This window comes from Marinococcus tarijensis (assembly GCF_054971385.1).
This window is the reverse complement of sequence record NZ_JBQOJA010000002.1, coordinates 57672-114143: the sequence shown is the minus strand read 5'-3', so window position 1 is coordinate 114143 and position 56472 is coordinate 57672. Positions and strand designations below refer to the sequence as shown.

The 56472-nt window shown below is 52.5% G+C and carries 56 protein-coding genes and 1 pseudogene (1 of these 57 cut by a window edge); 3 read left to right on the top strand and 54 right to left on the bottom strand.

Annotated features, from left to right (window positions below; genetic code table 11):
• The 25 genes from hslU to smc form a co-directional block, all read right to left on the bottom strand.
• Positions 1-1200: the 5' portion of an ATP-dependent protease ATPase subunit HslU gene (gene hslU, locus ACTTK7_RS01775; RefSeq protein ID WP_462865309.1), read on the bottom strand. 213 nt of this gene lie to the left of the window's left edge; only the first 1200 of its 1413 coding nucleotides appear in the window; it begins with the start codon at positions 1198-1200; its stop codon lies beyond the left edge, outside the window.
• A gap of 27 nt (positions 1201-1227) precedes the next feature.
• Positions 1228-1776: an ATP-dependent protease subunit HslV gene (hslV, locus tag ACTTK7_RS01770; protein ID WP_091610303.1), complete on the bottom strand. Its 549-nt coding sequence runs from the start codon at positions 1774-1776 to the stop codon at positions 1228-1230.
• 3 nt (positions 1777-1779) lie between these two features.
• Complete coding sequence (gene xerC / locus ACTTK7_RS01765) at positions 1780-2697, bottom strand: tyrosine recombinase XerC (protein WP_462865307.1); 918 nt, start codon at positions 2695-2697, stop codon at positions 1780-1782.
• Between the two features lie 103 nt (positions 2698-2800).
• Entirely contained in the window at positions 2801-4114 is a 1314-nt protein-coding gene (gene trmFO / locus ACTTK7_RS01760; RefSeq protein ID WP_462865305.1) for an FADH(2)-oxidizing methylenetetrahydrofolate--tRNA-(uracil(54)-C(5))-methyltransferase TrmFO, read from the bottom strand.
• Between the two features lie 82 nt (positions 4115-4196).
• The gene (gene topA, locus ACTTK7_RS01755; protein ID WP_462865304.1) at positions 4197-6272 is read right to left on the bottom strand and encodes a type I DNA topoisomerase; all 2076 of its coding nucleotides are present in this window, start codon (positions 6270-6272) and stop codon (positions 4197-4199) included.
• 193 nt (positions 6273-6465) lie between these two features.
• Positions 6466-7341, bottom strand: coding sequence for a DNA-processing protein DprA (gene dprA / locus ACTTK7_RS01750; protein WP_462865303.1), 876 nt, complete (start codon positions 7339-7341; stop codon positions 6466-6468).
• A gap of 102 nt (positions 7342-7443) precedes the next feature.
• The gene (sucD, locus tag ACTTK7_RS01745) at positions 7444-8358 is read right to left on the bottom strand and encodes a succinate--CoA ligase subunit alpha (protein WP_322524654.1); all 915 of its coding nucleotides are present in this window, start codon (positions 8356-8358) and stop codon (positions 7444-7446) included.
• A gap of 21 nt (positions 8359-8379) precedes the next feature.
• Positions 8380-9540 (bottom strand): ADP-forming succinate--CoA ligase subunit beta, encoded by a 1161-nt coding sequence (gene sucC / locus ACTTK7_RS01740; RefSeq protein WP_022792755.1) that lies wholly within the window; start codon positions 9538-9540, stop codon positions 8380-8382.
• Between the two features lie 178 nt (positions 9541-9718).
• A complete protein-coding gene (locus ACTTK7_RS01735) occupies positions 9719-10012 on the bottom strand; it encodes an EscU/YscU/HrcU family type III secretion system export apparatus switch protein (protein WP_322524653.1) in 294 nt (97 codons plus the stop codon).
• A complete protein-coding gene (locus tag ACTTK7_RS01730) occupies positions 10009-10254 on the bottom strand; it encodes a hypothetical protein (protein ID WP_462865301.1) in 246 nt (81 codons plus the stop codon). Before ACTTK7_RS01730 ends, ACTTK7_RS01735 begins: the two co-directional genes overlap by 4 nt.
• Positions 10233-11324: a hypothetical protein gene (locus ACTTK7_RS01725; protein WP_462865300.1), complete on the bottom strand. Its 1092-nt coding sequence runs from the start codon at positions 11322-11324 to the stop codon at positions 10233-10235. Before ACTTK7_RS01725 ends, ACTTK7_RS01730 begins: the two co-directional genes overlap by 22 nt.
• A 9-nt stretch (positions 11325-11333) precedes the next feature.
• Positions 11334-11558 (bottom strand): hypothetical protein, encoded by a 225-nt coding sequence (locus tag ACTTK7_RS01720; protein WP_462865299.1) that lies wholly within the window; start codon positions 11556-11558, stop codon positions 11334-11336.
• A gap of 15 nt (positions 11559-11573) precedes the next feature.
• A complete protein-coding gene (locus ACTTK7_RS01715; RefSeq protein WP_462865298.1) occupies positions 11574-12356 on the bottom strand; it encodes a ribonuclease HII in 783 nt (260 codons plus the stop codon).
• Positions 12357-12369: 13 nt separating this feature from the next.
• Positions 12370-13233 (bottom strand): ribosome biogenesis GTPase YlqF, encoded by an 864-nt coding sequence (gene ylqF, locus ACTTK7_RS01710; RefSeq protein WP_462865297.1) that lies wholly within the window; start codon positions 13231-13233, stop codon positions 12370-12372.
• 19 nt (positions 13234-13252) lie between these two features.
• A complete protein-coding gene (gene lepB, locus ACTTK7_RS01705) occupies positions 13253-13813 on the bottom strand; it encodes a signal peptidase I (RefSeq protein WP_462865296.1) in 561 nt (186 codons plus the stop codon).
• 85 nt (positions 13814-13898) lie between these two features.
• Entirely contained in the window at positions 13899-14243 is a 345-nt protein-coding gene (rplS, locus tag ACTTK7_RS01700; protein ID WP_022792749.1) for a 50S ribosomal protein L19, read from the bottom strand.
• 125 nt (positions 14244-14368) lie between these two features.
• A complete protein-coding gene (gene trmD, locus ACTTK7_RS01695; protein WP_462865294.1) occupies positions 14369-15067 on the bottom strand; it encodes a tRNA (guanosine(37)-N1)-methyltransferase TrmD in 699 nt (232 codons plus the stop codon).
• Positions 15064-15588: a ribosome maturation factor RimM gene (rimM, locus tag ACTTK7_RS01690; RefSeq protein ID WP_462865292.1), complete on the bottom strand. Its 525-nt coding sequence runs from the start codon at positions 15586-15588 to the stop codon at positions 15064-15066. Before rimM ends, trmD begins: the two co-directional genes overlap by 4 nt.
• The gene (locus ACTTK7_RS01685) at positions 15575-15994 is read right to left on the bottom strand and encodes a YlqD family protein (RefSeq protein WP_462865414.1); all 420 of its coding nucleotides are present in this window, start codon (positions 15992-15994) and stop codon (positions 15575-15577) included. The genes rimM and ACTTK7_RS01685 overlap by 14 nt, the downstream gene beginning before the upstream one ends.
• Before the next feature lie 54 nt (positions 15995-16048).
• Positions 16049-16288, bottom strand: coding sequence for a KH domain-containing protein (locus ACTTK7_RS01680; protein WP_462865291.1), 240 nt, complete (start codon positions 16286-16288; stop codon positions 16049-16051).
• 164 nt (positions 16289-16452) lie between these two features.
• Positions 16453-16725 (bottom strand): 30S ribosomal protein S16, encoded by a 273-nt coding sequence (gene rpsP, locus ACTTK7_RS01675; RefSeq protein ID WP_462865289.1) that lies wholly within the window; start codon positions 16723-16725, stop codon positions 16453-16455.
• A gap of 90 nt (positions 16726-16815) precedes the next feature.
• A complete protein-coding gene (ffh, locus tag ACTTK7_RS01670) occupies positions 16816-18159 on the bottom strand; it encodes a signal recognition particle protein (protein ID WP_462865287.1) in 1344 nt (447 codons plus the stop codon).
• On the bottom strand, positions 18159-18506 hold the full coding sequence (locus ACTTK7_RS01665; protein WP_462865285.1) for a putative DNA-binding protein: 348 nt from the start codon (positions 18504-18506) through the stop codon (positions 18159-18161). The genes ffh and ACTTK7_RS01665 overlap by 1 nt, the downstream gene beginning before the upstream one ends.
• An 89-nt stretch (positions 18507-18595) precedes the next feature.
• Positions 18596-19675 (bottom strand): signal recognition particle-docking protein FtsY, encoded by a 1080-nt coding sequence (gene ftsY / locus ACTTK7_RS01660; protein WP_462865283.1) that lies wholly within the window; start codon positions 19673-19675, stop codon positions 18596-18598.
• Positions 19676-19687: 12 nt separating this feature from the next.
• Positions 19688-23251 carry a chromosome segregation protein SMC gene (gene smc / locus ACTTK7_RS01655; protein WP_462865281.1) on the bottom strand — a complete coding sequence of 1188 codons (3564 nt, stop codon included), beginning with the start codon at positions 23249-23251 and terminating at the stop codon, positions 19688-19690.
• A 233-nt stretch (positions 23252-23484) separates the two neighbouring features.
• Here smc and ACTTK7_RS01650 point away from each other — a divergent pair, with 233 nt between their 5' ends.
• Complete coding sequence (locus tag ACTTK7_RS01650; RefSeq protein ID WP_298784279.1) at positions 23485-23709, top strand: DUF1128 domain-containing protein; 225 nt, start codon at positions 23485-23487, stop codon at positions 23707-23709.
• 52 nt (positions 23710-23761) lie between these two features.
• On the opposite strand, the gene rnc is transcribed toward ACTTK7_RS01650, so the two are convergent.
• The 9 genes from rnc to ACTTK7_RS01605 all read right to left on the bottom strand — a co-directional run bounded on the left by rnc (position 23762) and on the right by ACTTK7_RS01605 (position 32482).
• Positions 23762-24445 carry a ribonuclease III gene (rnc, locus tag ACTTK7_RS01645; protein WP_462865413.1) on the bottom strand — a complete coding sequence of 228 codons (684 nt, stop codon included), beginning with the start codon at positions 24443-24445 and terminating at the stop codon, positions 23762-23764.
• Between the two features lie 154 nt (positions 24446-24599).
• Positions 24600-24830: an acyl carrier protein gene (acpP, locus tag ACTTK7_RS01640; RefSeq protein WP_462865279.1), complete on the bottom strand. Its 231-nt coding sequence runs from the start codon at positions 24828-24830 to the stop codon at positions 24600-24602.
• 88 nt (positions 24831-24918) lie between these two features.
• On the bottom strand, positions 24919-25665 hold the full coding sequence (gene fabG / locus ACTTK7_RS01635; protein WP_462865277.1) for a 3-oxoacyl-[acyl-carrier-protein] reductase: 747 nt from the start codon (positions 25663-25665) through the stop codon (positions 24919-24921).
• On the bottom strand, positions 25662-26609 hold the full coding sequence (gene fabD / locus ACTTK7_RS01630) for an ACP S-malonyltransferase (RefSeq protein ID WP_462865275.1): 948 nt from the start codon (positions 26607-26609) through the stop codon (positions 25662-25664). Before fabD ends, fabG begins: the two co-directional genes overlap by 4 nt.
• Positions 26610-26620: 11 nt before the next feature.
• Complete coding sequence (gene plsX, locus ACTTK7_RS01625; RefSeq protein ID WP_462865273.1) at positions 26621-27601, bottom strand: phosphate acyltransferase PlsX; 981 nt, start codon at positions 27599-27601, stop codon at positions 26621-26623.
• Positions 27602-27613: 12 nt separating this feature from the next.
• Entirely contained in the window at positions 27614-28186 is a 573-nt protein-coding gene (gene fapR, locus ACTTK7_RS01620) for a transcription factor FapR (protein WP_462865272.1), read from the bottom strand.
• 68 nt (positions 28187-28254) lie between these two features.
• Positions 28255-30300 carry an ATP-dependent DNA helicase RecG gene (gene recG / locus ACTTK7_RS01615; RefSeq protein WP_462865271.1) on the bottom strand — a complete coding sequence of 682 codons (2046 nt, stop codon included), beginning with the start codon at positions 30298-30300 and terminating at the stop codon, positions 28255-28257.
• Positions 30301-30433: 133 nt separating this feature from the next.
• Positions 30434-32086 carry a DAK2 domain-containing protein gene (locus ACTTK7_RS01610; protein ID WP_462865270.1) on the bottom strand — a complete coding sequence of 551 codons (1653 nt, stop codon included), beginning with the start codon at positions 32084-32086 and terminating at the stop codon, positions 30434-30436.
• 27 nt (positions 32087-32113) lie between these two features.
• A complete protein-coding gene (locus tag ACTTK7_RS01605; protein ID WP_462865268.1) occupies positions 32114-32482 on the bottom strand; it encodes an Asp23/Gls24 family envelope stress response protein in 369 nt (122 codons plus the stop codon).
• A 211-nt stretch (positions 32483-32693) separates the two neighbouring features.
• Here ACTTK7_RS01605 and rpmB point away from each other — a divergent pair, with 211 nt between their 5' ends.
• Positions 32694-32882: a 50S ribosomal protein L28 gene (gene rpmB, locus ACTTK7_RS01600; protein WP_022792731.1), complete on the top strand. Its 189-nt coding sequence runs from the start codon at positions 32694-32696 to the stop codon at positions 32880-32882.
• A gap of 62 nt (positions 32883-32944) precedes the next feature.
• Here the strand turns inward: rpmB and rpe are convergent, their stop codons facing one another.
• The 12 genes from rpe to remA all read right to left on the bottom strand — a co-directional run bounded on the left by rpe (position 32945) and on the right by remA (position 44756).
• Complete coding sequence (gene rpe / locus ACTTK7_RS01595) at positions 32945-33589, bottom strand: ribulose-phosphate 3-epimerase (protein ID WP_462865266.1); 645 nt, start codon at positions 33587-33589, stop codon at positions 32945-32947.
• A 2-nt stretch (positions 33590-33591) separates the two neighbouring features.
• The gene (gene rsgA / locus ACTTK7_RS01590; RefSeq protein WP_462865265.1) at positions 33592-34473 is read right to left on the bottom strand and encodes a ribosome small subunit-dependent GTPase A; all 882 of its coding nucleotides are present in this window, start codon (positions 34471-34473) and stop codon (positions 33592-33594) included.
• Complete coding sequence (gene pknB, locus ACTTK7_RS01585; protein WP_462865263.1) at positions 34452-35672, bottom strand: Stk1 family PASTA domain-containing Ser/Thr kinase; 1221 nt, start codon at positions 35670-35672, stop codon at positions 34452-34454. Before pknB ends, rsgA begins: the two co-directional genes overlap by 22 nt.
• Entirely contained in the window at positions 35660-36400 is a 741-nt protein-coding gene (locus ACTTK7_RS01580; protein ID WP_462865411.1) for a Stp1/IreP family PP2C-type Ser/Thr phosphatase, read from the bottom strand. Before ACTTK7_RS01580 ends, pknB begins: the two co-directional genes overlap by 13 nt.
• Before the next feature lie 5 nt (positions 36401-36405).
• A complete protein-coding gene (gene rlmN, locus ACTTK7_RS01575) occupies positions 36406-37503 on the bottom strand; it encodes a dual-specificity RNA methyltransferase RlmN (RefSeq protein WP_298784249.1) in 1098 nt (365 codons plus the stop codon).
• Positions 37504-37505: 2 nt separating this feature from the next.
• Entirely contained in the window at positions 37506-38888 is a 1383-nt protein-coding gene (gene rsmB, locus ACTTK7_RS01570; RefSeq protein ID WP_462865261.1) for a 16S rRNA (cytosine(967)-C(5))-methyltransferase RsmB, read from the bottom strand.
• Positions 38881-39819 (bottom strand): methionyl-tRNA formyltransferase, encoded by a 939-nt coding sequence (gene fmt, locus ACTTK7_RS01565; RefSeq protein ID WP_462865259.1) that lies wholly within the window; start codon positions 39817-39819, stop codon positions 38881-38883. The genes rsmB and fmt overlap by 8 nt, the downstream gene beginning before the upstream one ends.
• Before the next feature lie 72 nt (positions 39820-39891).
• Positions 39892-42300 carry a primosomal protein N' gene (gene priA / locus ACTTK7_RS01560; protein WP_462865257.1) on the bottom strand — a complete coding sequence of 803 codons (2409 nt, stop codon included), beginning with the start codon at positions 42298-42300 and terminating at the stop codon, positions 39892-39894.
• Between the two features lie 2 nt (positions 42301-42302).
• Entirely contained in the window at positions 42303-43499 is a 1197-nt protein-coding gene (coaBC, locus tag ACTTK7_RS01555; protein ID WP_462865256.1) for a bifunctional phosphopantothenoylcysteine decarboxylase/phosphopantothenate--cysteine ligase CoaBC, read from the bottom strand.
• Between the two features lie 98 nt (positions 43500-43597).
• Positions 43598-43852 (bottom strand): DNA-directed RNA polymerase subunit omega, encoded by a 255-nt coding sequence (gene rpoZ / locus ACTTK7_RS01550; protein ID WP_022792721.1) that lies wholly within the window; start codon positions 43850-43852, stop codon positions 43598-43600.
• Positions 43852-44466 (bottom strand): guanylate kinase, encoded by a 615-nt coding sequence (gene gmk / locus ACTTK7_RS01545; protein ID WP_462865253.1) that lies wholly within the window; start codon positions 44464-44466, stop codon positions 43852-43854. The genes rpoZ and gmk overlap by 1 nt, the downstream gene beginning before the upstream one ends.
• Before the next feature lie 26 nt (positions 44467-44492).
• A complete protein-coding gene (gene remA, locus ACTTK7_RS01540) occupies positions 44493-44756 on the bottom strand; it encodes an extracellular matrix/biofilm regulator RemA (protein ID WP_022792719.1) in 264 nt (87 codons plus the stop codon).
• A gap of 315 nt (positions 44757-45071) precedes the next feature.
• On the opposite strand from remA, the gene ACTTK7_RS01535 reads away from it, so the two are divergent.
• On the top strand, positions 45072-46808 hold the full coding sequence (locus tag ACTTK7_RS01535; RefSeq protein ID WP_462865251.1) for an Rqc2 family fibronectin-binding protein: 1737 nt from the start codon (positions 45072-45074) through the stop codon (positions 46806-46808).
• 57 nt (positions 46809-46865) lie between these two features.
• On the opposite strand, the gene pyrE is transcribed toward ACTTK7_RS01535, so the two are convergent.
• From pyrE to ACTTK7_RS01495, 8 genes and pseudogenes are all read right to left on the bottom strand, one after another.
• Positions 46866-47492 carry an orotate phosphoribosyltransferase gene (pyrE, locus tag ACTTK7_RS01530; protein WP_462865249.1) on the bottom strand — a complete coding sequence of 209 codons (627 nt, stop codon included), beginning with the start codon at positions 47490-47492 and terminating at the stop codon, positions 46866-46868.
• Positions 47482-48204 (bottom strand): orotidine-5'-phosphate decarboxylase, encoded by a 723-nt coding sequence (pyrF, locus tag ACTTK7_RS01525; protein ID WP_462865410.1) that lies wholly within the window; start codon positions 48202-48204, stop codon positions 47482-47484. Before pyrF ends, pyrE begins: the two co-directional genes overlap by 11 nt.
• Before the next feature lie 65 nt (positions 48205-48269).
• Positions 48270-49112, bottom strand: a pseudogene (locus ACTTK7_RS01520) (dihydroorotate dehydrogenase); the annotation flags it as partial.
• Entirely contained in the window at positions 49109-49891 is a 783-nt protein-coding gene (locus tag ACTTK7_RS01515) for a dihydroorotate dehydrogenase electron transfer subunit (protein WP_462865247.1), read from the bottom strand. The pseudogene ACTTK7_RS01520 and the gene ACTTK7_RS01515, both read right to left, overlap by 4 nt.
• Positions 49888-53103 carry a carbamoyl-phosphate synthase large subunit gene (gene carB / locus ACTTK7_RS01510; protein WP_462865246.1) on the bottom strand — a complete coding sequence of 1072 codons (3216 nt, stop codon included), beginning with the start codon at positions 53101-53103 and terminating at the stop codon, positions 49888-49890. Before carB ends, ACTTK7_RS01515 begins: the two co-directional genes overlap by 4 nt.
• A gap of 13 nt (positions 53104-53116) precedes the next feature.
• Positions 53117-54205, bottom strand: a complete 1089-nt coding sequence (locus ACTTK7_RS01505) for a carbamoyl phosphate synthase small subunit (protein ID WP_462865244.1) — start codon at positions 54203-54205, stop codon at positions 53117-53119.
• Positions 54202-55485: a dihydroorotase gene (locus ACTTK7_RS01500; RefSeq protein ID WP_462865243.1), complete on the bottom strand. Its 1284-nt coding sequence runs from the start codon at positions 55483-55485 to the stop codon at positions 54202-54204. The genes ACTTK7_RS01505 and ACTTK7_RS01500 overlap by 4 nt, the downstream gene beginning before the upstream one ends.
• Positions 55482-56405, bottom strand: coding sequence for an aspartate carbamoyltransferase catalytic subunit (locus ACTTK7_RS01495; protein ID WP_462865409.1), 924 nt, complete (start codon positions 56403-56405; stop codon positions 55482-55484). The genes ACTTK7_RS01500 and ACTTK7_RS01495 overlap by 4 nt, the downstream gene beginning before the upstream one ends.
• Positions 56406-56472: the final 67 nt, after the last annotated feature.

The following is a 56472-nucleotide window of genomic DNA, read 5'->3' as shown; positions in this document are numbered from 1 at the left end:
GACGGCTTCGTCTGTAAACGTCACTTCAATACCTTCGGTGCGGATGAGTGCCTGGTACTGCTTGGTTAGAGCCTGGTCCGGCTCCCGCAGAATCCGGGCAAAATCTGCTGCCCCTAAGTTATCTAATTCGACACGCACCGGAAATCTTCCTTGCAGCTCAGGAATTAAATCGGAAGGCTTGGCCGTATGAAAAGCACCGGCTGCGATAAACAGCATATGGTCGGTGCGCACCGGACCGTATTTGGTATTGACCGTCGAGCCTTCCACAATCGGCAGAATGTCCCGCTGTACGCCTTCGCGCGAAACGTCCGCACTGCTGCTTTCCTTTTTACCGGTTACTTTATCAATCTCATCCAGGAACACAATTCCCAGCTGCTCCGCGCGGTAAACAGCTTCCGTGCTCACCTCGTCCATATCGATCATTTTCTGGGCTTCCTGCTCGGTCAGCACCTTGCGTGCTTCGCGCACGGGAAGGGTGCGGCTGCTCGTTTTCTTCGGCATCATGTTTCCGAGCATCTCCTGCATGTTCATGCCCATCTGCTCCATGCCGCCGCCCTGAAACATGTCACCCATGGAGCCGGACTGCTGTTCGACCTCTATGGTTACTTTACGGTCTTCAAGCTCGCCCATCTCCAGCTGCTTCTGCAGCTGACGACGCTGCTCACGAAGATCACTGTTATCCGCGGTGTCTGTCTCTTCTTCTTCATCGTTGTCCTCATTCTGCTGAAAAAGCATCCCGAACGGGTTGCCGGAGTTGTTGTCCGCCTGACGATTTTTGCGTTTTCTCGGAGCAAGCAGCCGGACGATTTTTTTATTCGCAGCTTTTTCTGCTTTTTCCTGTACGGAGGCTGTTTTTTCTTCCTTTACAATCCGTACGGCAACCTCCACCAGATCCCGGATCATCGACTCCACGTCGCGGCCGACATAGCCGACTTCGGTGAATTTTGTGGCTTCCACCTTTGAAAAAGGAGCGCCGACAAGCTTCGCAATTCGGCGGGCAATTTCTGTTTTACCTACGCCCGTCGGTCCGATCATCAGAATATTTTTCGGCGTTACTTCCTCCTGAAGCTGTTCGGGCAGCTTGCTTCTGCGGTATCGGTTGCGAAGAGCCACCGCAACAGACCGTTTCGCTTCATTCTGGCCGATAATATATTGATCGAGCCGTTCTACAATCTGTTTGGGTGTCATCGAAATTTCCATTAATAAGCCCCCTTAGCGGACTATGTTTTAAGATTCCAAATCTTCAACTATGATTTCATGGTTGGTGAAAACACATATATCTGCTGCTGTCTCAAGCGAAGCCTCGGCCATTTCCCGGGCAGTCAGGTGTGTGGCATGCTTTTTGAGTGCCCTTCCGGCGCTGAGCGCAAAATTGCCACCGGAGCCGATCGCAAGCATGTTGTCATCAGGCTCGATGACTTCTCCTGTTCCCGCGACCAAAAGCATGGTGGATTTATCCATAACAATGAGCATTGCTTCCAGACGCCGAAGCGTTTTATCGCTTCGCCAGTCCTTGGCAAGCTCGACGGCAGCACGCTGCAGATTGCCGCTCCACTGCTCGAGCTTTTCTTCAAACAGGTCAAACAGTGTAAACGCGTCAGCTACCGATCCGGCAAAGCCGGCGAGAACTTTTCCGTTGTACAGCCGTCTCACTTTTCGTGCCGTATGCTTCATGACCACCTGCTGGCCGAGCGTCACCTGGCCGTCGCCGGCCATCGCTCCTTTACCGTCGTGATGGACAGCGTATATTGTTGTGGCGTGAAAGGATGGTTCCATTAGTTATTCACGCTTCCTTTCTGCTCTTGGATGCGCATGTCGATACACATCCTGAAGCCGTTCTTTCGTTACATGGGTATAAATCTGGGTTGTGGATAAATTGGCATGGCCGAGAAGATCCTGCACGACCCGCAGGTCCACCCCGTGATTGAGCAGATGTGTCGCAAACGTATGCCTCAGGTCATGAGGAGAAATACGGAGCGTGCTTGAGACCTTTTTCACCCGTTCGTTAATGACATGGCGGAATCCGCGGTCGGTCAGCGGGCCGCCCCGGGCGTTTAAAAACAGCTGGCCGGTCGGCACGCTGCTTTTGGCTGAAAGCTCCGGACGCACGTTCATCTTGTACAGCTCGACGGCTTCCTGGGCAAAGCTTCCTACCGGCACGTACCTCTCCTTCCGGCCTTTTCCCTTCACCAGAATGGTGCCGAGGTAGTCATCGAGGTCATCGGCCTGAAGCTGCTGGCATTCGCTGATGCGCATCCCTGTCGCATAAAGCAGCTCCATAATGGCTTTATCCCTGATATCAAGCGGCTTGCTCATATCAAATGAAGCAAACAGCGATTCGATCTCTTCTTCATATAAAAAGTGGGGAAGCGGCCGCTCTTTTTTCGGATGGCTCGCACCGATGAACGGATTTTGTTCAATATATTCCTCGCGCTGCAGATAGCGGAAATACGCACGCAGCGCGGAGATTTTCCGCGCTACTGTCGCCCTTGCATACGAGCGGTCGTACATGCTGCTGTAGTAGAGGCGGACGAGCGTTGGATCAACCTCCTCCACGTGCTTCCAGCCCTCCTGCTGCATAAACGCTTCAAATTCAATCAAGTCCTGTTCGTAAGCTGTTTTCGTATAGGAGGAAATGTTTTTTTCAAGCTCCAGATAGCGGAAAAATTCTTCCCTCCAGGTTAATAGCGGGTTCATCAGCTTTTTGCTCCTTTGCGCCTTCTCTTCCTTCTGCGTTCCTGTTGCCGCTTTATGAAGACAAAAGCTAGTAAATCGTATCATAAACCCTGGAGCCTAGCAATCATATTTGGACTTTTTTCTTAAAATTCTGAATGGCATCCAGAGCCCGTTCTGCGTAGTATTCATTGCGTTCCCGCTTGTTTTTGATTTTTTGCTCCGGGGCCGGAAGCAGGCCGAAGTTGGCGTTCATGGGCTGAAAGTTTTTGGCGCCGGCTGTCGTAATATAGTGACTCATGGCACCGATCACCGTTTCCTTCGGGAAGGTGTCCGTTTCTTCCTGCAAATATTGTTTAGCTGCATTCCATCCGGCGACCAGCCCGGAAGCAGCTGATTCCACGTAGCCTTCCACCCCGGTAATCTGTCCGGCAAAGAACAAATTACTGCGGGCCTTTGTCTGGTAGGTCGGGTTCAGGAAGTTCGGGGAATTTAAAAACGTATTCCGGTGCATCACGCCGTAGCGGACGATGTCGGCATTTTCAAGTCCCGGGATTAAACGGATTACTTCTTTCTGCGGCCCCCATTTAAGATGGGTCTGGAAGCCGACAATGTTAAAAAGCGTCCCTTCCTGGTTGTCCTGGCGCAGCTGCACGACGGCGTGCGGAATCTCCCCTGTTTCCGGATGCTCCAGACCGACCGGCTTCATCGGGCCGAACAGCAGGGTCTTTTTGCCTCTGCGGGCAATTTCCTCGACCGGCATGCAGCCTTCAAAAAAGATGTTTTTCTCAAATTCGCGCAGCGGAACAACTTCTGCTTCCACCAGTGCCTCGTAGAAGCGGTCAAATTCCTCTTCTGTCATCGGACAGTTGATGTACGCTGCTTCCCCTTTATCGTACCGGGATTTTACATACGCTTTGTCCATATCGATGCTGTCTGTTTCCACAATCGGCGCCGCTGCGTCGTAAAAGTACAAATGCTCTTCGCCGGTCAGGTTAAAAATATCCTCAGAGAGCGACTCAGTGGTCAGCGGACCTGTGGCAATAATTGCCGGTTCATCCGGTATGTGGGTCACTTCCTCCGATACCACTTCCACGAGCGGGTGATTTTTTACTTTTTCCGTGACCTTCGCGGCAAATTCATGCCGGTCCACGGCAAGAGCGCCGCCTGCCGGCACCGAGGCCGCGTCTGCCGCCTCGATAATCACGCTGTCGAGGTTCCTCATTTCTTCCTTTAATACGCCGACGGCATTTGTAAGGTTGTTGGCCCGGAGCGAATTACTGCAGACCAGCTCCGCAAATTTATCGGTATGGTGGGCGGCCGTCTGTTTGTTCGGACGCATTTCGTGAAGCCTGACCGGCACGCCCTGTTTTGCAAGCTGCCATGCCGCTTCGCTTCCGGCGAGCCCTGCACCGACGATATGAACAGGTGTACTTTTCATGATAAAAACTCCTTTCCCTTTTGAAAGCGCAGGCAACTATTCCTTTCGGAAGCAGTCAGACCTGCGCTGTAACCAGTCATTTTTAATTTGGTTCTTCCTTATAATCACATTCAGAGCACTGGACGTGTACGCCTTTTTTCGTCTTTTTCTCCACAAGCATATTTTCACATTTCGGACACGGGCGGGCAATCGGTTTATCCCAGGAAACAAATTCGCAATCCGGGTACCGGTCGCAGCCGTAAAAGATCCGCTTTTTCTTACTTCGGCGTTCAACGACATTTCCCTCTTTACATTTCGGGCATTTCACGCCGATATCTTTGACAATCGCTTTCGTATTACGGCATTCCGGAAAATTGGAGCAGGCCATAAACTTTCCGTAACGGCCCATTTTATATACCATTGGATGGCCGCACTGCTCGCAGTCTTCGCCTGCCGGCTCATCCTTGATTTCGACTTCTTCCATTTCTTCCTCGGCTTTTTTCAGCCTTGGCTCAAATCCCTGGTAGAATTCGTCGATAATCTCAATCCAATTTTGTTTTCCTTCTTCAATATAGTCAAGATCATTTTCCATCTTTGCGGTAAATTCCACATCGAGAATTTCCGGGAAGAATTCCACAACCAGATCCATCACAATTTCACCGAGCTCGGTCGGCACGAAACGCTTTTCTTCAAGCGCTACGTAGTTCCGGCGCTGCACTGTATCGAGCGTCGGGGCATACGTTGACGGCCGGCCGATACCCATTTCCTCCATCGTCCGAACGAGTCGGGCTTCTGTGTAACGCGGCGGCGGCTGGGTGAAATGCTGATTTTCTTCCATATCCGTCCGGGTGACCATCTGGCCCTCCTGAAGATCGGGAAGCATTTTATCCTCTTCTTTTTTTCCGTCATCCTGGCCTTCCACGTACACCTTCATAAAGCCGGGGAATTTCACTTTGGAGCCGGTCGCCCGGAACAGCACGCCCTCATTATCAAGGTCCACTGACATGGTGTCCATAACAGCCGGAGCCATTTCACTCGCCACCAGACGTTCCCAGATGAGCTTGTACAGCCGGTACTGGTCTCTTGAAAGCGAGCTTTTCACCTGTTTTGGTTCATACATGATCGATGTCGGCCGGATCGCTTCGTGGGCATCCTGGCTGTTGCTGTTTTTGGAATTCTTGCGCTCTCCCTGGTGGATGTATTCTTCGCCGTACTTTTCCGTAATAAACGTCCGGGCTTCTTCCTTGGCGGTCTGGGAAACCCTGGTGGAGTCTGTCCGCATATAGGTGATCAAACCGACAGTGTCAGCCGGTTTACCCAAATCAATACCTTCATACAGCTGCTGGGCAACCATCATCGTCTTCTTCGCACGGAAATTCAGCTTTCTCGCTGCTTCCTGCTGCAGGGACGAGGTGGTGAACGGCTGTACTGGATTGCGTTTACGTTCTTTTCTCGTGACCTTTGTTACTTCAAACTGATCACCCTTCATCTTTTGAAGCACGCCGTCGACGTCTTCCCGGGAGGCAAGCGCCTGCTTTTCCTTCGCTGTGCCATGAAATTTCGCCTCAAATTCCGCGTCCCCGTCCGAGAACGTTCCATTAATACTCCAGTATTCCTCCGGAATAAACGCCTTAATTTCTTTTTCCCGGTCAATAATCATCTTCACGGCAATCGACTGTACCCGTCCGGCACTCAGTCCTTTTTTCACTTTCTTCCATAGTAATGGGCTGATGTTGTAGCCGACGAGCCGGTCAAGTATCCGCCGGGCCTGCTGTGCATCCACCAGATCCATATTGATGGAACGGGGATGCTTAAACGCATCCTTCACCGCTGTTTTTGTAATTTCGTTAAAAACAACCCGGCATTCCGAATCTTCATCAATGTTTAAGCTGTGCGCCAGATGCCAGGCGATGGCTTCACCCTCTCTGTCAGGGTCGGCTGCGAGATATACTTTCTTCGCTTTTTTTGCAGCCGTTTTTAATTCTTTTAAAACTGGACCTTTCCCGCGTATCGTTATATATTTCGGGTCATAATTGTTTTCAGTGTCGACTCCCATTTGGCTTTTTGGCAGGTCTCTTACGTGCCCCATTGAAGCTTTCACTGCATATTTTTTCCCTAAATACTTTTCGATTGTTTTTGCTTTTGCGGGAGATTCCACGATGACTAAATAGTCGGCCATTCCTTTTCTCCCCTTTGTCTCAATGAAATATTACCATTATTAACTCGAATAAATTACTCTGTCAAATAGTGATGCTTTTATGATCTTACTCGTTTCAGTGCGTTTTGTGCTTGAAATCACAATTATTCTTTCACAGTTTAATGGACGTGTCTAGCATAACATACGGAAAATTTAAAATTCCGTTTCAATTGCGTCAGCTGTTATGAGACACTGTCCGGCTGCCGGATATGCTTAAATCCTCCGGCTGGAGGACCGGGAGAGCGCCGTCATAAATCAGCTGGTTCGTGCCCGCACTCTGCCTGGAAAACACGGGCCCCGGCAGTGCGCAGACCTCCCTCCCCTGTTCAAGCGCAAGCGATGCTGTAATGAGGGACCCGCTGTTTACATCCGCTTCCACCACAAATATTTTATCAGACAGGCCGCTGATAATACGGTTTCTGGACGGAAAGTGCCACTTTCTCGGAGATCTGTCCGGGGGATATTCGCTCAAAAGCAGTCCCGCGGCAGCAATTTTTTTTGCCAGAGCGAGATGCTCCTTCGGATAAATACGGCCAAACCCGGAGCCGAGCACCGCAATAGCTGGGGCTCCCACTGTTAATGCCTGCCGGTGGGCGTATCCGTCCACACCTCTCGCGAGCCCGCTGACAATCTGCACCTGTCCGTGCGGAAGAAATGCTTCCACCGCTGCCTTGCCGTACGAAGTCATGCTCCGGGAGCCGACTACCGCCAGCCGTGGGCTGCCCTGCAGCAGCTCTGTGTTTCCTTTCGTGTAAAGCACCCACGGCGCATCGTAAATTGACTTTAAGGACGACGGATAGCGGTCGTCAAAATATGTAATCCACCCGACGCCCTGTTCCCGGTACCACGCGAGTCGCTGCTGCACGGCAAGCTGAGACAAATATTTTCGCCAGGCATTCAGCTGGGTACTGTTTAAAGGCAGAAGATGAGGGTGCGTAAAAGGGAGAAGCAATTCGTTGTCGCGGCGGAGCAGCTCTGTTACATGCTTCCATTGAAAATGGGGAAATTCGTGGACAGCCAGAAGTCGTTCATTAAAGGAGAGATTTTGCATGAGGATAGTCCTTTCATGGGGGATAATGGTTTTAGGGGGGAAATACGGGAGAGAAAAAGAAAACCTCCGCCTGCCCGAAAGAGGCAGCGGAGGGCGGTTCTTTTATACTTGTGGTTCGTGGGTGAGGCATTTTTCGTGCAGACCGCGTTCTTTCAGAACGTTGATCATCGTATCACCGATTTCTGCCGGTGTCGCTGCTACCTGCACGCCGCTTTCGTTTAACGTTTTAATTTTTTCCTCTGCGGTGCCTTTACCGCCGGAAATAATCGCGCCGGCGTGGCCCATCCGTTTTCCTGGAGGGGCTGTCGCACCGCCTATGAAGCCGACCACTGGCTTGGTCATATTCTGCTTGACCCATTCAGCTGCTTCTTCCTCAGCTGTGCCGCCGATTTCACCAATCATGATCACGGCTTCTGTGTCCGGATCGTCATTAAAGGCCTGCAGCACGTCGGTAAAGCTGGTGCCGTTCACCGGGTCACCGCCGATACCGACAGCTGTCGACTGGCCGATGCCTGCTTTGGTAAGCTGGTCTACCGCTTCATACGTCAGGGTACCCGAACGGGAAACAACACCTACGTGTCCTTTTTTATGAATGTAGCCCGGCATAATGCCGATTTTGCACTCGTCCGGTGTAATAACGCCCGGGCAGTTTGGACCGACAAGGCGGGTGCGCTTGCCTTCCATAAAACGTTTCACTTTAATCATATCAAGAACCGGGATGCCTTCAGTGATGCAGATGGCAAGATCAAGGTCTGCATCCACTGCTTCAATGATCGCGTCCGCTGCAAAAGCAGGCGGAACGTAAATAACCGACACGGTAGCACCGGTTGCTTCCACTGCATCATCAAGCGTGTTGAAAACCGGCACGCCTTCAACTTCGGTGCCGCCTTTACCCGGCGTCACGCCGCCGACGATTTTCGTACCGTACTCTAACGCCTGCTGAGTGTGAAAGAGGCCGGTAGATCCTGTAATTCCCTGAACAACTACTTTTGTATCCTGATTAATATAAATGCTCATAGGTCGATGGTCCCTGCCTTTCTATTGAACTAACGAAACAATTTTTTGCGCACCGTCTGCCATAGAGTCCGCTGCTGTAATATTCAATCCGGATTTTTCCAGAATTTCTTTGCCTTTTTCTACGTTCGTGCCTTCCAAACGTACAACAAGCGGAATCTCCAGTCCAGTCTGCTTCGTAGCTTCCACTACCCCGTCAGCGATGACGTCGCACTTCATGATTCCACCGAAGATGTTAACGTAAATGCCTTTAACAGCGTCATCTTCAAGGATAATTTTAAATGCTTCCGTTACTTTTTCAGCCGTCGCACCGCCGCCAACATCCAGGAAGTTCGCCGGATCGCCGCTGTAGTGCTTAATGATATCCATCGTAGCCATCGCAAGACCGGCACCATTGACCATGCAGCCGATATTGCCATCGAGGGCAATGTAGCTTAAGTCATATTTGGAAGCTTCGATCTCCTTTGGATCCTCTTCATCGAGGTCACGGTAATCAAGTATTTCTTTTTGACGGTAAAGTGCGTTTGAATCGAAATTGAATTTCGCATCAAGTGCCATTACTTTTCCGTCCCCGGTCGTTACGAGCGGGTTGATTTCTGCAATGGAGCAGTCGTTGTCGATAAATACTTTGGACAGGCCAAGCATGAACTTCACTGCTTCTTTCAGAAGGTCTGTCGGTATATTCATGTTAAATGCCATACGACGGGCCTGATAAGGCTGCATACCGATAGCTGGATCAATGTATTCGCGGAAGATTTTTTCCGGATTTTCTTCAGCTACTTCTTCGATTTCTGTTCCGCCTTCTTCAGATCCCATCATCACAATGCGGGACGATACACGGTCGAGCACAACACCTAAGTAGTATTCCTTCTTGATGTCGCTTCCCTCTTCGATGTAAAGACGCTTCACTTCTTTACCTTCCGGACCGGTCTGGTGGGTAACCAGTGTTTTGCCAAGGATTTCGTCAGCATATTTGCGGACGTCATCGAGGTTTTTAGCGAGCTTCACCCCGCCGGCTTTCCCTCTTCCACCTGCGTGGATCTGGGCTTTTACCACTGTTACGTCAGAACCCAGTTCTTTTGCGGCTGCCTCTGCTTCATCTACCGTAAATGCAACTTTTCCGTTAGGGACTGCCACTCCGTATTTACGAAGGAGCTCTTTTCCCTGGTACTCATGAATATTCATGCTTTTTCCCCCTCACCGTTACAATACGAATCCTTCTATCGACTGTGTAAGTGATTACAAAATCGAATCTGGGCAGAACGAAAGCCTCTAAATGGCCTCGCTCTCTCCCACACATCCTTTATCGTATAGAAATTTAGAAAAAAATTCAACATTTCCGTGAAAGTTTCTGCTGCGCGGTTTAGTTTTCATTTTTACCGGCCGTTTTTTTATCCATCCGGTAGATAAAGGCGAAGATTTCCGCCACCACTTCATACAGCTCTTCCGGAATTTCTTCATTCCATTCAAGCTCATGAAGCATATGTACAAGCCCGGCATCTTTATGCACCGGCACGTCCTGTTCAGCGGCCGCTTCGATAATCCGTTCCGCGGTCCATCCCCGCCCCTTCGCTTTGACGGCCGGCGCCTGCGAGGTGCCCTGCTTATAATTAAGTGCCACTGCTTTTTTTGTGGTCCAGTTCTGGTTGGAGGTCATATCCGAATATCAAATGCTCCTTTCAGTCCGGGCTTCCGGCCGTGCGGCCGCTCCGCAGGCGCCGGATCTTCATGCCACTGAAGCGACACCAGCTGATAGTTTAACGAAGCCATCGCCGTTTTCAGCATGGGCTGAAAAAGATGCAGCGGCTGCTCCGGGCGCGGGTTTTCACTGCTGATATTTACCGTCACGTTTCGTTTATAAATCTGCACATCAGCGATTAAAACGCCGAGCCGGTCCATCTCAAGCTGAAATAAAATATGGCACGTATCCGGATCGAGCTTTCCGTCTTCGGTACGTTTTCCCTCCCAGTGAACAACAGCATCCGAAAGCATTTCCCCCACTTCGCCGGAAGATGGGAGAGCTGCTGCAGCCAGGCCTCCTGCTCGGTCTGCTGCATGAGCTGCTGACCGGCCACATGGGCGACGGTTCGTTCATGCTGGGGTGAGAGTTCAGTTCTCGACATAATATGCGCCTGAGCCTGCTCTAAATGCCTGTAAGACGTCTGCATTGCTTCTTTGCTCCCGCTTTCCGCCCAGGAGGACCAGCTCGCACTGCCGGTGTAGCTTTTGAGCCATTCCACCATCTGCGGCGTATTGGCAAGCACCGTCACGGCTTCCGGGACCAGCGTGTGCCAGGCTCTCATCAGAGCCTTTGCGCTCAGCTGCGGCGAACTGCCCGCCTGCTGGATCGTCTGGTGCAGCTTTGCCGCATCTTCCACCTGGGACTGAAGCCATTTTTCCACGGACCCGCTGCTTTCGGCCCCCCGACCGACATGCTGCAGAAAAGCTTTAGCGTTCAATGGAGGCTGAAGGCCCGCAAATAACCGGTGGATCAGCTGGGCAGCCTGGCCGTTTTTGTCAACGACAGCCGCCGCGGCTGCCGCAGCGAACAGCTGCATCGGCTTTGTCGGGGCCTCGATGCCCCCTTTAAAGCTTCCCGGGGTGAGCACGGCACTGCTGATGGACTGATGAACGGGGTCAGACATATTATGCCGGGCAAGCAGCACGGTTAAATCCTGTGCCGGCGACGGGCCGTGCAGCACCTGATGAATGCTTTGAAAGATCGATGTTTTTAATGGGGCACCTGCGCCGAGCATCCATTGAATCGTCTGCATGCCCTGCTTGTTTACGGCGCCCTCCCCTTTTAGCAGCTGCACACTTTTTTGCAGTGCTTCTCTCGTTACAGGCAGCTGCATCTGTTCGAATATGCGGAATATGTACTGCTCCTGCTTTCCGGACGGAAGGCCGAGCTGCTTCAGGAGCGCCTGGCCTTTATCCCCGGAAGGGGCGGCAGACCCGTTTGCTGCCACCTGCCATACCTACCGTCCGTGTTCATTTTTCACCTGAAAATAATATGATTTGCCGGTTTCAACCGGTGCCTCCAGGGAAGCGTGATAGACTCTCCCGTTCACGGTAACCGCCGCCCGCTGACCGGGGTACAGCTGTTTGACGGTGCCTTTAATGATCTGTCCGGCTCTAATTTCTTCATTTCCAGCTTGCCCTGTACGGTTTCCGGCATACGCGGACGGCAGCGACAGCTTCATCGATTTTCTCTCCTTTTACGGACGACGATACCCGGCTACCGGCTGAAATGAATACCGGTGTATGGCACACCCGCCAAGACGCTTTAGGCCGTCCAGGTGATTCTGAGTACCGTATCCCTTGTTGCTGGCAAAATCATAGTCCGGATAGAGCGTATGATAATACTGCATATAACGGTCCCGTTCCACCTTAGCCAGAATAGAGGCAGCCGCAATCGACACGCTCCGGCTGTCTCCCTGCACCAGCGACTGCTGTTCAATATGTAATGGAAGGGTCATCGCATCTACCAGCAGGACATCCGGAGCAGGCTTAAGATCCGCCACTGCTGTCCGCATAGCTTTTTTAGTTGCCTGGTAAATATTCAGACGATCAATTTCGTCCGCCTCGATATGAACAACGCTCCAGGCGATTGCCACCTCTTTGATTTTTGTTTCGAGCTCTTCGCGTTTTTTGGCGGAGAGCATTTTGGAGTCATTCACTTCCACCAGGCTGACGTCCTTTGGCAGCACCACAGCAGCCGTAGTCACTGGCCCGGCCAGCGGCCCGCGCCCGACTTCGTCTACTCCAGCCACCGCCTTGAAACCCCGGTCCCAATAGTCCTGTTCAAACGAAAGCCGGCGGCGGAAATCCTCGTACTTTTCCTGCTTCTGCTGTTGCCGTTTGGCGTACCGCTGCAGCTCCTTCTGGACGCCGGCCCGTGAGTCCTCCTTCCAGGCCTCTAGAAGCTCTGCCTCCGGCTCCTCCTGCGTCTGCAAATACTCCTTTACAGCTGTTATCGTCCATTTCTCCAATATTTTCACCTCTGCTGCTCAATTATTCGCTTACTTCGTCGTCCGGGCGTTCGAGACTGATGCGGCCGAGCTGCCCGCCGCGGAACTCGCGCACGACCATTTCACCTGCTTTTTCGTAATCGATTTCCGCTCCTGAAAGCAGTGCTCCCCGTTTACGGCCGATGTCTTCAAACCATTCCAGCGACGTTTCTCTCGGCTTATCCTCAAGGCCAAAGCGCTGAAGCAGCTTTTCGGGATAATACTCCTGGCAGATACCGATAATAAAATAAGCAATATCCTGCAGATCCAGCAGCTCGTCCTTGATGGCGCCTGTAGCTGCAAGACGTTCCCCAACGTAAGGGTCTTCGAACTTCGGCCAGAGAATGCCCGGGGTGTCGAGCAGATCCATTTCCTTGCCCATTTTCAGCCACTGCTGGTTTTTTGTAATTCCCGGACGGTCGCCGATTTTAGCCGTTTTTTTTCCGATCCACTGATTGATGAGCGTCGACTTGCCGACGTTCGGGATGCCGATAATCATTGCCCGTATAGCTCTTGGCTTAATGCCTTTTCTTTTCCACCTGGCCTGGAGCCGTTCCGTCTGCTGAAGTGCCGCTTCCTTAATCACATGCAGGCCCTTCTTATGCTTGGAATCCACGTCTACCGCCTCAATTCCCTGATCGCGGTAATACTGCTTCCATTCCTCGGTTACTTTCGGATCGGCCAGGTCGGCCTTGGTTAATACGATCACCGATGGCTTATCCTGAATAATCGTTTCAAGCAGAGGGTTCCGCGAGGACCGGGGGATTCTTGCATCTGCGAGCTCGATAACCACATCCACCTGCTTCAGCTTGCTCTGCACTTCCTTTTGCGCTTTGTCCATATGTCCGGGATACCATTGAATGTCCATACCTCTGCCTCCTTTCAAATTAAAATGGCGATGGCCACATGTGATTGAGCGGCCAGAACGTTATGACCGCCTCCCCGACGATCTCCTCTTCCTCTACGAGTCCGATGGCCCGGGAGTCATAGCTGTTTGGCCGGTTGTCCCCCATGACAAAAACTTCTCCTTCGGGAATACGGCTGCGGCCTGTTTTCTCCTCCAGCGTAAAATCGGTGGTCGCCGGGGGCGGCCCTGCTGCCAGGGTCTGTTTATCAAGAAACGGCTCATCCACCTGTTCCCCGTTAATAAAAAGCTTATCATTCCTGTATTCAAGCGTATCACCCGGCAGTCCGATGATCCGTTTAATATAATCATCTTTATCATTGGCGTGGAAAACGACCACATCAAAACGGTCCCACTCGTGCAGCCATTTGCTTGTTTTATTCAACAGCATCCGGTCCTCATCATGAATGGTCGGCTCCATCGATTCGCCCTTCACAACGACTGGAGCTACAAACAGCCAGCGTGCTGCCAATGCCATAAGTAATGCAATCATAATTACTGTCAGAAGATGCAGCCAATTGATGGGAAAGCGGCGTTCATTCATGCGGTCGATTCCTTTCTATATATAGTTTATCCGTATGAAAAAAGCTGCAGACGGAATACTCCGCTGCAGCTTTTTTTCCTGTGTCTTATCGAAGTTCTTTGATACGCGCAGCTTTTCCACGCAGGTTACGGAGATAGTACAATCTAGCTTGACGTACTTTACCGCGGCGTTTCACTTCAATCTTATCGATTCTTGGGGAATGAAGCGGAAGAGTTCTCTCCACGCCAATTCCGTAGGAAACCTTACGCACGGTGAAAGACTCGCTGATGCCTCCGCCGCGACGTTTAATAACGACGCCCTGAAACACCTGTACACGTTCACGGGAGCCCTCGACAACTTTCAAGTGCACTGCTACAGTGTCACCTGGGCGAAAGTCCGGGAGATCCGATTTTAACTGTTCCTTCGTTATGTCGCGAATAAGTTGTTGCATTTGTATTCGCCTCCTTCTCTCGCATGCTCTTGTCCACGATGAAAACAGCGGAGCACCGTAATTGATGACTATTTAGTCACAAAATGAATCATAGCACATTCCACGGGCGGAATCAACCGCCGGATTTACGTCTGATCGGTATATTTTTCCCAAAGATCCGGCCGGCGTTCTTTTGTCCTTTTGATTGCCTGGTTTTGCCGCCATTCAGCGATTTTTCCATGGTCACCGGACAGCAGAATGTCCGGCACTGTCATGCCGCGGAAGTCCGCCGGACGGGTATACTGCGGATACTCCAGCAGCCCGTTTTCAAACGAGTCCGTATGGGCGGATTGTTCATTGCCGAGCACTCCGGGCAAAAGGCGCGTAATGCTGTCTGCCATAACCATCGCACCAAGCTCACCACCGGTCAGCACAAAATCGCCGATCGAGTATTCATCCGTAATTAAATGCTCGCGGATCCGTTCGTCATAGCCTTCATAATGACCGCATATAAACATCAGCCGGTCCTCGCCGGCAAGCTCCCGGGCGTCCTCCTGCTTAAACGGCTTTCCCTGCGGGCAGAGAAGAATGACGCGGTCCGGCGGAGCCTCACCTGCGCTTTTGACCTGGGCGGCAGCGTCAAATACCGGCTGCGGCTTTAATACGAGACCGGCGCCCCCGCCGTACGGGTAGTCATCCACCTTGTTATGCTTGTCGTCTGTATAGTCCCTTATGTCATGGGTATGAAAGGAGACGTGTCCTCTTTCAGCGGCACGGGCAAGAATGGAGTGGCTGAACACACTTTCAAACATACCCGGAAACAGGGTTAAAAAATCCATTCTCATTCCGGCAGCATTCCCTTCATTACCCTTACGGTAATACGTTTTTCGGCGACGTCCACATGCTGAACGACTTCTTCAATATAAGGAAGCAGAATGTCCTGCCGCCCTTCTGCCGGCTCCACCACCCACACGTCATTGGCTCCCGGGGTCAGGATCTCTTTCACGTAACCGAGATGGGTGCCTTCTTCCGTATAGACGTCTGCATCAATAATTTCATGAAAATAATATTCCGTTTCTTCAAGCGGTGCAAGCGCTGTTTCCGGTACAAAAAGCGCCGCATTTTTCATCCAGTCCACATCATCAATTGAGTTAAATCCTTCAAATGTGAGCAGAATAAACTGCTTATGCGGCCGGGAGCTTTTTATGACCAGCGGTTCATAGCCGGTTTCTGCCTCCGGCTTCTCCACGTATACCTCCTGCCCGGGCTGAAAACGGTCCTCCTCAAAGTCGCTGACAGATTTTACCCTGACCTCTCCCCGTACACCGTGCGTATTTACAATTGTGCCTACATTAAACCATTCCATCTTCGTCACTCGCTTTGTGTTTTGATCTGATTTCTTTTACAATGCCCTCTTCCACAACAATGGTACCCCAGTGCTCGCCCTCATGCCACGCGCTCCCCACCTCGATATCAAACATCACTTCCGTCGTGCCAAATGAAAGCTCCGAGCCGATCGGAAGATGCTCGAGCTGGTTCTGCAAAAAATAAAGCTGCTGCAGCTCCTCTTTTCGTTTTTCAATTTCCTTGCTGAATTTATCCATGGCCGACCAACGGCCGTTCTCAGTCTCCCGTTCCTTGTTCTGCTTTTGTTTTTGAAAACGAAGCTGTTCCGTTTCCTCCAGCAGCCGGGATTTCTGCTGCTCGTATTTTTCCTGCAGCTCCTCTTTCAATGTTTCCGTCAGAATATGGTGAACCTTCATTTTTTTCATTACACGCACTTTATCACCTCTTCAAAGGCCCCGAAGCGGCAGCTAAGCAGGGAGCTATTTTTGATCGTTCAACAGGGTAAGACGGACGTTTTTCCCTTCAGCCGAGGCTTTCGCCTGCAGGAGTGTCCTCACCGCCTGAATCGTTTTGCCCTGTCTGCCAATCACTTTTCCCGCGTCCTCCGGATGAACTCTCACTTCAATAAGCACCCGTCCGTTTTCTTCCGATTCCGTCATATTTATATCATCCGGATAATCCACAATCCGCTCCAATATTATGTAGGCAAAAGATTTCATCCACTCATCCTTTCCTGATATGTATTATTTTATCACAAACAAGAGCGCCCCGGGTCTTTCTCCGCAGGCAGAGGATATACAGGCACGCCGCTGCATAAAAAAAGACCGTCTCTCCCTCTTCATTCCGTAAGGAAATGACGGGCAAAGACGATCTTTTCAGCTTATTACTTTGCGTGCTTTTCGTTGTGCAGACGGGTCATAAGACCTTCCTGCGAAAACAGGTTACGAACAGTATCCGATGGTTTAGCACCCTCGAGCATCCACTTAAGAGCCTTCTCTTCGTTCACGTGGAACTCGGCAGGGTTAGTCAGCGGGTTGTACGTACCGATTTCTTCGATAAAACGTCCATCACGTGGTGCCCGGGAATCCGCTACTACCAAACGGTAGAAAGGACGCTTGTTCGAGCCCATACGCTTTAATCTGATGCGCGTTGCCATATGCAAACACCTCCATTTTTTTCTCACATTTGCTTATTATAATAGCTTCTTTGCGTGCTGTAAAGTGTTTTTCCTTGCCATATAAAAATTTTACATGAATGGCATCGAGAAATTGCCTTTTTTCTTGCCCTTCTGCTGCGAAGTCATCTGCTTCATCATCTTTTTCATGTCTTCAAACTGCTTGAGCAGACGGTTTACGTCCTGGATCGTCGTGCCGCTTCCTTTGGCAATCCGGCGCTTGCGGCTTGCGTTCATCAAAGACGGCTGCTGGCGTTCCTCTCTGGTCATGGAACGAACGATTGCCTCCACCCTCGTAATCTGATTGTCATCCATCTGGGCATTTTTAAGGCCTTTCATTTTGCCGGCGCCCGGGATCATGCTCATAATATCTTCCATCGATCCCATGTTACGCACCTGGCCGAGCTGTTCGAGAAAGTCGTCAAACGTCAGATCCTGCGACCGCATTTTCTTCTCAAGCTCTTTGGCCTTGTCTTCATCTACATTGGTTTGTGCTTTTTCAATCAGGGAGAGCATATCGCCCATGCCGAGAATCCTTGAAGCCATCCGTTCCGGGTGAAACGGTTCAATGGCGTCAATTTTCTCGCCGGTACCGGCAAATTTGATCGGTTTATCCGTCACCGATTTAACCGACAGCGCTGCCCCGCCGCGGGTGTCCCCGTCAAGCTTCGTCAGCGTCACGCCGGTAATGCCGAGCTGTTCGTTAAAGCTTTCTGCCACGTTGACAGCGTCCTGCCCGGTCATCGAGTCCACCACGAGCATGATCTCATCCGGATTGACTGCTTCTTTCATACGCTGCAGCTCGTCCATCAAAGAATCATCCACGTGCAGACGGCCTGCTGTATCAATAAACAGATAATCGTAATGCTCTTCTTTAGCTTTTTCGAGCGACTGTTTGGCAATATCAACCGGGTCCGCTTCGGTTCCGAGAGAGAAGACGGGCATGTTCAGCTGCCGGCCGAGCGTCTCGAGCTGATCAATCGCTGCCGGACGGTAGACGTCCGCTGCCGCCATCAGGGGCTGGCGGTTTTTGTTTTTCCGTAAATAATTCGCAATTTTCGCGGACGTCGTCGTTTTCCCGGCGCCCTGCAGTCCGACCATCATTACGACCGTCGGGCCTTTAGTCGCTTTTGCAATTTCCGCCTGCTCGCCGCCCATCAGCTGGGTCAGCTCTTCGTTGACCACCTTGACCACCTGCTGGCCGGGCGTTAAGCTTTTCATCACTTCCTGTCCGGTCGCGCGATCTTTCACGCTGTTAACGAACTGCTTTACGACTTTGTAGTTGACGTCTGCTTCAAGCAGCGCGAGCCGTACTTCGCGCATCATTGCTTTAACGTCTTCATCCGTAACTTTCCCACGGCTCTTCATATGGTCAAACGTGGACTGCAGACGTTCGCCTAATCCTTCAAATGCCATTACGAGACCCCTTCCTCTTCTAAATTTTCCAGCGTTTCTACCGCTTCAAGCAGCTGCGTCCTTTCCGGGAAATCGTCCGGGGCCAGCACCTTTAACTGCTCGTACAGCGCCATGCGCTCCTGGTATTTTTTATATAATCCAAGCTTTTCTTCGTATTCCTCAAGCATCGTCTCGGTACGCCGGATATTGTCGTACACTGCCTGGCGGCTGACGTTAAATTCCTCCGAAATTTCACCCAGCGAAAAGTCGTCTAAATAATACCTTTCCAAATAGAGCCGCTGCTTGTTTGTCAGCAGCGGCTGGTAAAAATCAAACAGTGAATTCATCCGAACTGTTTTTTCGAGCATGCATACCACCTCTGGCGTTAAGTGCAATTACTTTACAGTTCATCTTACGAACCACAGCGGTTCTTGTCAAGAAATTGCATAGCCGGATGCTACCGCTCCTCTGCATCGGCCGGCGTCTGTTCAATCATGTCCTTGAACAGCCCGTAAACGAAATCCTCCGCTTCGAAAGGCTGCAGATCATCCAGCTTTTCCCCGAGTCCGACCATTTTTACCGGAATGTTCAATTCGTTGCGGATCGCCATTACAATGCCGCCCTTCGCGGTCCCGTCGAGCTTCGTCAGGATGATGCCGGAAACCTCCGTTGCCTCACGGAAGGTTTTAGCCTGGCTCATGGCATTCTGGCCGGTGGTGGCGTCCAGTACGAGAAGCACTTCGTGAGGCGCCTCGGGAATTTCCCGCGTAATTACACGCTTTACTTTCGCAAGCTCATTCATTAGATTGACCTTGTTCTGCAGACGGCCAGCCGTATCGCAGAGAAGCACATCTGCCTGTCTCGATTTTGCTGACTTGATCGCATCATAAATGACCGCCGCCGGGTCACTGCCGGCCTGCTGCTTGATAACGTCCACTCCGGCACGCTCTCCCCAGCCCTCAAGCTGCTCAATTGCCCCGGCACGAAACGTGTCCCCGGCTGCGAGAACAACTTTTTTTCCTTCTGCTTTCATTTGATGGGCCATTTTCCCGATCGTGGTCGTTTTCCCTACGCCGTTCACGCCAACAAAAAGCATGACAGTCATTCCGTCCGGATTCATGTTCAGCTTGGAATCTTCTCCGGTGCGGTCCAGCTTTTCCGCCATTTTTTCCGTGATCAGCGGAGTGAGCTTTTCCGTCGTCCGGATATTTTTCAGGAGCGATTCGTTTCGCAGTTCGTCGATGATTTCCATCACGGTTTCCACCCCGACGTCTGAGCTGATCAAAATTTCTTCTAGTTCTTCAAAGAAATCTTCATTTACTTCGCGGTACTGGGCGAACAATTCATTCATCGCTTCGGAAAACGACGACCTTGTTTTTGCCAGCCCTTCACGGAAACGGCTCGAAAGCGAGACGCGCCGTTCTTCTTCGGGCTCTTCTTTGCCTGTGTCCTGTGCTTCCTGCTTCGCTTCTTCTCTGGCTTCTTCTTCCGCTGCTTCCCCGGCCATTCGTTTTTTTAATCGTTGAAAAAGACTCATGCTTTTCACTCCTTACACTTCCAGTAGTTCATCCGCTTCTTCCAGGCGGACAGATACCATTTTTGATACGCCTGATTCTTCCATTGTAATTCCATAAAGGACGTCGGCTTCCTCCATGGTAGCCTTGCGGTGGCTGATCACAATAAACTGGGTCGTTTCGCTGAACGAGCGCAGGTATTTCGCAAAGCGTACGAGGTTCGCTTCATCAAGAGCGGCTTCCACTTCGTCCAGGACGCAGAACGGAGCCGGTTTTACTTTAATAATGGCAAACAGAAGCGCGATGGCTGTCAGCGCCTTCTCCCCACCGGATAGAAGAGACAGGTGCTGCCTTTTTTTGCCTGGCGGCCGGGCGGAAATATCCACTCCCGTATGAAGCAGATTCTCCGGATCCGTAAGCACCAGATCCGCTTCCCCGCCGCCGAACAGCTTCGCAAAGACGTGCTGAAATTCTTCGCGGATCGCATGGTACGTATCGGCAAAGCGCTCCGTCACTTCTGTGTCCATTTCATCGATCACATCCTGCAGCGACTGTCTTGCCTCCATCAGATCCTCCTGCTGGCTGCTTAAAAAGCGGTAACGCTCCGTGACCCGCTCGCATTCTTCAATCGCCCCGAGATTCACAGTTCCGAGCTCTTCGATGCCAAGCTGAAGCAGATGCACCTCGTCTTTTGCCTGCTCCGGGCTTATGGACAGCGTATGCTTCTCTTTCGCCCGTTCAAATGACAATTCATATTCTGACTGCAGGTAGGTGATTTTATTTTCGAGCGTCACATCGAGACGGTTCATGCGCACCGTCGTTTCATGAAGACGGTCCCGGCTCTCCTGAAAGCGGTCATTCTGCACAGAGGCTGTTGCTTCGATTTGTTCTGCGGCGCGGGCTGCACGATTCTTTTGTTCATTCAGCTTCTCCTGCAGCCGCTCAATCTCTTCCTTAGCGGCTTTCGCTTCTTCGACCAATTCATCCCAGTCCTGGCTGCTGTGGTCGTTATTTAAATGCTCATCCCAGGCAACTGCCCGCTCCTTACGCCCGGCGACGGCCTGTTCAAGCTCTTCTTTTTCCCTCTGCAGCCGTTCTTTTTCTTTATGCTGTGCAGAGACGTTTTCCCGGAGTGCTGCCGTCTGCACTTTGGCTTCTGTCTCCTGCTCCCGGAGCTGAGCTTCTTCCTCATCGCGCCTGGAATATTCCTGCTCAAGCGCGTCGATCGATGCTTTCAGCTCTGTGATGGTTTTCTCGACTCTCGTCCGGTTGTCTTCAAGCACCTGCAGACGCTCATCAAGTCGTTTTTTCTCTTCCTCAAGCGAGGAATATTCCCGGTCAAACATGCCGAGCCGGGAATCAAGGCGGTCGTGCTCCTGCTCACTTTTACGGCGCGCTTCCTTTTTCTCCTCAAGCTGTGCGGAATACTCCCGGGCTCTCTGCTGCTTGTCGCTAGCAGCCGCTTTCTGCTTTTTCACAGCCTGCTTCGTATTCTCCACTGTTTTCTCCCAGGCTGCGGTCTTTTCTTCTATTTCCGACAAATTATTTTTTAACTCGCGAAGCTCACGCTGTTTTTCGAGAAGCGTGCCCTTCTGGTTCTGCGTTTTCCCGCCACTCATTGAACCTCCAGGGTTTACGACATCTCCTTCGAGAGTGACGATGCGAATTTTATAGCTGCACGCTGCCGCCAGGCGGTTCGCCGTTTCCAGCTGGTCCACCACAAAAATATGGCCAAGCAGCTGGTCACGGACATGCTCATATCCCTGGCGGACATGCACAAGCTCTCCGGCCGTGCCGACAAAACCGGTAAATGTCTGTGCTTTTTCATAGCTGGACCGGTCGGCCCGTCTCGGACGCACCGTTTCGGAGGGGAGCAGCGTCGCCCGGCCCTTCTGATACTTGCGCAAATACGCGATTGCCTCGCGTGCGTCTTTTTCGGTCTGCGTTACAATATGCTGCAGTGAAGCGCCGAGCGCCGTTTCCATCGCCTCCACATATTCCCCCGGGACATCCATCAGCTCGGCCACCGAGCCGATAATACCTGAAAGCTTTTGTTCCCGGGCCTTTAAAATTTCTTTGGCCCCCTGGTAATAGCCGGCATACTCCTCCTGCATTTCTTCAAGCATACGGATTTTTGATTTTTTTTCATCAACGTACCGGTACGCTTTATACAGCTTGTCCTCCTGCTCTTTTAATTTCTCCTCCAGTCGCTGTTCCTCTTTAGTGGCTGCTTCAGCTTCCGAGCGTGCGTTTTCCGTTTGGCGGGAGAGCGCTTCCTCTTCTTTTTTCTGCTCCTTAACGAGCTGTGCGGAATTCCCGCGCTCTTCAAGAAATGATTGATTGTCCTCTTTCAATGCTTTCATACGACGCTCGAGAGAAGCTTTCTGGTCTGTCACATACCGGGTCTCGTTTCCTACAGACGCCTGTTCGTTGAGTTTTTCAATGTATTCGCTTTTTTCTTCTTCAAGGTCTTTTCCGTTCATTTCCTGGTAGGAGCGCAGCTGCTTTTGAACCGAACGCAGTTCATTCATTCCGCTCGTGAGCGCTTCGTTTTCTTTTTCATACCGTTCTTTTTGCTCCCGGTAAGCGTTTGTTACGCTGCTCAGCTTTGCCTCGTCTTCCTCGAGAGCCTTTTTTTCTGCTTCGAGCTTTTCGGCTGCATGCTTTCCCTGTTCATTTGAAAGGTTACGGTCCCCTTCACGTTTTTCAAGATTTCTGGCCGCTTCCACATAGCCGCTCTGCACCTGCTGGTGGAACCGGGCGAGCAGCGCTTCGAAAGCCCGGGCTTTGCGGGCAGCCGCCTCCGTCTGTTCTTTTTTCTGCTTCCAGCGTCTGTTGTGCTGCTCTTCTTTTTTCTCCTGCTCCTGGGCTGCTTTCCAATCGGAATGCAGCTCTTCAATTTCATGCACGAGCAGAGCCGATTCCAGCGCTTCAAGCTCTTCACGCTTGGCGAGGTAGTCCTTTGCTTCGGAGGCCTGTATCTGCAGCGGCTCCATCTGCTCATTCAATTCATGCAGAATGTCTTTGACCCGGTGCAGGTTCGCCTCGGTTGATTCAAATTTTCTTTCGGCCTCCTGCTTGCGCTGCTTGTATTTCAATACCCCGGAGGCTTCTTCAAACATCGCCCGCCGCTCTTCCGGCCGGCTGTTTAATACCTCTTCGACCCGGCCCTGGCCAATGATCGAAAATGATTCTTTTCCCATGCCGGAATCCATAAACAGATCAATAATATCCCTGCGGCGGCATTTTGTCCGGTTCAGCAGATACTCGCTTTCTCCGGAGCGGTACAAACGGCGTGTCACGCTTATTTCACTGTATTCATATGGAAGGCTTCCGTCTTCATTATCAAGCACGAGCGTGACTTCCGCAATATTCAGTCCACGCCGGGTATCGCTTCCGGAAAATATCACGTCTTCCATACGGGCGCCGCGCAGCGACCGGGCCGACTGTTCTCCGAGCACCCACCGGATGCTGTCGGAAATATTGCTTTTGCCGCTGCCGTTCGGGCCGACGACGGTCGTAATGCCGGGGTTAAAATCAATATGTAAACGGTCGGCAAACGATTTAAACCCTTTAATTTCTATTCGTTTCAGGAACAAAGGTATGCCCCCTCTTATTTTATAGTATGTATGACAGCGCCGGACACTGTCCTCCGCTGTTTATATTTTATCACAACACGCACGCCGGCAGAACTCGACCTAAATCCCCCTTTGTCAAAAGCGGGAAAAACCACTACAATAATATTAACGTTGTCATTAAAATACCGTGGAGGCTTTTAAAGAGATGAACCACGGGTTTTTAAACTGGACGGAGTGGAGGAGAAGAGATTCGCATGAGTTTAGAACAAGCAAGCCGCGATAACCTGGATTACATGATTACTGAGCTGCAGAAAAAGCTGCAGATCGTCAATGTTTCTGTTATGCAGCCAGAGCATTATGATGTCGATCAATACCATGAGATTAAAGAAATCTACGACATGGTGGATTCCAAAAATAATATCAGCGTCAGCGAGATGCAGGCCATCGTTTCCGAGCTTGGCCATCTGCGCAAAGGCTGATCCGCACATTTAAACAACCGCCAGCGTTTGGCGGTTGTTTTTTTAATTTCGTTTATTCGCGGCGCTGCAGCTGTTCAAGGGTAGCCTGGGCTGCCCGCTGCTCCGCTTCTTTTTTTGACCGTCCGCGGCCGTTACCGGCGCGCTCGTCGTTTAAGGAGACCGCCGAATGGAATTCCCTGTTGTGAGCCGGCCCCTGCTCATCGGTGATTTCATAGGAAATCACGCCCAGGTTTTCCTTTTGGACGAATTCCTGCAGCTGGCTTTTGTAATCAGCTGTCACAGAAAACGCCCCTTCGTCGAGCTTAGGAAAGACGAAGCGCTCCAAAAACTGCTCGACGTTTGAAAGTCCCTGATCAAGATACATTGCTCCGACAAACGATTCGAATACGTCTGCGAGCAGCGCGGGCCGGGTGCGGCCACCGGTCATTTCTTCGCCCTTGCCCATCAGGACCACGTTTCCAAATTGCAATTCCTCGGCCAAGCTAGCTAGCGATGCTTCACATACCATTGCCGCGCGGAGTTTTGTCATATCACCTTCCGTCATGGAAGGGAATTCGCGGAACAAATGATTGGAAACCGCCAGCTCCAATACAGCATCGCCGAGAAATTCCAAGCGTTCGTTATCCCTTACGTGCTTCATACGATGTTCATTTACATAGGAAGAGTGCGTGAAAGCCTGTCGCAGCAGCTGCTCGTCTGCAAATGAAACCTGCAGCTCCCGGAGAATGGACTGCATAAGTTCGTGCTGTCTCGCCGTAAATACTGCTTTTTCCCTGGACTGGCTTTTGGACGATGTAGATTTTGGCAAAAATGAACCTCCCTTAAAATAATTTCGGGGTATTACATAGAAAAGCCCAGCCCGCTTGCACAGGACGTGGGCTTGCTTTCTACTACTGCTTCTCTATGTAATTGATTACATCACCGACTGTTTGAATTTTTTCTGCTTCTTCATCAGAAATTTCCAGATCAAATTCGTCTTCCAGTTCCATGACTAATTCTACTACATCCAGAGAATCCGCGCCGAGATCTTCCTTAAAGGTCGCGTCTTTATTGACGTTCGCCTCATCCACCCCGAGGTGGTCTGCAACGATTTTTTTCACACGTTCGAGTGTTTCTGCCATTCCTTTCACCTCCTTTAAAGAATCGTTTCGGCTTCATCCCATTCATTCCACTTCTGATCGCAAATGAAACCGCTGTGTCACCGATATTTTATGGCATTACCATGCCGCCGTCAACATGCAGCGTCTGGCCGGTCATATATTTGGCGCTGTCTGAAGCGAGAAACAACACCGTATTGGCCACGTCTTCCGTCTCCCCGAGCTTTTGAAGCGGAATCTGCTGCATCATCTGCTCCTTCGTGTCTTGTTCGAGTTCGTCGGTCATTTCGGTGGAGATAAATCCCGGCGCGACAGCGTTCACCCGGATATTTCTCGAAGCAAGCTCGCGGGCGAGCGTTTTCGTGAGCCCGACTACTCCGGCTTTTGATGCCGTGTAGTTCGCCTGACCGGAGTTGCCAGTTGTGCCGACGACAGAGGCCATATTGATGATCGTCCCGCCCCGTTTTTTCATCATCGGACGGGCGGCTGCCCGGGATGTTAAGAACACACTTTTTAAATTCGTATCAATGACGTCATCCCACTCGTCTTCTTTCATGCGCATTAACAGATTATCCTTCGTGATACCGGCATTATTTATAAGCACGTCAATACCGCCGAATTCCTCTGTTACCTGCTTGAGCATCTCTTTGACATCCGATTCACTTGAAACGTCAGCCTGAATCACAAGCGTCTTTACGCCGTGTTCCCCGCACTGCGAAGCCGTTTCCTCCGCTTTCTCCCGGCTGCCGGCGTAGTTGATCGCAACGTTTGCTCCCTGAGCGGCAAAGCCGAGGGCGATGGCTTTGCCGATTCCTCTTGACGCTCCGGTTACAAGCACGCTTTGTCCTTCGAAATTCATGACGATGCACTCCTTTTTTCAAGCCATTTATCCAGCGATGCTTCGTCCTGTACGGCATGTACATCCAGGCCGCGGCGCTGAATCCGCCGGATCAGTCCGCTCAGGACATTGCCCGGTCCGATTTCCACAAATTCCGTTACACCGAGGTCAACCAGGCGGCGCACCGAGTCTTCCCAGTGAACCGGGGAGGTTACCTGGGCAATCAGCTGCTGACGGATGGCGGACGGGTCCGAGGTTTCCTTCGCATCCACATTCGCAATGAGCGGACGGCGCGGCCCGCGGATCTCAACGTTTTGCAGAGCCTCCGCCAGCTTTTCCTCTGCCGGCTTCATAAACGAGGAGTGAAAGGGCCCGCTCACCTGCAGCGGCACCACTTTCTTCGCTCCGCGCTCCGGGGCATGCTCCTCCACATAGCGCACGCCTTCCCGGCTCCCGGAGATAACAATCTGGCCGGGAGCATTGAGGTTGGCCAGCTGTACTTTATCAGCGGCTTCTGTCGCTTCATCCGCAAGCTCCTGCAGATCTTCACGCTCCATGCCCATGACTGCAGCCATCGTTCCTTTACCATCGGCATCCGCTTCAGCCATCCATTTTCCCCGTTTGGCCACAACAGCAGCGGCGTCCGCAAATTTGAGCGCGCCATTAGCCACCAGCGCCGAATACTCCCCAAGGCTGTGGCCGGCGGTGTAATCGGCCTGCACGCCCTTTTCCTCCACAAGCGCATGAAGGGCGGAGCTCATCGTGAGCAGTGCCGGCTGCGTGTATTCTGTCTGCGTTAATGTTTCTTCCGGACCGTTAAACATAATATCGGTCAGGCTGTATCCAAGCGCTTCATCTGCTTCCTGAAACACCGTACGGGCCGTCGGAGCGTTGTCATATAACTCTTTTCCCATTCCAACAAACTGGGATCCCTGACCGGGAAAGATAAAAGCCGTTTTTCCCATTATAATGCCTCCTACTCTTCTAAGTGCTTCTGCATAAGGTGTGTCACGTTTTCCTGGGCCATCTGCCGGGCCTGGCGGATCGAGTGATAGACGGAAATATGGTCGGACGACCCATGGCACTTTATCAGCGGCGCCTGCAGACCCACAAGCGTAGCCCCGCCGTAATTGGAGTAATTCATTTTCTCGCGCAGATGCATCAGGCCTGTTTTCATCATGGCAGCAGCCAGCTTTGTCCGCAGACTTGCCATAAATTCTTTTTTCAGCAGGGAAAACAGGGTGGATGCGGTGCCTTCAATGGATTTTAACACGAGGTTTCCAGAGAAGCCGTCGCAGACTGCTACGTCACAGACACCATCGAGCAGATCCCTTGATTCCACGTTTCCGACGAAATTAACCGGAGCATGCTCAAGCATCTCGTACGTCTCTTTCATTAAGTTATTGCCCTTGCCCTTTTCCGTACCGATATTAACAAGTCCGACCCTTGGGCTTTCAACACCCCGTACCAGTTGCATATATGTACTGCCCAAAATTGCGTGCTGGTACAGATGAGTCGCTTTTGCATCCATATTGGCTCCAGCGTCAAGCAGCAGAAAACCGCTGCCGTCCACTGTCGGAAGTGTCGGAGCAAGTGCCGGGCGCTCCACACCGTGTATTCTGCCAATATGCAGGAGACCTGCTGTCATAAAAGCTCCTGTATTGCCGCAGGAAATACCTGCCGCTGCCCGGCCCTCTTTCACTTCCTGTACGGAAAGAACCATCGAGGACTGCTTTTTGCGGCGAATGGCTTTGGTCGGGGACTCGTCCCCGTCAATCACTTCATCGGTATGCAAAATATCAATACGTTCTGTTTTGGATAAATGTTTTTTTATCTGAGGCTCAGAGCCCACCAGTGTAATCTCGATATCTTTAAAAGCTTGAACAGCAGCCATTGCTCCAGCCACCTGGGCTTTAGGAGAATGATCGCCGCCCATTGCATCGACTACAATTCTCATTTTTTAGTCTCCTTATTCGTTCACCGAAGCAGCGTGGGAACGGTACATGACGAATTCGCCCTGAAACACTTCTTCCCCCTGCACGCGGCTTGTTACCGTAACATATGTTTTTCTTTCGGTCTTTTTTGTAACGACCGCTTTGGCAATAATTCGTTCTCCAAGAAGCACCTGCCGATTAAATTCAAGAGACGAGCGCATCGTAAGCGCCAGCTCATCATTGATCACGGCTACAGCAAGGGAATTCGCCTGCGCAAACAGGTAATGCCCGCGTGCAATGCCGTTCCTTGAGAATACGTGATCCTCCGTAATTTCAAGCATGCTGATCGCTTCGTGGTCCAGATGGAGGTCAATAACCTCTCCGATCACTTCTTCGAGCGGCAGCGCCTTGACTTCGTCAAGTCTTTCCTTGGCAACGTGCTTGATTCTCTCCCGGTGCTCCGGGATCGAGAGCTCCAGGCGGTCCAGACGGACAGTCTGGACACTCACCTGAAACGACCGGGCCAGTGCTTCGTCGGTAATAAAAGGATTAGAGGCAATAACAGTCTGAAGTTCTTCCTGTCTTGCCTTTTTATTTTTTCGGGCCATAATAATCATCCACTTCTATGAGTAGGTACTAATAGTAGTATATAGACCGATTTCTTTCATTTCAACCACTAATCCAGTTTATCTTTTTGAAAGGCACCGGCTTGTTCAAGATATTCCCGGAGAGGCCGGTATTTTTCATCCTTCCAGAACACTTCGCTGCGGATCAGCTTCGCCGCATCGTCCCGTGCTGTTTCGAGCGCTTTAAAGTCATGGACCACATCCGCAATTTTGAATTCAGGCAGCCCGCTCTGCTTTTTTCCAAAAAAGTCTCCCGGCCCGCGCAGCTCCAGATCTTTTTCCGAAAGGACAAATCCATCCTCGGTTTCCTGCATGATATTCATCCGCTCCTGGCCAGTTTCGGATTTCGGGTCGGCCAAAAGTACACAATAGGACTGATGCTCTCCGCGTCCGACCCGGCCCCGCAGCTGATGCAGCTGGGAAAGGCCGAAGCGTTCCGCGTCATAAATCACCATCATCGTGGCGTTTGGCACATTTACGCCCACCTCTACGACCGTCGTCGAAACGAGAATATCAAGCTCATGGCCGGCAAACCGCTGCATGACGTCCTCCTTTTCCTCTGCCGGAAGCCGTCCGTGCATCAGGCCGACATGATACCCCGGGAAGAACTGCATCAGCTGGGCATGCACGTCAATCGCGTTTTGAACATCGAGCGCTTCTGACTCTTCAATGAGCGGACAGATGACATAGGCCTGCCGCCCCTGATCGATTTCCTTCTGCACAAAGCGAAGCACCCGCTCAAGCATCTGCGGCTTCGCCCAGTAGGTTTCAATCGGTTTCCGGCCCGGCGGCATTTCGTCAATCACTGATACGTCCATATCCCCATAGACGCTGATGGCAAGCGTACGGGGGATCGGGGTGGCGGTCATAAACAACACGTCCGGGTCCTCCCCCTTTTCTTTAAGAATCCGGCGCTGGCCGACCCCGAACCGGTGCTGCTCATCAGTGATGACAAGCTTCAGATTATTAAACTGCACCGGCTCCTGAATGAGAGCATGAGTACCGATGATAATATCGATGGTGCCGTCGGCAATGCGTTCATAAACGTTCCGCTTTTCCTTCTGCCGCATCGAACCGGTCAGCAGGCCCACGGTCACATCCGTCCCGGCAAACAGCTCCTGAAGAGATTCATAGTGCTGCTCGGCAAGAATTTCTGTAGGCACCATCAGCGCCGACTGGGCCCTTCCGGTAAATACGGCCTGCATGGCAATGGAGGCCACCACTGTTTTTCCGGAGCCCACATCCCCCTGCAAAAGCCGGTTCATCCGGATGGGAGCCTCAATATCCTCAAGGATTTCCTGCACTACTCTTTTTTGCGCATTCGTGAGCGGAAACGGCAGCTGCTTTTCAAAATCCGCCGTCGCTTCTGCATCATACACAAACGGCACCGCTGAGGCTGACTGGCGCTCCATTCGTTTAAACATCTGCATTTTCAGCTGAAAAAACAGCAGCTCTTCATAGACGTAGCGCCTTCTTGCATGCTTCAGCTGTTCCCGGCTCTCCGGCTGGTGAAGCGCCTGAAATGTTTCGGGTTTTCCCGGCAGTCGGTACCGTTCGCGGATTTCTTCCGGGAGGTTTTCAGGGACTACCTGCAAGACGTGCTTTACGGCCTCTGCCTGAATGCGCTGCATCTGCTTGACCGTCAGACTCCCGGTCACGCTGTATATTGGCTCAAGCTGCTTCGCCGGGTCGGGGGCGCCGGCACGAAAATCCTGCACCGAGATGGTGAGGCGGTGCTTGTCCCACTTTCCGGTGATAGTCACCTGCCTGCCGACTTCTATCTGCTTTTTTAAAAACGCACGGTTAAAAAACACCGCCGTCACCAGTAAATGATCAATTAATATCCGTACGGTCATCCGGGACTTTTTTTTGCCAAAAAAGCGCACAGACGGCTCCGATTGCACTTCGCCGGTAATCGTTACTTTTTCCTGATGCTTCAATTCTTCTATTGGAACCACTTCGTGGTTTTCATATCGATAAGGGAAATGGTGAAGCAGGTCGTCGATCGTTTTAATACCAAGCTGTTCGAGCTCCCGCTGCTTTTCTTCTCCTACACCTTTTAAGTCAGAGACCGGTGATTGAAGCGTCGAGTTCATAAACCGTCCCTTCCTTCCTGCTTTTGCTTTATTATACGAACGGTTGTTCACCTTTCATTATATACGTTTCCTTTTTCGCGCGAAAGAGTTACTCCTGCGCGTTAAACAAAAAAAATAAGCCGCCCGGGGCAGCTTATTCCACAGAAACGATATATTGATACAGCGGCTGGCCGCCCGTATGCACTTCTATTTCCACATCCGGGTATGTCTGCTCAAGCTCTGCGGCAAGTTCATCCGCCAGCTCTTCGCTCACATCTTCACCGCTGATGAGCGTAATATTTTCGCTCTCGCTGTCCACCATTTGTGCGAGCAGTTCCTGAAACGCCTGTTTCATTTCCCCATGAACGGTAACAATATCTTTTTCCAGGATGCCCATAAAATCGCCTTCCTGAATCTTCTTTCCTTCGATACTGGTTTCTCTTACGGCATGGGTGATCTGGCCGGATTTAACGTACCGGGTGGCTTCTTTCATTGCTTCTTCATTTATTTCGGCGTCTTTTGTTTCGTCAAACGCAAGCATGCCGGCGAGACCCTGCGGCACCGTTTTGGTCGGAATGACCGTTACCTGCTTGTCACTGATGTCTGCTGCCTGCTCCGCAGCCATCACAATGTTGCCGTTATTCGGCAGTATAAACACATGCTCCGCCTGCACCCCGCTGATGGCCTCAAGAAGGTCCTCGGTACTCGGGTTCATTGACTGTCCCCCGTGGACGACCTTCTGCACTCCGAGGCTTTCAAAGAGCGAGGCTACTCCGTCACCAGTCGTCACGGTCACAAAGCCGTAGGGCACAAGAGACAAGGAAGTTTCAGGCCTTTCTGACGGGCCTTCCTGCTGCAGGGCTCGATTCTGCTCACGCATATTTTCAATTTTTATATGGATCAGCTCTCCGTACCGCTGGGATTTTTCCAGAATTTTCCCTGGTTCTTCAGCGTGAATATGAACCTTCAGCAGTTCTTCATCACAAACCACCAAAAGAGAATCCCCGTGGGCCGACAGCTCTTCCCGGAATGCTTCTTCCTGAAAGGAGGGCTCGCTGTCTGCAAAGCGGACCATTACTTCGGTACAGTAGCCGTACGTAATAGCTTCAGCTCCGCCCTGGGCTGCCGGATCCTTATGGTGCTCGAGCTTCACAAGCTGGTCAAGCGAAGGCACAGATTCTCCTTCTTCTTCCTCCTGCCCGGTTAGCGCGTGCAGCATCCCCTCATATATGTGCACAAGCCCCTGGCCGCCGGAGTCCACTACACCAACCTCCTTTAAGACCGGGAGCTGCTCAGGCGTATATGCAAGTGCTTCTTTTGCTGCTTTCAAAAACCGCCGCATCCATTCTTCAAGCGCAAGTTCACTGGCGTTATGTTCATTTTTCATAGCAAGAGAAGCTTCCCTGGCCACCGTGAGAATCGTTCCTTCCACCGGCTTCATCACTGCCCGGTAGGCAGCGTCCACTCCCTGTTCGAAAGCTTCTGCTACATCAGCAGTACGGAGCTCAGACTTTTTTTCCATAGATTTGGCAAAGCCGCGGAACAGCTGCGACAAAATAACACCGGAGTTTCCACGCGCTCCCATTAACAATCCTTTAGAAAAGTGTCTGGCCGTCTCTCCGGCATGCCGGTTTTCCTTGAGCTGTTCGACTCCGGAACGGATCGTCAAACTCATATTGGTGCCTGTGTCTCCGTCCGGAACTGGAAACACGTTCAATGCGTCTACCTCTTTACTGTGTTTTTGCAGCGCGGAAGCTCCCTGCTTCAGCATCCTTCCCAGTTCAGGACCGCGTACTAATTGATCCATTTTTCTCTCTCCTTCATCCGTCTCTTCCTATGGTGAGGCCGATTCAATCTGCACGCCCTGAACATATACATTCACAGCGGACACGTCCAGCCCGAGCATTTTCTGCAGCTGATACTTCACTTTCCGCTGCACGTTGTGCGCCACTTCAGAAATTTTCGTACCATAGCTTACAATAATATACATATCAATATGGATAAGACCGTCCTCTTTCCGGACGACTACTCCACGGGAATAATTTTCTCTTCGCAGCAGTTCCGATAGGTTGTCCTTGAAATGTTTCCTGGACGCCATACCTACGATTCCGTAGCAGTCCATGGCAGCCGCTCCCACGGCAGTGGCAAGCACTTCGAGTGTAATATCGACTGTGCCGTTTGATGAATATATTTCGAAACTCATGTCTCGTTTCCTTCCTTTCCGGACGCCGGCTGTATCCGGACGCTCCAGCTTCTTTTCAAAGTAACTATGCCATTATCACTATAACCACGTTTGCCTTAAATGAAAAGCATAATTGTATTTTTGGCGAATCGACATTGCGTGTGTACAGGCTCTGTGCTAATATATTTGAGTATGGGTAATTTTGTTTGATATTAATAAGGAGGTGCCGCATATGTCCCGCAAGTGCTATGTAACAGGGAAAGGCCCTAAAGCCGGAAATAACCGTTCTCACGCCAACAATGCAACGAAACGCCGTTGGGGAGCTAACGTGCAAAAAGTCCGCATTCTTGTAAACGGTAAGCCAAAACGCGTATACGTTTCCGCCAGAGCATTAAAATCTGGTAAAGTCACACGCGTATAAAGCAAAAAGCGGCCATAGAGCCGCTTTTTTACGAGCGTTTTTAGTTTACATAATAATATTATTTACTGCTTTAATTCTTCGATTGCCTTCGCTTTATCCTCCTGCTTAAACAGGGCCGAGCCCGACACAAGCACATTCGCCCCGGCTTCGAGACAGTCTTTGGCTGTTTCCCGGCTGACCCCGCCGTCCACTTCAATCTCGAGCTCCGGATTAACGACATCCGCCGCTTTTTTCACTGCTCTGATTTTGTCGAGTACGTTCGGAATAAACGCCTGACCGCCAAATCCCGGGTTTACAGTCATTAAAAGCACAAGATCAACATCCGGCAGAATATGAGTGATCATTTCCACCGGGGTCGCCGGATTTAATACTACGCCCGCCCGGCATCCGGCTTCTTTAATCTGCTGGACCGTACGGTGCACATGGGGACACGCCTCCACATGCACCGAAATAATGTCGGCTCCCGCCTTGGCAAAATCTTCAATGTAGCGTTCCGGTTTTTCAATCATTAAATGCACATCAAACGGTTTATCGCTGTACGGGCGAATGGCCTCGATGACCGGAAGCCCGAACGTGATATTCGGAACGAAGTGCCCGTCCATGACATCGATATGTATATAATCCGCCCCGGCTTCGTCAATTTCCTTCACCGCCCGGCCCAATTCCGCAAAATCAGCTGACAGGATGGAAGGCGCTATTTTTATCATCATTAATACCTCCTCGGAGTGGATGAAATTTCTTCGTGGAACTGTTTGTAATGCTCGTAGCGGTAAGACGGGATTCGTCCTTCCTCCACGTCGAGCCTTATGGCACAGCCCGGCTCCTGCCGGTGGGAGCATCCGCGGAATTTGCAGTCGGGCATTCTTGCCCGCATTTCCGGAAAACAGATATCGAGGTCTTCGGCTGTAATCGAACCAAAATCAAGCGAGCTGAACCCGGGCGTATCTGCCACCCATCCGCCGTTAACCCGCAGGAACTCTACGTGCCTTGTCGTATGCTTCCCGCGCCCGAGAGCCCCGGAAATGTTCGCTGTCTCGAGATCAAGATCAGGCGCCACCGCGTTCAGGAGCGACGATTTCCCCACTCCAGACTGCCCGGATAAAAGAGAATACTTCTCCGGAAAATAAGCAGCGGCCTCTTCGATGCCTTCGCCTGTTTTCGTCGAGTAAAATTGGAACGGATAGCCGATATGCTCATAATCCTTCTGTGCGGCCCGCAGCGCCTCTTTTTTTGCTTCATCTGCTTTGTCCCATTTACTCACTAAAATCACCGGTTTAATTTCCTCGTTTTCCACATGCACAAGAAAACGGTCGAGCAGCCAGGTGGAAAAATCAGGCTCGACAGCGGAAAATATGAGCAGTGCCTGGTCAATGTTTGCGACCGGCGGGCGCACCAGTTCATTGCTTCGTTCTTTAATTTCAAGTACGTATCCGTCTGTATGATTTTCTGCTTCAAACCGAACAAGGTCACCTACAAGCGGTTTGATTTTCTGCTTGCGGAACAGCCCCCGCCCGCGACATTGAAAATATCCTTCTTCACTGTCTACATAATAGAAACCGCTGACTGCTTTTACAATTCGACCTGTTGCCATATCTTCGCCCCTTCCTGTAATATTTGGCCCTCTCCTGCCCAGGCCGCATCCCACACAGCTGTCTGCGCTGCGGAAAATACGTACGGAATTAATTTCGTTGAGCCACTTACGACAAACATTTCCGGAAGCAGCCAGTAAAAAAATGCCGCTCCTGAAAATACGAGTATACAGGCCACAACATACGGCCATTTTTTAGTTTTTTCCGGTTCCCTGTCCGCCGTCGTTTCCAGGCCGGAATCCTGCTGCCCGTCTTCCTGAACAGCCGGCGCTGCTACCATCGTGTCCTCTTCAGCCACCTGGGGGTCCGACCATTCCCGCTCCCGGGCATGGGTGTGGCCCTCCTGGATGAAATAAGGACGTTCGTTTCTTCTCTCGTCCGACAGCGCAGAACGGATGTCCTCATACATTTCTTCGGCGCTTGCGTAACGGTCATCCGGACTTTTGGCCGCAGCTTTTAGGATAACGTTCGACAGACTCTGCGGCAGGCCCTGTCGCAGCTGCATCGGGTCCGGAAGCGGCTCCTGAATATGCTTTAAAGCAATACTTACAGCGGATTCTGCATCATAGGGGATCGCCCCGGTCACCATTTCAAACAAAACGATACCGGCAGCATAAATATCTGAGCGTGCACTTACCACACCGCCTCTCGCCTGCTCCGGCGAAATATAATGAACAGAGCCCATCATCGTATTGGTCTGCGTGATCGTGGAGGCAGACGCAGCGCGGGCAATGCCGAAATCTGCCACTTTTATTTCCCCGCGGTCGTTGGATAGAAGATTGTGGGGCTTAATATCCCGGTGGATAATGCCGTGACTGTGCGCCTGCATCAGTGCCTCAAGCAGCTGCCTGGTAATATGTACAGCCTGTTCAAGCGGCAGCGGTCCATGCAGGCGGATCATTTCCTTCACGGTCTGGCCCTCCACGTATTCCATAACGATATAATGCAGCTCCCGCTCTTCGCCCACATCATAAATATTGACCGTGTTTCTATGGCCCAAAATAGTGGCTGCCCGTGACTCGCGGCGGAACCGCTGCAAAAATTCCTCATCGCCGTTAAACTGCGGCTGAAGAATTTTAATTGCCACCAGCCGTTCCAAAATCATATCCTCTCCGAGATACACGTACGCCATACCGCCGCTCCCAAGAAGGCGTTTAATATGATAACGGTCACTGATACGGCGTCCGATCAGCTGGTCCATACCTCTTCCTCCCGTATTACCACCGCAATCGTTATATTATCTTCGCCTCCGCGGTCGTTGGCTGCCTGCACCATCGCTTCCACACCATCGCGAAGGCGCTTGTGAGAAGCAAGCATTCCAGCCATATCTTCAGCGCCGAGCTTATTTGTCAATCCGTCGGTACAAAGAAGCACGCCGTCCCCTTCGCCCCATTCATACGTATAGATGTCAGGGGAAAGGCCGCGGTCCGTGCCGAGTGCTTTCGTTAATATATTTTTCTGCGGATGCGACTCCGCTTCGAGTGCTGAAATCTGTCCTTTATTATACAGCTCCTGCACAAGGGAGTGGTCTTCACTCTGCTGCTGAACAGTACGCTCCGCCCAGATATAGCTGCGGCTGTCACCGATATTTCCGGTGACGGTAAACGACGGGTGGCAAATTGCCGCGACAAGAGTCGTTCCCATTCCAGCATGCTCCGGATAATGCTCCGCATGGCGGATAATGGCTTCATTTGCCTTCATCATGTTGTCAGTCAGCCACTCGGACGCCTCTTCAATTGAATCGACAGACGGAGTTTCCTCCCATGCGTCCTTTAACGTCTGGTAAGCCATGGCGCTTGCCACGTCCCCAGCGGAATGTCCGCCCATTCCATCGGCAACGACAGCTAAAACAATGCCGGAAGCATGCGTGACGATGCCTCCGGTATCTTCATTATGAGGACGGAGTTTCCCCCGGTCTGTTAAGAACATATGGTTCACTGTGAATTAGCCTCCGTTTCTTCCTTCCTCTGGTTGGCACGAAGCTGTCCGCAGGCTGCATCGATATCATGACCCTGCTCACGCCGGATCGTTACGTTCACCCCGCGGTCTTTTAATGCCTTTTCAAATGCGAAAATGTCGTTTCTTGTGGTACGCACGTAGTTTCTTTCCGGGACGTCGTTCACAGGAATCAGATTGACGTGGCATTTCAAATCACCGATCAGGTCGGCGAGCTCATCTGCATCCTCTTTCTGGTCGTTTACCTGGCCGAACAGTCCGTACTCAAACGTAACTCTCCGGTTCGTTTTCTTCTGGTAGTAGCGGATCGAATCCATCAGCTCGGAGACATCCCATGCACGGTTGATCGGCATCAGCCGGCTGCGGGTTTCTGTGTTTGCTGCGTGGAGGGAGACCGCGAAATTGATCTGCATGTTTTCGTTGGCAAAATCATAAATGCGCGGTACGACCCCGCTAGTCGAAACGGTAATATGGCGTGCACCGATGTTCAAGCCGTCGTTATGATTGACTACACGCAGAAAGTTCATCAGACCGTCGTAGTTATCAAACGGCTCACCGATTCCCATAACAACGATAGAGCTTACACGTTCGTCTCTTTCATCAAGCAGACGCTGGGATTCAAGTACCTGGGCGGTAATTTCGCCGCCTTCTAGGTTTCTTTTCAGGCCGCCGAGCGTAGAGGCACAGAAGGTACAGCCGAGCCGGCAGCCTACCTGGGTGGTTACACAGACGCTGTAGCCGTAGTCATGCTTCATCAGTACGGTTTCAATCGTATAGCCGTCCTGCAGTTCAAACAAAATCTTAATCGTGCCGTCCTGGGACTGCTGATGGATGACCTCTTTTAACGTTGTCAGTGTAAACGTGCTTTCGAGCTTTTCGCGAAGTGTTTTCGGGATGTTGGTCATTTCCTCAAATGAGGTCACGCGCTTTTGATACATCCATTCAAACAGCTGCTTCGCACGGAATGCCGGCTCCCCGTTTTCTTTTAACCATTGTTCAAGTTCCTCGTATTTCAAGCTGTACATGGAGGGGCTGTCCGTTTGCGGGGCAGGCGCCTCCTTTTTTAAAATCTGCATGCTTATGCTCCTTCCGTTTCTTCCTGATTATTTTTTACCGCCGCGGCAATGAAAAATCCGTCTGTGCCGTATTCATGGGGAAGAATCGTGCACCATCCGTATTCGCTGGAATAATGCTCTATTTCTGAAAGTTTTAGTTTGTCGGTCAGTTCATGGTCTGGCGATAGTTCTGGATGCCGGTGCAAAAACGCTTCCCACACCTGCTCGTTCTCCTCTGGACGAATTGTACATGTGCTGTACACAATCCTTCCATTAAATCGTAACATACTTACAGCTTCATTCAATATTTCGTGCTGTATCTCCGGCAGGCGTTCAAAATCCTCTGCTTTTTTGGCCCATTTCTGCTCGGGCTTTTTCCGGATAACGCCAAGTCCGCTGCACGGAGCATCGACGAGCACCCGGTCAAATGTACGCGCCGGAAAAGTTGTTGTCAATTGACGTGCATCCCCGGCGGCAGTTTCAATATTTCCAAGCCCAAGTCTTGCCGCCTGTTCTTCAATCTGGGTAAGCTTTTTTGCACTCAGGTCATGGGCGGCTACGCTTCCTCCCGGGCCGGTCCGTTCGGCAGCGTCCGTTGATTTCCCGCCCGGGGCCGCGCAGGCGTCGAGAACGTCCATGCTTTCTTCAACCATCAGTGCCTCGCCGGCTTTCATGGAGCTTTCATCCTGCACCGTTATATAGCCGTTCTGATACGTTTCGGTGACGAGAACATTACCTTTTTCTACAATTAACGCCTTCTCTGCAATAACACCCCGGGTTGTCTGAATGCCTTCCTGCTCGAGCATTTCCTGAACGTCTCCGGGTTCAGCCTCAGAGGAGACACGTACGTTTGTTTTTGGCGTGACGTTATTTGCTTCGGCAATACGGAGGGCTGTTTCTTTCCCGTAGGCTGCCTGCCATTCCCGAAGCATCCATGCCGGATGGCTGTAGTCGACGGCCAGACGTTCCTCTTTATTTTCGATAGCGGAGGTGTCGAGAAATCCTTTGCGCTGCAGGGAGCGGAGCACCCCGTTCACAAAACCGCTCACCCCTTTGTTGCCCCGCTGCTTCGCGATTTTTACCGCCTCATCCACAACGGCGTGGTCCGGCACCCGGTCAAGGTAACGCATCTGATACACACTCATACGCAGCAGCACGCGTACCCAGGCGTCAAGCTTCGTTAACGGTTTGTTCACAAAAACCCCGAGCACGTAGTCGAGGGTGTTCTGGCGGCGGAGAGTGCCGTAAACAATTTCGGTCAGAAGGCCGGCATCCTCCCTCGACCATGCTTTTCCAGCGAGCTCGTGATGAAGCAGCAGATGGCTGAAGGCCTGGCCGGTCTCCACCCGCTCGAGCAGGGAAGCAGCTGTATACCGGAGGGAATAGGAAGGCTCCGTTTTATTCATTAAAACTCTCTCCTTTGGACCAGCCGTGGCTTCCCCTTAAAAACTCGGCCGTTTTCATTCTTTTTTTTCCAGCCGGCTGAATCTCCCACAGCCGCACCGTCGTGCCGTCACCGGCTGCCACATCAATGTAGTCATCCTTTATGTCGGTAATAGTACCTGCTTCAGCACTGGCGGAAGCCTCTACCCATTCGGCCCGCCACAGCTTGATCGACTTTCCGTCTTTCTCTGTATAGGCCACCGGCCACGGATTCATTCCCCGGATCTGGTTATAGATCGAACGGCCGCTCTGCCTCCAGTCAACCTTTTCCTGGCCGCGCTGGATGTTGGATGCAAACGTTACTTTCTCTTCATTCTGCGGCGTTCGTTCCGCCGTGCCGTCGATGACTGCTGGCAGCGTTTCGAGCAAAAGATCTGCTCCGGCGGCGCTCAGTTTGTCATGCACATCTCCGACCGTATCCTCCCATTCAATGGGTACTTCCTGCTGACGGATGATGTCGCCGGCGTCCAGTTTTGCAACCATATCCATGATCGTGACGCCTGTTTTTTCCCGGCCATCGATGACCGCCTGGTGAATCGGGGCGCCGCCGCGATATTCAGGAAGCAGGGAAGCGTGCACATTCACCGCTGCAATGGAAGGGGCTTCGAGAAGCTTTTTCGGCAGAATTTGGCCGAACGCCGCTGTAATAATTAAATCCGGCTTCTCTGCCAGTACTTCGTTTAAGGAGGCTTCGTTTTTCAGCTTTTCCGGCTGCAGTACAGGAAGCTTCCACGCTTCGGCTTCAACTTTGACCGGCGGCGGGGTCAGCTCTTTTTTTCTTCCCTTCGGGCGGTCAGGCTGAGTGACCACCGCCGTTACCGGATAGCCCTCTTCAAGCAGACGCCGCAGGACCGGGACCGAAAAGTCCGGCGTCCCCATAAATAAAATGTTCATATTTATCCCTCTTTTCACAATACACAGCCCCGTGCGTCGGTCACTATCGAAGCAGCGGGGCTGGTGTTTACCTTATAGAAACAACTGCGGGTACATATCAATCGTAATAAACAGCTTATCCTGAGCTGTCTCTTTTTGATAGTGTACAGCAATATCATTCAGGATTTTCGTTAATTCAGGCTCATCCCTGTATTTTATCATGCATTGGTACCGATATCTATCCTTGATCCTTGCAATTGGAGAAACAGTCGGTCCGAGAATTTTCGCCTGCGGTGATAATTCCTCCCGCAGCCGGCTCGTCACTTTTTCAGCAGTTTTCAGCGCTACGCCGATCTCTTCATGAGAAACGTTGACCATCGTTAAATAATAATACGGCGGGTAGCCGCCCCGCTTGCGCTGGCCCATTTCATGCCGGCTGAACGACGGATAGTCATGATTTTTAGCAAACTGAATACTGTAATGATCGGGGCTGTAGGATTGAATCACTACTTCGCCCTGCAGCTTGTCCCGGCCGGCCCGGCCACTCACCTGGGTAAGCAGCTGAAAGGTCCGCTCCGGCGCCCGGAAATCGGGCAGATGCAGCATCGTGTCCGCTGCAAGCACACCGACCAGCGTAATCATAGGGAAATCCAGGCCTTTGGCAATCATCTGGGTCCCGAGCAGAATGTCCGCCTCTCCGTTTCCAAACCGGCGAAGCATCTGCTCATGGGAGCCTTTTTTCGTGGTGGTGTCCATATCCATCCGGATAATCCTGGCCTCCGGCAGCACCTTCGTCAGCTCTTCCTCCACCTTCTGAGTGCCTGTGCCAAAATAGCGGATCTGTTCGCTTTCGCAGGACGGACACGTCGCAGGCATCGCTTCTTCATAGCCACAGTAGTGGCACTTCAGCTGATGCTTTGTCTGATGATACGTAAGCGTAATTTCACAGTGCGGGCATTCAGCAGTATAGCCGCATGAACGGCACATGACAAACGAAGAGTAGCCGCGCCGGTTTAGAAACAGAATGCTCTGCTCCCCTTTTTCCAGACGGTCCTTCAGCTTTTCAAGCAGCGTTTCGGAAAATACCGAGCGGTTGCCTTTATGAAGCTCATCCCTCATATCCACCACATCGATGGCGGGCAGCTGTTTCTGGTTGATTCTCTCCGGCATTTCGAGCAGCTGATAAACCTCCCGGCCGGCACGGGCATATGATTCGAGCGACGGCGTTGCGCTCCCCAATACGACCGGCGCCCCGTGATATCTGCCTCTCCAGATCGCTACCTCCCGGGCGTGATACCGGGGGTGGTCCTCCTGCTTGTAGCTGCCTTCGTGCTCTTCATCAATGATAATCAGGCCGACATTTTTGAATGGGGCAAAAATCGCCGACCGAGCTCCTACCGCTACTTTCGCGTCCCCGGCATGTACCCTGCGCCATTCGTCGTAACGCTCGCCTCTTGAGAGAGCGCTGTGCATCACCGCCACCTGGTCCCCGAACCGCCCTTTAAAGCGTTCGACCATTTGCGGGGTAAGCGAAATTTCCGGCACGAGCACAATCGCCTCCCGTCCCTGCTGCAGCACGCGGTCAATGGCCTGCAGATACACTTCTGTCTTTCCGCTTCCGGTGACCCCGTGCAGCAAAAACGTATGGTGCCTGCGCTGAGACGTTTTTTCCGTAATCGGATCAAGTGCCCGCTGCTGGTCCCGGGTGAGCTCCTGCGGGGGCGTCGCTTCAAATGACCGGTCTTCAAACGGGTCCCGGTATGATTCCTGGTCCCGCTCCATAAGGATGTTTTTTTCCACAAGGCCCTGAATAACCGTCCGGCTCGCTGTCTGCTCATGCAGCAGCTGAGCCGCGGGTACAGACGCTTCTTCGTCTCCGATCGAAAGAAACCAGTCATACAGCTCCAGCTGCTTTTTCGCTTTCGCCGTAAGAGAAGCCGCATGCGCCCGGTGCTCCGGATGAAGCCGCAGCATCCGCTTCGTCTGTTTTTTCGTCTGATCCTTCACCTGATAATCGATCCGGATCTGTTCATGCCGGACAGCTTCCTGCACGTGCTGCATCACTGCTTTATCGTCCGGAAGGTCCTTCCAGTCAACCGTCGTCTGCTTCTGAAACACTGCCTGCAGTACCGGCGCCAGGGTCTCCGTGGGCACGAGCAGCTCAATCTTCTTTTTTGGCTTTGCCCGGATAGCTGCCGGAATCATCGACTGATAGGCCGTAATTAAAAAACAGACCGTTTCCACGGCCAGATACTCTCCGAGCTCAAGCAGCTCCTGCGTGAGCACCGGATGAGGGTCGAGCACGTCTGTAATCGGCTTGACCCGGGCAAGCTCTGTTTTGTCTTCGATCCGCCAGATAAACCCCTGAATTTTCCGGGCGCCAAACGGCACCGTCACTCTCGATCCGGGGTGTGCGAGCATTTCGAGCGAAGCCGGAATCTGATAATCAAAGGCCCGGTTCGTCTGGCCGGTCGCTATATCCACAATTACTTTGGCGTACATAGTTACGCGTCTCCTATTCGTTTCTGGAGCCAGGACATAATTTCTGCCGCTGCCTCGTGCTTCGACTGGGTGGGAAAAGAAGCAGCCCCGTTTTTATCCACGAAGGTGATAGTATTTTCATCGGCCCGGAAGCCCGAGCCCGCCTTCCCGATTTCATTGGCTACAATTAAATCGGCGTTCTTACGCTGCCGCTTGCTTTCTGCGTATTCCTCGAGACGTTCCGATTCTGCAGCGAAGCCGATCAAAAGCTGATGCTTCTTTTTCTCCCCAAGCTCCTGGAGGATATCCGGTGTTTTCACCATCGGCACCTCAAGACCGTCGTCCTTTTTCTTCTGCTTTTTTTCATATACGGTCTCTGGCCGGTAATCGGACACAGCAGCTGCTTTAATAACCACGTCCGACGTATCGTAGTGGGTCAGCACGGCTTCGCGCATATCCTCCACGCTTTCGACGTCGATTCTTGTCTGGACACCGCCGGGCGTGGAGAGCGTTACCGGCCCTGCAACGAGCGTCACTTCTGCTCCCCGCCGGGCTGCTTCCTCAGCGATCGCAAACCCCATTTTTCCACTGGACGGGTTGGTAACGACCCGGAAGGGATCAATATGCTCATGCGTTGGACCGGCCGTCACGAGCACCCGCTTGCCGGCAAGCGGAGTGCCGACATCTTCGGCATCCTGGACAAACTGCATGATGTCCTCGGGCTCCGCCATACGGCCTTTGCCAATCCAGCCGCAGGCAAGATAACCCTCCCCAGGTTCAATGAACCGGTAGCCGTCCTTCTTTAACGTTTCCTTGTTGCGCTGAAAGCTCGGATGATTATACATGTTTACGTTCATCGCCGGTGCAACGTAGACGTTGGCCAGTGTCGCCATCATGGTGGTGGTGAGCATATCATCTGCGAGTCCGTTCGCAAGCTTCCCGAGCGTGTTGGCCGATGCAGGCGCTACAATAAATACGTCCGCCCAGTCCGCCACATCAATATGGGAAACGACTGAAGGGTCGGCTTCTGCAAACGTGTCGTCGTACACTCTTGACCGGGTCAGTGCCTGAAATGTGAGCGGGGTAATAAACTCTTTGGCTTCCGGCGTCATAATAATGCGCAGCTCTGCCCCCGCCTGATACAGCTTACTTGCAAGCGCCGCGGCTTTAAAGGCAGCTATTCCTCCTGTGACACCGAGTACAATTTTTTTGCCTTTCACAGCTTTCTCCTCCTTTTACAGACGCTTCCAGGCTAAAAAAAGCAACCTACGTGATGCCATAGGTTGCTTCTTCTTATCCGGTGCCCGTTCATTTTCCATTATTCTTCGTAGTCATGTTCTTCGTAGTCGCCCTGGCGGTAGCTGAGCACGCCGGCCTGGATTTCTTCAAGAGCGATGCCTACTGCCTTCACGGATTTTGCGTTATCGATCATCGGAAGCGCCCCGTCGATTTCTTCGAGGTCTCTCGCGCGCCGTGCCGATACGGATACTAGCGTATATTTGGAATTGATATGACCGAGCAGCTGGTCAATGGACGGATACAGCATTCCTTCATCATTTCTGTTTGAAGCCATTATTCCACCTCCGCTAATTCTTTGTATTTTTCAATCAGGCGTTCCTGCTTGCAGTGTTCTGCAGTGACAATAGAGCGGATGCGCGAAACCGCTTTTTCAATCTCATCGTTTTCCACTACATAGTCGTACATCTGCATCATCTCAATTTCATTTTTGGCCACAGTCATCCGTTTGTCAATCAATTCGGATGTTTCCGTTCCCCGTCCGACAATCCTGCTGCGGAGCTCGGCAAGACTCGGGGGCATTAAGAAAATAAACGTTCCTTCCGGGTAACGCTCCTTCACCTTTTCTGCGCCCTGCACCTCAATCTCGAGAATGATATCCTTGCCGCGGTCGATCGTTTCCTCGACATAATCAAGCGGGGTCCCGTAGTAGTTGTCTACATACTGCGCCCACTCCAGCAGACGGCCTTCCTCAATCATTTTTTCAAACTCTTCCTTCGAATGAAAGAAATAATTTACTCCGTGCTCCTCCCCCGGACGCGGGGCCCGGGTAGTGGCGGAGACGGAATACTCAATGTTCGTATCCTCTTCGCGCAGCGCTCCGCACACCGTACCTTTTCCTACACCGGCCGGGCCGGAAAGAACAATCAATAATCCTTTATCATCTTTCATAGGTTGACACGCCTCATTTCACAATCTTATTCGTCCGATGAATCATCGTCTTTTGTATGCAGCCGCTGGGCGACTGTCTCCGGCTGAACCGCAGAAAGCACAACATGGTCGCTGTCTGCAATGATAACCGCTCTCGTCCTTCTGCCGTAGGTGGCATCAATCAGCATGTTACGGTCCCTGGCTTCCTGAATAATCCGTTTGATTGGTGCTGATTCCGGGCTGACGATAGAAATAATCCGATTTGCCGACACGATATTTCCAAATCCAATGTTGATTAGCTTAATGCTCAAAACTACCCCTCCTGGTCGGACCATCCCTCTAGCTGCTGCCTGAAAAAATGGTTCATATATGTTTTCTTCTGCGGTTCCTGACGAGTTGTTCTCCTGCTTCAGTATAGCACGATTATTTCAAGCGTCACAAACGATGCTTCGCGGCGAGGCCCGAACATTATGTACTTCTATATTGTAAACAATATCTCTTCAGCCCACAACCAATGTTTATTCAGCAGACAAGACGGCGCGCTTTTCATTATGCTATAATCCACCGTACAGAACGCGAGCAGCAGAAGAATTTCTCCTGCTTGTACGAGTAAAGGATGATCGAACGTGAGCTTTGACGGAATCATGACCCAGGCCGTTGTCCAGGAGGTCCAGCAGACGCTCCAAAACGGCCGGATCACAAAAATACACCAGCCCTATAAAACCGACCTGGTCATTTCAGTGCGGGCGAACCGCAAAAACCACCAGCTGCTGCTGTCGGTGAACCCTTCCCTGTCGAGAATGCATCTGACAGACGAAAAGTACCAGAATCCCAAGGAGCCTTCCATGTTCTGCATGCTGCTGCGCAAGCACCTTGAAGGCGGCTTCGTGCGGGAAGTGTCACAGCAGGGACTTGAGCGGATCGTTTCGCTGCGCATTGAGAACAAGGATGAAATCGGCGACCTTACGGAGCGGACCCTGATCATGGAAATCATGGGCAAGCACAGTAATGTCGTGCTTCTTAATGAAGACCGTACGCATATTCTGGACAGCATGAAGCATATTTCCCCGGCCCAGAACACGGTCCGCACGATTCTCCCGGGCCAGGCGTACATTGGACCACCGTCCCAGCATAAGGCGAACCCCCTCAAAGCCCAAGCCGGCGACGTGCTGAGAGCACTGGACGCCAACCAGGGCAAGCTCGACCGCCAGCTAATGCAGGCGTTTGAAGGGATTTCACCCCAGAGCGCCAAAGAAACCGCGCACCGTGCTGGTCTCGGTTCGCTGCAGAAGCTGGCCGATACGTTTATTTCGCTCATGCATGACGTTAATAGCGGGAGTTTTCAGCCACAGATTGTGACCACCGAAGCGAATAAAGAATATTACAGCGCCGTTGAACTTACTCATGTGGACGGTGCGAAGGAAAGTTTTGACTCGGTGAGCGCCATGCTCGACCGCTACCATAACGGCAAAGCCGAACGTGACCGGGTGCATCAGCAGGCCCATGACCTCGAACGCTTTCTGCAGAACGAACGCGAAAAAAACGAGCGTAAGCTGAAAAAACTGCGCCAGACGATTACGCAGGCCGAAAACCGCCTCGTCTATCAAAAATACGGGGAGTTGTTAACCGCCCATATGCACCAGCTCCGCGGTGGGGAAAGTGAAATCGAAGTAACGGATTACTACGATCCGGAGGGCGGCACGCTTACCATTGAGCTTGAGCCTGAACTCTCGCCGTCAGATAATGCCCAGCGGTATTTTAAACGCTATAATAAAGCCAAAACCTCGCTATCCGAGGCGAAAAAACAGATTAAGCTGACCCGTCGCGAGATTGATTACCTCGACCGGCTGATTCAGCAGGTGGAAACGGCTGCCCCATCTGACATTGACGACATTCGCGAAGAATTGTCGGACGGCGGTTATCTGAAAAAGCGCGTTCAAAGGAAAAAGCAGAAGAAAAACACGAAACCGCAGGTTGAGCAGTACGTTTCCTCAGCCGGCACACTTCTGCTTGTCGGAAAAAACAACCGCCAGAATGAATACGTCACCAACCGGGTGGCAAACGCCGGAGACACCTGGCTGCACACGAAAGACATCCCCGGCTCCCACGTGGTTATCCGCTCCACAGACGTGGATGAGGAAACGTTAAAGGAAGCGGCTGTCCTTGCCGCCTATTTCTCCAAAGCGCGCTCCTCGTCCTCGGTGCCGGTCGACTACACCCTGATCCGCCACGTACGAAAACCAAACGGCGCCAAGCCCGGGTTTGTGACCTACGACCAGCAGTCCACCCTGTTTGTCACTCCGGAGGAAAGCCTCGTCCTTGAAATGAAAAACAGGGCCAGGGCCCAGACCGCTGCAAAATAAAAAACAGCTCCCTCCGGTACAGCCCAGCTGTCCAGAGGGAGCTTTTTTAATTCATATTTACGCCCAGGACGCCGGGGCCTGCTTCCATTCCTGCAGACGCTCGATGTCATTTTCCTGCACGTAGCCTTCCTCAGCAGCAATCTGTATCAGCGCGGAGTAGTTAGTCAGTGTTTTCACCGGCAGCTGGGCTTCTTTAAGCTGCCTTTCGGCTTCCTCCAGCTCATACGTAAAAATCGCAGCCGCTCCGAGTACACCGGCGCCTGCGTCGAGAAGCGCCTGCTGGACCGTAATCATGCTTTGACCTGTGGAAATTAAATCCTCAACAATTACGACCTTATCCTCCGGAGTGACCCGCCCTTCAATCTGATTACCTTTGCCGTGGGATTTGGAGGATCCGCGCACGTAGCACATCGGCAGGCCGAGCCGGTCTGCTGCAAGCGCCGCATGCGCGATCCCCGCCGTTGCGGTGCCGGCGACGATCGTAGCATCGGGGTAATTGGTACGTATCATTTCCGCCAGTCCTTCTGCCACCCGGGTCCGCACGTCCGGATAAGACAGCGTCAGCCGGTTGTCGCAGTAAATCGGGGAGCGGATACCGGAAGACCAGGTAAACGGTTCATCCGGACGCAGTGTCACTGCTTCGATGCTCAGCAGATCCCTGCTGAGAAGTTCTTCATTCTGCATTGGGCATTCTCCATTCCTGTTCCATTTGTTCATAAGCCGAAGCCGGATCAACAGCTTTTGTAATGCTGCGTCCGACGACGATCGCGTCACTGCCAAAACCTGCGGCGGCCCGCGGTGTCACTACCCGGGCCTGATCCCCCGTCTCCTCGCCTGCCCCGCGAATTCCCGGCGTCACGGTAATAAAGGAGCTGCTTCGGGCGCTTTTAATGAGCGGCACTTCCCCGGCAGCACAGACAACGCCGTCCTGTCCCGACCGTTCGGCAAGATCCGCGTAAGCCGCCACTGCTTCATTCATAGAAAGCGGTATACCAAGCTCCTCGTTCAGCATCGTTTCGGAGGTGCTCGTCAGCTGAGTGACCGCTATGCAGGCAGGTCTCTTCTGCCCGGCCCATGTGCCCTGCTCCAGGCCTTCCACAGCTCCCGCCATCATCCGACTCCCGCCAGCGGCATGAACCGTGACAAGATCCACCTGCAGCCGGGCAAGCTGGGCGGCTGCCCGCTGGACCGTATTGGGAATATCATGCAGCTTTAAGTCAAGAAACACCCGGTGTCCCTGTGCTTTCCATTCCTCCACGAGCGACGGGCCCTCTTTATAAAATAATTCCATGCCGACTTTTAAAAACAGCGGCTTCTGCCCGAATGAAGCGAGCAGGGCATCTGCCTCCGATTTATCCGGCACGTCCATGGCAATAATCAGGGGACGGTCTTTCATGCTTTCACCCCGCCCTTCTTCCAGCCGGCCCAGTCCGCAGCCGTCTCCGTGCCGGCCCATTCTGTCAGCTCCTGAATGATTTCCGGACAGGCAAACGGGTTGCTGATGTTTGCCGTTCCGACAGCAACCGCATCGGCTCCAGCCATCATAAATTCCAGCACGTCCTCCATGCCCATGATGCCGCCCATGCCGATAATAGGCAGTTCTGTTACCTGCCGCACCTGATATACCATCCGGATGGCCACCGGCTTAATGGCCGGCCCCGAAAGGCCCCCAATTTCATTGGCGAGCAGCGGCTTGCGCGTCACCGGATCGATTTTCATCCCCGATAATGTATTAATCAGCGACAGGCCGTCTGCGCCGGCATGTTCCACCGCTTTGGCAATTTCGGTAATATCCGTCACGTTGGGAGACAGCTTGACATAAACGGGCACGTCAGACACGTGCTTTACCCTTTTCGTCAGCTCTGCCGCAAGCTTCGGGTCGGTGCCAAACGTAATGCCGCCCTCTTTCACATTCGGGCAGGAAATATTGAGCTCCAGCGCTGCCACCATACCGGATTCCGACAGTCCGGCCGCCACCGCTTCGTAGTCTTCCATTTTGGTTCCCGCAACGTTTGCAAGAACCGGTGTGTCCAGCTGCTGGAGCCACGGCAGCTCCTGTTCAGTGACTCCTTTAAGCCCCGGGTTCTGCAGACCGATAGCGTTCAGCATGCCTGCTTCTGTTTCTGCCACCCGCGGTGTTTCATTACCGAACCGAGCTTCTTCGGTGGTCGCTTTAATCGCAATGGCTCCGAGATCATTAAGGTCGTAAAGCTGGGAAAATTCTTTTCCAAAGCCAAAGCATCCACTTGCCGGCATGACCGGGTTTTTCATCTCAAGCCCGGGCAGGTTCACGTGCAGCTTCATGACAGCACCACCTCTCCCCATGGAAAGACCGGGCCGTCGCTGCAAACCTTCCGGTAGCTTGTCCCGTCAGGATCATCTGTAGTGTGACACACACAGGCAAAGCAGGCTCCGATGCCGCAGCCCATACGCTCCTCAAGGGAAAGCTTCCCTTTTGCGGCCGCATAGGAGCTGTCGAGCGCGCGAAGCATTGGCAGCGGCCCACAGGCGTAAATAGCATCATAGGAAAGACCCTGGCGGTCAATCACATCTGTGACAAAGCCGGCCTCTCCTATACTTCCGTCAACTGTACTCACAAAGCAGTCTCCAAGTGCGCTGAACCTTTCCTGGAAGAACGCACTGGATTCATCGGCAAAGCCGAGCACGGTCTGCACCCGAATGCCCTGACCCGTCAGCTGTTTAGCGAGACCGAGCAGCGGCGGAACGCCGACGCCGCCCCCGACAATCAGTGCCTTTTCTCCTTCGCCCACGTCACTCGTGTCAAATCCATTGCCGAGAGGTCCGAGCACATCCACTTCGTCGCCTGCGCGCCAGGTCGCCATCCGGCTTGTCCCCTCGCCTTCAGCACGGAATACAAGCGCCATCCTCCGCTGTTCCGGCCAGTATTCACTAATGCTGACCGGACGGCGGAGAAGCGGGACGACATGCGGTGACGTCTTCACATGCACGAACTGCCCCGGCGCCTGAATACGCTCCGCCATGTCTCCTTCGAGTACGACTTCAAAAATCGATGCTGCAATTTCGTCGATTGAAACGACGGTCATCCATTCTTTTTGAATCACGCCATCACCTCGTTTGTGCGGTCTTCTTTCATCGCAGGCATAGCTTCTGTGGAGAAGGTGATCATCTCAAGCACCTTCAGCAGTGCCCCGGCCGTGTCGAGGGACGTGAGGCATACCACTTCATTTTCCACCGCTTCCCGCCGGATCCGGAAGCCGTCCGCCGCCGCTTTTTTCTGTTTTTCCATCGTGTTGATGACAAACTGGGCTTTTCCTTCCCGGATAAAGTCCAGAATGTTTGGCGACTCTTCCTCCACTTTTGCGACCGAGGAAGCCGGAATACCTTCCTTGTTCAGCCATGCCGCCGTTCCCTGTGTCGCTGTAATCGTATAGCCGATCGCATGAAACCTCCTGGCGAGCGCAAGTGCCTCCTTTTTCCATTCATCGGCAATAGTAAACAGCACGGTGCCGTGATTTGGAATTTTCATGCCCGAAGCGATCAGCCCTTTATACAATGCTTTCTCGAGCGTCTGGTCCCGGCCCATCACTTCGCCGGTTGATTTCATTTCTGGTCCGAGGGAAATTTCCACCTGGCGCAGCTTAGCGAATGAAAAGACCGGCACCTTGACCGAAACGCCTTCTGTCTCCGGCAGCAGACCGCTTTCGTACCCAAGGGAAGCAAGGCTTTCGCCGACCATAACCCGGGTGGCAAGCTTTGCAATCGGACATCCGGTAATTTTACTTAAAAACGGCAGGGTGCGACTCGCCCGCGGATTCACTTCAAGTACATACACTTCATCTTCATGTATGACAAACTGAATGTTCAGCAGCCCTTTAATGTTCAGACCCTTTCCGATAGCGACCGTCCGCTCAGCAAGCGTTTGTTTCGTCTTCTCGGAGAGCGTCTGCGATGGATAGACTGCAATCGAATCACCCGAATGCACGCCGGCGCGTTCAATGTGCTCCATGATGCCCGGAATAAGCACCGTCTCTCCATCTGAAATCGCGTCGACCTCCACTTCCTTTCCGACCATATAACGGTCGATCAAAACCGGGTGCTTGCGGTTGACGCGCACGGCCCGCTCCATGTAGTTAAGCAGCTCTTTTTCATTTCCGACGATTTCCATCGCCCGTCCACCCAGGACGTACGACGGGCGGACCAGAACCGGATAGCCGATATCAGCAGCCACCACCCGTGCCTCTTCTGTGCTGACCGCTGTACGGCCGAGCGGCTGAGGAATTTTCAACGACTGCAGCGCCGCTTCAAACTTATCCCGGTCCTCTGCCCGGTCCATGTCCTCAAGTGTAGTGCCCAGAATCTTTACGCCGTGCTCAGCGAGACCGTCCGCCAGGTTAATGGCGGTCTGGCCGCCGAATTGAACGATGACGCCCTCCGGCTGCTCCACATCGACCACGTGCATCACGTCCTCCACTGTGAGCGGCTCAAAGTACAGCTTGTCCGACACGCTGAAGTCTGTCGACACCGTTTCCGGGTTGTTGTTGATAATAATCGCTTCGTATCCCGCTTCTTGCAGCGCCCAGACGGTATGCACCGTCGCGTAGTCAAATTCCACTCCCTGCCCGATCCGTATCGGGCCGGAGCCGAGGACGATAACCGACGGACGCCCGGTTTTGCCGCTTTCGTTTTCCTCTTCATAGGAGGAATAGTAATACGGCGTTTCAGACTCAAATTCCGCCGCACACGTGTCGACCATTTTATACACCGGTGTAATACCCAGATCAAGGCGCTGGCTGCGCACCTGTTTTTCTGTTGTGTTCCAGTAGGCTGCCAGCGTTTCGTCAGCCATGCCGGTGGTCTTGGCTATCCGAAGCATTTCTTCATCATTTGGATAGGCGCGTGCCATTTCCGCAACCTTGACAATGCCGGCGAATTTTTCAAGGAAAAACAAATCAATTTTTGTCCAGTGGTGCAGCTGCTCGAGCGAGTAGCCGCGCTTTAGTGCTTCCCCGATATAAAACAGCCGCTCATCATCCGCACGAATAAGCTTGTCTATCAGCTTCTCTTCAGAGGCCTCTGCGTAGTCCGGGTGTGTCAGAAAAGCCCGCCCGAGTTCCAGCGACCGGATGCCTTTTAAAATGGACTCCTCGAATGAGCGTCCGATAGCCATTACTTCCCCGGTCGCCTTCATCTGTGTACCGAGCCGGCGGTTCGCTGCCTCAAATTTGTCGAACGGCCAGCGGGGGATCTTCGTTACTACGTAATCAAGAGCCGGCTCGAAGCTTGCGTACGTCGTGCCGGTGATCGGATTCTTTAACTCATCGAGCTTATAGCCGGCCGCAATTTTTGCTGCCAGTTTGGCAATCGGGTAGCCGGTGGCTTTGGACGCAAGTGCCGAGGAGCGGCTTACGCGCGGGTTAACCTCAATGATATAGTATTCAAAGCTGTCCGGGGAGAGAGCAAACTGCACGTTGCAGCCGCCTTCAATTTCGAGCGCACGGATGATTTTCAGGGACGAGTCCCGGAGCATATGGTACTCCCGGTCGGCAAGCGTCTGGCTCGGGGCGGTGACAATCGAGTCACCGGTATGAATCCCTACCGCATCAATGTTTTCCATGTTACAGACAACAATCGCCTGTCCCGAGCTGTCGCGCATCACTTCGTATTCAAGCTCTTTAAAGCCGGCGATGCTTTTTTCCAGCAGGCACTGGGTTACCGGGCTGTATTTAAGTCCGGAGCCGACGATTTCCACCAGCTCGTCGTGATTATCCACCAGGCCGCCGCCGGTACCGCCGAGCGTATAGGCCGGCCGGACGATGACCGGATAGCCGATTTCCTCCACAAAGGCTTCTGCTTCCTGCAGGTTGTGCACGATGGTGCTTTCCGGCACCGGCTCGTTCAGCTCATACATCAGGTTCCGGAAGGACTCCCGGTCCTCTGCCTGCTCAATGGCCGACAGCTCGGTGCCAAGAAGGGAAATATCATACCGCTCGAGCAGCCCGTGGCGGTGCAGCTCCATCGCCATATTCAGGCCGGTCTGGCCGCCAAGGGTTGGCAGAATCGCGTCGGGCCGTTCCTTGCGGATGACCCGGTCAACAAATTCAAGGGTGAGCGGCTCCATGTACACCTGGTCGGCAATATTGGTGTCCGTCATGATGGTTGCCGGATTGGAATTAATTAAAATGACCTCGTAGCCCTCTTCCTTTAACGCCTGGCACGCCTGGGTGCCGGCGTAGTCAAACTCCGCCGCCTGGCCGATCACGATAGGGCCGGAGCCAATCACTAATATTTTTTGGATATCTGTACGTTTTGGCATGGTGACTCCCCTTTTACATTCGAGTAGGTACTTTTTCGTAGCGGTTCATTAAGCGGACAAACTGATCGAACAGGTCGTTGGCATCGCTCGGCCCCGGGCAGGCCTCCGGATGGTACTGAACGCTGAAGGCAGGGTATTCCCGGTGCTCGACGCCTTCCACTGTGCCATCATTGACGTTGACGTGCGTCAGTATAAGGTCAGTGCCCATCAGCGAATCCCGGTCCACGGTATAGCCGTGATTCTGGGAGGTTATATCCACCCGGCCGGTTTTAACCTGCTTGACCGGATGGTTCCCTCCCCGGTGGCCAAATTTAAGCTTGGAGGATGTAGCCCCGCAGGCAAGACTCAGCAGTTGGTGCCCGAGACAGATGCCAAAGACCGGTACTTCCCCAATCAGGCCACGGAGCGTCTCCACGGCCTCCGGCACGTCTTCAGGGTCTCCCGGGCCGTTACTGAGCATTACTCCGTCCGGGTTCAGGGCGAGCACTTCCTTCGCCGTGGCATTGTACGGGAGCACAAATACGTCGCAGCCGCGGCTGAGCAGATTCCGGGTAATGCCGTGCTTGGCCCCGTAATCCATCAGGACGACCCGTTTGCCGTTGCCCGGTGCATGGTAGGCGTTTTTCGTACTGACCCTGGACACCTGGTCGCGGGGGTCAATCCACTGCTGCAGCTCCCGGACGATTTCCTCCTCTTCCGCTTCTTCTGCGCACAGTCTGCCGCGCAGTGTACCGGCGGTCCGGATCATTTTCGTCAGGCGGCGTGTATCAATGCCGCACAGGCCGGGAATATCCTTTTCGTAAAGCCATTCGCTGAGCGTGCCGATGCTTCGGAAATTGCTCGGATGCGAAGCTGCTTCCTTGACGATCAGTCCGCCGGCAGAGGGATGCATCGTTTCGAAGTCATCCCGGTTAATTCCGTAGTTGCCGATCAGCGGGTACGTCAGCGTCACCAGCTGATCGCAGTAGGACGGGTCGGATAAAATTTCCTGATAACCGGTCATCCCGGTGTTAAATACAACTTCCCCTACAGTTTCCCGTTCGCTTCCAATGCCTTCTCCGTGAAAAACTGCTCCATTTTCCAGTATTAATTTCCGCTTCATTGCTGCACCTCTTCCTTTTCATACACTATCTGTCCGTCTACGATCGTGAGTACCGGCCAGCCTTTCAGCTTCCAGCCGGCAAACGGCGTATTTTTTCCTTTTGACACAAACTGAGCAGGGTCGACCGTTTCCTCGTGCTCCAGGTCTATGAGCGTCAGGTCTGCAGCAGCGCCTGTGGCAAGCGTGCCGGCAGCAAGTCCGAATACCCTGGCCGGATGCCCCGTCATTGATGCAAGCAGATATTCCAGAGTACATACCCCGTTTAATACCAGTTCGTTATATAAAAGCGGAAAGGCCGTTTCAAATCCCGTAATGCCAAATGGAGCTTCGCCTATCGGCCGTGCTTTTTCTTCAGCAGCGTGAGGCGCGTGGTCGGTCGCTATAAAATCAATGGCGCCGTCGAGCCAGGCCTCAAGCAGCGCCTGCCGGTCCCCGCGGGAGCGAAGCGGCGGATTCATTTTATAGTTCGTATCCACCTCCGGTATGTCGTCTTCACTGAGCAGCAGATGATGCGGTGTGACTTCGGCTGTTACATGGATCCCGGCACGCTTTGCATCGCGGATCAGCCGCACAGATTCCTTCGTGCTCACGTGACACACGTGATAGTGGCAGCCGGCCGCTTCAGCGAGCAGAATGTCCCGGGCGATATGAACGGATTCAGCTACCGCCGGTATACCCTTTAGTCCGTTTTTTTCCGCGAACCTCCCGGCGTGCACGCTGCCGCCGTACACGAGCGTATTTTCTTCACAGTGCGCCACCACCGGCATATCGAGCGCTGCGGCTTCCTGCATGGCTTCGTACATGACAGAGGCGTCCTGCACCCCCACTCCGTCATCTGTAAAAGCAAAGGCCCCGTGCTCTTTCAGTGCTTTCATGTTCGTACGCTCGGCCCCCTGCTGTTTTTCCGTAATGGAGGCGTAGGGACGGACACGAACCACAGCCGTGGCTTCGATACGTTCATACAACAGATCAAGCTTTCCTGCGGAGTCCGGTACCGGATGCGTATTTGGCATCGGACAAACGGTGGTGAATCCGCCTTTCGCCGCCGCCTTTGTACCTGAATAGATCGTTTCTTTGTGCTCGCCTCCCGGCTCACGAAGATGCACATGCACGTCAACCAGGCCCGGACTGAGCAGCCTTCCTTTCGCATCGAGCACTACGTCAGCCTCCTCCGGCGCCCGGCCAATTTCCCGGATACGCCCATTTTCAACCAGTACATCCCGTGGTTCGATGGTTTCCCCGGAGGTGAACACCTGCGCATTGATAATCCATCCGTTCATTTCCAATCTCCTCCTTTAGCCTGTCTTAATACATGGTCAAGCACAGCCATCCGGATAAAAACACCGTTTGTCATCTGCCTGAATATTCTTGAGCGGTCTCCCTCCACGAGCTCGTCCGCGATCTCCACGCCCCGGTTGATCGGGGCCGGATGCATAATAATGCTTTTGTCCTTCATGCGCTGCGCCCGCTCTATGGTGAGCCCGTATGCTTCGTGATAATCGTTTGGGCCCGCTATCAGCTGAACGGTATGCCGTTCATGCTGTATGCGGAGCATCATCATAACGTCCGCCACCTCCACCGCTTCATCCATTGGTATAAAGCGGCTGCTCATAGCTTCATCCATCCATTCTTTTGGTCCCGATACATATACCTTCGCTCCAAGACGCTCCAATACCTCCACGTTTGAACGGGCGACCCGGCTGTGCCGGATATCACCGGCAATGACAACCTTCACTCCGGCAAACCGCCCAAACTCCTGCTGGATTGTCATTAAATCCAGAAACGACTGCGTGGGGTGATGCCCACAGCCGTCCCCTCCATTAATAATGGGGATGCTGATAGAGTCCCGCAGTTCATCAAAGTACCGTTCCTGCTCGTGACGGATAACGACCACGTCGGCTCCAATGCTTTCGATCGTGCGCACTGTATCGTACAGACTCTCTCCCTTTTTTACGCTTGAGGTGGCAGCATCGAAGTGAAGAATCCCGAGACCGAGATTCTGTTCGGCCGCTTCAAAGCTGAGCTTGGTCCGGGTGCTGGGCTCAAAAAATAAGTTCGCTGCGTACAACGGAAGGCTTTTCCGTTCCCGGTCCGTCTCTGCGAAGGCGTTGGCCCTCGCCAGCAGCTCATGAATCTGCCGCACATCCCATTCCTCCATAGTGAGCACATGCTGGACCGCTGCTGTTTTTGAAGATTTCATACTCATCATCGTTTCCGCTCCTTTTTTAAGCGCTTCGATCCCTATATAAAAAACCCGGAGTCGGAAA

What these genes read in the sequence shown, in the direction of transcription:
- hslV (WP_091610303.1), bottom strand. Translation starts at nt 1,776, where the DNA reads ATGGAACCATCCTTTCACGCCACAACAATATACGCTGTCCATCACGAC.
- xerC (WP_462865307.1), bottom strand. Translation starts at nt 2,697, where the DNA reads ATGAACCCGCTATTAACCTGGAGGGAAGAATTTTTCCGCTATCTGGAG.
- trmFO (WP_462865305.1), bottom strand. Translation starts at nt 4,114, where the DNA reads ATGAAAAGTACACCTGTTCATATCGTCGGTGCAGGGCTCGCCGGAAGC.
- topA (WP_462865304.1), bottom strand. Translation starts at nt 6,272, where the DNA reads ATGGCCGACTATTTAGTCATCGTGGAATCTCCCGCAAAAGCAAAAACA.
- dprA (WP_462865303.1), bottom strand. Translation starts at nt 7,341, where the DNA reads ATGCAAAATCTCTCCTTTAATGAACGACTTCTGGCTGTCCACGAATTT.
- sucD (WP_322524654.1), bottom strand. Translation starts at nt 8,358, where the DNA reads ATGAGCATTTATATTAATCAGGATACAAAAGTAGTTGTTCAGGGAATT.
- sucC (WP_022792755.1), bottom strand. Translation starts at nt 9,540, where the DNA reads ATGAATATTCATGAGTACCAGGGAAAAGAGCTCCTTCGTAAATACGGA.
- ACTTK7_RS01735 (WP_322524653.1), bottom strand. Translation starts at nt 10,012, where the DNA reads ATGACCTCCAACCAGAACTGGACCACAAAAAAAGCAGTGGCACTTAAT.
- ACTTK7_RS01730 (WP_462865301.1), bottom strand. Translation starts at nt 10,254, where the DNA reads ATGGACCGGCTCGGCGTTTTAATCGCTGATGTGCAGATTTATAAACGA.
- ACTTK7_RS01720 (WP_462865299.1), bottom strand. Translation starts at nt 11,558, where the DNA reads ATGAAGCTGTCGCTGCCGTCCGCGTATGCCGGAAACCGTACAGGGCAA.
- ylqF (WP_462865297.1), bottom strand. Translation starts at nt 13,233, where the DNA reads ATGGACATTCAATGGTATCCCGGACATATGGACAAAGCGCAAAAGGAA.
- lepB (WP_462865296.1), bottom strand. Translation starts at nt 13,813, where the DNA reads ATGAATGAACGCCGCTTTCCCATCAATTGGCTGCATCTTCTGACAGTA.
- rplS (WP_022792749.1), bottom strand. Translation starts at nt 14,243, where the DNA reads ATGCAACAACTTATTCGCGACATAACGAAGGAACAGTTAAAATCGGAT.
- trmD (WP_462865294.1), bottom strand. Translation starts at nt 15,067, where the DNA reads ATGAGAATGGATTTTTTAACCCTGTTTCCGGGTATGTTTGAAAGTGTG.
- rimM (WP_462865292.1), bottom strand. Translation starts at nt 15,588, where the DNA reads ATGGAATGGTTTAATGTAGGCACAATTGTAAATACGCACGGTGTACGG.
- ACTTK7_RS01685 (WP_462865414.1), bottom strand. Translation starts at nt 15,994, where the DNA reads ATGAAAAAAATGAAGGTTCACCATATTCTGACGGAAACATTGAAAGAG.
- ACTTK7_RS01680 (WP_462865291.1), bottom strand. Translation starts at nt 16,288, where the DNA reads ATGAAATCTTTTGCCTACATAATATTGGAGCGGATTGTGGATTATCCG.
- rpsP (WP_462865289.1), bottom strand. Translation starts at nt 16,725, where the DNA reads ATGGCAACGCGCATCAGATTAAAGCGTATGGGCTCGAACAAGCGTCCT.
- ffh (WP_462865287.1), bottom strand. Translation starts at nt 18,159, where the DNA reads ATGGCATTTGAAGGATTAGGCGAACGTCTGCAGTCCACGTTTGACCAT.
- ACTTK7_RS01665 (WP_462865285.1), bottom strand. Translation starts at nt 18,506, where the DNA reads ATGCTCGAAAAAACAGTTCGGATGAATTCACTGTTTGATTTTTACCAG.
- ftsY (WP_462865283.1), bottom strand. Translation starts at nt 19,675, where the DNA reads ATGAGTCTTTTTCAACGATTAAAAAAACGAATGGCCGGGGAAGCAGCG.
- ACTTK7_RS01650 (WP_298784279.1), top strand. Translation starts at nt 23,485, where the DNA reads ATGAGTTTAGAACAAGCAAGCCGCGATAACCTGGATTACATGATTACT.
- rnc (WP_462865413.1), bottom strand. Translation starts at nt 24,445, where the DNA reads ATGCAGTCCATTCTCCGGGAGCTGCAGGTTTCATTTGCAGACGAGCAG.
- acpP (WP_462865279.1), bottom strand. Translation starts at nt 24,830, where the DNA reads ATGGCAGAAACACTCGAACGTGTGAAAAAAATCGTTGCAGACCACCTC.
- fabG (WP_462865277.1), bottom strand. Translation starts at nt 25,665, where the DNA reads ATGAATTTCGAAGGACAAAGCGTGCTTGTAACCGGAGCGTCAAGAGGA.
- fabD (WP_462865275.1), bottom strand. Translation starts at nt 26,609, where the DNA reads ATGGGAAAAACGGCTTTTATCTTTCCCGGTCAGGGATCCCAGTTTGTT.
- plsX (WP_462865273.1), bottom strand. Translation starts at nt 27,601, where the DNA reads ATGAGAATTGTAGTCGATGCAATGGGCGGCGATCATTCTCCTAAAGCC.
- fapR (WP_462865272.1), bottom strand. Translation starts at nt 28,186, where the DNA reads ATGGCCCGAAAAAATAAAAAGGCAAGACAGGAAGAACTTCAGACTGTT.
- recG (WP_462865271.1), bottom strand. Translation starts at nt 30,300, where the DNA reads ATGAACTCGACGCTTCAATCACCGGTCTCTGACTTAAAAGGTGTAGGA.
- ACTTK7_RS01610 (WP_462865270.1), bottom strand. Translation starts at nt 32,086, where the DNA reads ATGGATCAATTAGTACGCGGTCCTGAACTGGGAAGGATGCTGAAGCAG.
- ACTTK7_RS01605 (WP_462865268.1), bottom strand. Translation starts at nt 32,482, where the DNA reads ATGAGTTTCGAAATATATTCATCAAACGGCACAGTCGATATTACACTC.
- rpmB (WP_022792731.1), top strand. Translation starts at nt 32,694, where the DNA reads ATGTCCCGCAAGTGCTATGTAACAGGGAAAGGCCCTAAAGCCGGAAAT.
- rpe (WP_462865266.1), bottom strand. Translation starts at nt 33,589, where the DNA reads ATGATAAAAATAGCGCCTTCCATCCTGTCAGCTGATTTTGCGGAATTG.
- rsgA (WP_462865265.1), bottom strand. Translation starts at nt 34,473, where the DNA reads ATGGCAACAGGTCGAATTGTAAAAGCAGTCAGCGGTTTCTATTATGTA.
- pknB (WP_462865263.1), bottom strand. Translation starts at nt 35,672, where the DNA reads ATGGACCAGCTGATCGGACGCCGTATCAGTGACCGTTATCATATTAAA.
- ACTTK7_RS01580 (WP_462865411.1), bottom strand. Translation starts at nt 36,400, where the DNA reads ATGTTCTTAACAGACCGGGGGAAACTCCGTCCTCATAATGAAGATACC.
- rlmN (WP_298784249.1), bottom strand. Translation starts at nt 37,503, where the DNA reads ATGCAGATTTTAAAAAAGGAGGCGCCTGCCCCGCAAACGGACAGCCCC.
- rsmB (WP_462865261.1), bottom strand. Translation starts at nt 38,888, where the DNA reads ATGAATAAAACGGAGCCTTCCTATTCCCTCCGGTATACAGCTGCTTCC.
- fmt (WP_462865259.1), bottom strand. Translation starts at nt 39,819, where the DNA reads ATGAACATTTTATTTATGGGGACGCCGGACTTTTCGGTCCCGGTCCTG.
- priA (WP_462865257.1), bottom strand. Translation starts at nt 42,300, where the DNA reads ATGTACGCCAAAGTAATTGTGGATATAGCGACCGGCCAGACGAACCGG.
- rpoZ (WP_022792721.1), bottom strand. Translation starts at nt 43,852, where the DNA reads ATGGCTTCAAACAGAAATGATGAAGGAATGCTGTATCCGTCCATTGAC.
- gmk (WP_462865253.1), bottom strand. Translation starts at nt 44,466, where the DNA reads ATGAAAGATGATAAAGGATTATTGATTGTTCTTTCCGGCCCGGCCGGT.
- pyrE (WP_462865249.1), bottom strand. Translation starts at nt 47,492, where the DNA reads ATGCAGAATGAAGAACTTCTCAGCAGGGATCTGCTGAGCATCGAAGCA.
- pyrF (WP_462865410.1), bottom strand. Translation starts at nt 48,204, where the DNA reads ATGAAAGACCGTCCCCTGATTATTGCCATGGACGTGCCGGATAAATCG.
- carB (WP_462865246.1), bottom strand. Translation starts at nt 53,103, where the DNA reads ATGCCAAAACGTACAGATATCCAAAAAATATTAGTGATTGGCTCCGGC.
- ACTTK7_RS01505 (WP_462865244.1), bottom strand. Translation starts at nt 54,205, where the DNA reads ATGAAGCGGAAATTAATACTGGAAAATGGAGCAGTTTTTCACGGAGAA.
- ACTTK7_RS01500 (WP_462865243.1), bottom strand. Translation starts at nt 55,485, where the DNA reads ATGAACGGATGGATTATCAATGCGCAGGTGTTCACCTCCGGGGAAACC.
- ACTTK7_RS01495 (WP_462865409.1), bottom strand. Translation starts at nt 56,405, where the DNA reads ATGAAATCTTCAAAAACAGCAGCGGTCCAGCATGTGCTCACTATGGAG.